Below are 57,671 nucleotides of genomic sequence, written 5' to 3' on the forward strand. Positions count from 1 at the left end.
TTCTCTATAAAAGCTCTTGCGTTTTTAGAAATTTCAATAATTTTTTCAGGATTTAAAATTAACCATTCAATTTTTTCTGCAATTTTTTCTGCATTTGGTAATGCATTAATAGCAACAGAATCTTCAGCTAAATTATAATAATCTAGCCACTCTTTTTCTGCTCCAGTAAAAGCAACTTTTCCTTTTGCCATGGCTTCAAGTGCATTATAACCTTGGTCGAAAGCATAAACTTGGTCTAGAATAATATGGCTATTATTATATAATTCTATATATTCTTTATAAGGAATATTTTTAGTTGTTATAACGTTTACTTTTTCTGGGTATTTTTTTTGAATACGATCTAGAGCTTCTTCAAAAAATAAATTTCCTTTTTTAAAATAGTTTAGGCTATTAATACCATGAAAAATATTAATCTTATCTGTAATTTTTATTGAGTCGGCCTTTAATTTATCTATATTGATTGGGTTTGGAATAAGCCCTAAATATTTAGGGTTATCTTTTAAAGGAATATGGTAATCCATATCCGAAGCAAAAACACCTTCAATATGTTCATATAAAAATTTATGAAGCCTATGATAAGGCTTTGATATACGTTGAAAAATAAATTTATAATGTTTTTTTAATTTAGGGTTGTTATTAAGTGGTGTTAAAATAGAATATCTAAACTTTTTATCAAATGCGTATTTTACGCTAATAAAATCAGTACCGCAGGATAAAAGAAATAATTTTTTATTTTGATTTATGATTCTTTTTAAGAACCACATTTCTATTTTTAAAAAAGTCTTTATGCTATCTTCATTAATAAGTTGAACAACATCAAAACCTTTAAGCCTTGGTAATATTTTGTAAAAACGTAAAGCAACTTCTATTTTTGGAATATCTATTCTAAATAGTTTGTGAATTAATTTTATAATAAAAAAAAGTAACGGTATTTCCTTAGTTCTGGCACCAATATAAATGTCAACAGGATAATTTTTAAACCCATCATTAGAAGCAATTAAAAGGACTTCATGACCATTTTTAATCAAACCTTCTTTCAGCGAATTGTGAAGTCTGCTATATTCTCCTATCAATAAAATTTTCATTTATCTTTTTTAGATTAATCAAATATAGAAGTTTGTTAATTTCTTTTTAAATCTTTTAAAGAATTAATTCATTTTATAATTGAATTAATTGGTCACATTAACTCACTTTAAGCATTATTAATTATTTTAGTTGTTTATTAGTTTTAAACTGCAACACGTTTTAAAATAAATTTCAAAGAAAAAGAGTCTATGTGTAAAGCAATAAATGATTGTGTAATTGTTGAAATACCTAAAATAGAAGATCATAGAGGCAATCTTGCTATTATTGAAAAAGAGGTTATTCCATTTCAGGTACAACGCGTTTATTATTTATATGATATCCCAAGTGGATCGAGTAGAGGGGGCCATGCCCATAAAGAACTCCGCCAGTTTCTTATAGCTTTAAGTGGTAGTTTTGATGTTATTCTTAAAGATGGGGAAGTAGAAAGAAGGATCACACTTAATAATCCATCTAAAGGATTATTAATTACACCTGGAAATTGGCGTGAATTAGAAAATTTTTCATCAGGGGCTGTTTGCCTTGTATTAGCTTCTAATGTTTATTGTGAAGAAGATTATATAAGAGATTTTGAGGTGTTTAAATCATTTAAAAAATTGAAAAACATATAAAAATCTAACTATTAACATAACTTTTTATTAAAATAGATATTTAATTCCACAATGAAAAAGATTTGCATTATCACTACATCTTTGGGAAAGGGAGGGGCAGAACGATTTAGTGCATTACTTTCGCAAATGCTATCAGAATTAGAATATGAAGTTCATATCATGATGACCAAAAATGATATAGACTATGCGTTTTTTGGTGAAATGTTTAATTTACAACAAGAATTTGGAGATAATATATCTGATTTTAAAAAAATAAAGGTCTTGCGATCCTATTTTAAAAAACATGCTTTTGATGTTATTATTGATAATCGTACCAGAAATAAATTTTTAAAAGAGTTTATATTATATCATTATGTCTTTAAGGCAAAAAAAATGATCTCTATTGTACATAGTTATTATTTGTTGAATTATTTACCAAGATCTAAATTTCTTGCAAAGTTATTATATAAGAACAAAACTAAAATTATAACAGTGAGTAAAGAAATTCAAGAAACTGTTATAAGCTCTTATGGTTTCAAAGATTGCGGGCATATATATAACCCTGTTGATGTTGAAAAAATTGATAAAGGGGCAAGCCAAGAAGTTGCTATTTCAGGAGATTTTATTCTAAGCTATGGACGCATCGACGAACCAGTTAAAAACTTTACTTTATTGCTGAAGGCATATAAAAAGTCTTTTTTACATCAGAAAGGTATTAAACTATATGTTATTGGAGGGGGAAAAGATGTTATTTTTTTAAAAGAAAAAATAAGGGAATTGGCTCTTGAAGACCATGTAGATTATATCCCATTCGTCAACAACCCTTTTCCGTATGTTAAAAAAGCACTTTTTACAGTATTGACTAGTCGGCATGAAGGGTTTCCTATGGTTTTGCTAGAAGCATTAGCATGTCAGACTCCAGTAATTTCTGTTAATTGTAAATCGGGCCCTAAAGAAATCATACAACATGGGGCTAATGGTTTAATAGTCGAGAATTATAATGCAGAAGCTTTAGCAAATGCATTGAATACACTAGTTGATGATAAATCTTTATACACGAAATGTAAAGCAAATGCAAAAAATAGTATAGACAAATTTTCAATCGAAAAGATTACTAAAGAATGGGAAAATTTGCTTCGTTAATTTTATTTAAAAGCAGTTAGATATATATTGTTTTTAATTAAAATACGATGAAAGCTTTTACAAAGCTGAATAAAAAATTTAGGGCATTGTAAAAGTACTTTTTGCTTCAAGTTTAAGTTTTTGTAGTTTATTTCTCTTTTTAATTTTTGATAAAGTTTTTTCTCATTATTTATCAAACACCTTATCGCTACCGCATATCTGTTTACATCTAAATACGTTTTTAAAGAAGGGTTCTGCGCTTCTTCTTCTGGATAATTATTTATAAAATCATATCTAATAGAATTGTATTCTTTTTTTGACAAACTATCATCTACAAAAAAGTTGTAAGACATCGTAATGGTTGGATTAAAACTTACTTTATATTTTAATGCAAAACGAATCCATAAATCTAAATCTTGAGCCGTTTTAAATTTAGTATCAAAACCTCCAATCTCATTAAACTTTTCTTTAGAAAAACAAACTGCAGATGTCCATGCAACCAGATTTGTTATACTTGCTTTGAAAAAGTCCTCTACGATCAAACATTCATTTTGATAATTAAAGTTTAGAGCAGCTTTACGGCTCATATTTTTTTTATGAAATATTTCATAATTATTACAGTATAAGCCAGCTTCTGGGAATAAAGCTATCTGCTTTTTTAATTCGATCAAATGATTATCATACCAAGTGTCATCTGCATCTAGTAGCGCAATATGTTTTGAATTAGCATGCTCAATACCAACATTTCTGGCTACAGATACTCCTTTATTCTTTTGTTGAATGATATTAATTCGTAAATCTTGAAATTGAGATACCAATTCCAAACTTTTATCAGTACTTCCGTCATCTACTATAATAATCTCAAAATCTTTAAATTTTTGATTCAGCACACTCTTTATTGTTTTTACAATAAAAGTTTCTTTATTATATAATGGTATAATAACTGAAAAGAAAGGCATTAGTCTTTGTTTTTTAAGGAACAATAATATCCCAATTTATAAAAATCTAATAAAAATATTGATGGAAAATTAGAATTGAAATTTTTTAATAATAAAGGGGTAACTAGTTTGAAAATATACTTTGTAACTATATGTAGCTTTAACCTTAAAAGCATATTGTATGTTTTTGATATGCCAAAGCGTTCGCTCTTTATTCTTTTAGTTTTTATTAAATAGACTAAGTTTTCTATAGCATATTCAGTTTTTTTGATAAATTTATTAGCGTCATCATCTGCAGCATGTATAACAGGATTGTCAAAAAAAAGGACATTTATTTTCTTTTCTAATAATCTATCGAAGAATAAAATATCTTCAAGACCATATTGGGTTAATGATTCATCAAATAAATTTGCCATAAAGACCTCTTTTTTAATTAAGAAATTAGATGAGCACATAACTTTAAATTCTCTTTTCTTTGTATATAACCATCTTAATCTATATGGTTTTTTTGGAGACTTTTCCAGAGGGGTCATACCCCCAGTTATTACTTTTTTATTCTCAATTGCTAAGTAGTTTTTTAAGAAATCATTTTTTTTAGGAAGAGTACCTGCATCGATAAATAATAAAGATTCATATTTGGCATCTGTTCCTAATAAATTTCTAATGGCGCTTCTTCCTATATTTTGAGGTAATTTTTTAAAAAGACAATTCTCTAATTCATTTATTTTGTCGTTTTTGTTAAATTCTTTTTTAGAAGCGTCATCATATACTATTATTTCAAATTCTACATGGCATTCTAAAGCCTGTTTATGTAAACATTCAACTAATTGAGTAATATCATAATTATATGTAGGAATTAAAATTGAAAGCATATTATTTACTCAAAATTAAAACAGTTTCAGGAGATGTATACCCATAATAAAGATCTTTTTCACTATTATTAAAAAGTTTAATTTGTACCTTAAAACCTGTATTTTCTAATCTTTCTTTTAAACCTTCGACAGAATAAATCCTTACATGGTCTTCTTGTCCAAAATGTAGAACTCTCTCTTTTGGAGAAACAATAGTATTGTCTTCATAAATGGCTCCATTTTTAAATGGTGTTTGAATATAAATTTTTCCGTTTGGTTTTAAAACTCTATAAAGTTCAGACATTGCCTTTTTGTCATCGTTGATATGTTCCAAGATATGATAACATATAATAATATCAAATTTTTCATTATTTTGATCAATATTGGTAATATCATATTTATAATCAGCTAAAAACTCATTTTCATAATCTGTACTGAAATAATTTATAGCTTTAATTTTTTTTAACACTCTATATAGGTTTCTTGAAGGCGAAAAATGTAATATATATCCCTTTGGTTTAAGTAAGTCCCAAAGCCTTCTAGTTCTTGATAAACTACCACAAAAAGGACATAATAAATCTTCGTTTTCTAATGAAATAAATGATCTTAATTTTTTAGAACAAATATTACATTGATGCGTATTTCCAATATAAAATATCCCGTAAAAACTTCTAAAAAACAATTCATTTTTAAACAGAAATTCTTTCGGAATTAAAGTCTTTACTTTTCTCTTAATGAACCTGTACATATTAGTTTTTCCGCTGCACCACTTCATAAACCGCGTTCTCATCACATTTAAGTGTTTTGCTAGGATATTTAAGCAGTAAAGCATAATCGTGAGTAGCCATTAAAATGGTGTTTCCATTCTTATTAATATCTTGTAGCACCTCCATAACCTCTACACTAGTTTGAGGATCTAAATTTCCAGTAGGCTCATCGGCAAGAATAAGCTCAGGGTTATTAAGTAAGGCTCTAGCAATAGCAACACGTTGTTGCTCACCTCCAGAAAGCTCATGTGGATATTTAAAACCTTTCGTTTTCATATCCACCTTTGCTAAAACTTTTTCAACACGTGTATCCATTTTTGTTTTATCTTTCCAACCAGTAGCTTTTAAAACAAATAATAAATTATCATTAACAGTTCTATCAGTAAGTAATTTAAAGTCTTGAAAAACAACACCTAATTTTCGTCTCAAAAAAGGGATTTCTTTTTCAGTAAGGTGTTTTAAATCATAATCTACAATATGACCTTCGCCTTCAGTTAATGGTAAATCGCCATAAAGCGTTTTCATAAAGCTACTTTTCCCCGTTCCTGTTTTTCCAATTAAATATACAAAGTCCCCCTTATTAATTTCAACATTAACGTTTGAAAGCACAAGGTTATCACCTTGAAAAATAGACGCGTCTTTTAATTGTAAAATGGGTTTCGACATAAAAAAGGAGTTTAAAGTTACAAGTTTAAAGTTAATAGTTTAACATAGCAAACCATAAACCATAATTTTTATTGTTATAGCCTTTTTTCGTGTTTACAATCACGAATCTTTTTATTAATTTTCTATCTACAGTCTTATCCTTATTTTTACATTTAATAAGCTGATTTATAATTATGATACGATTATTACGTTATAAAATTTATATTAAACCCAAATTATGCATTAGAACTTCGAAATGACAGTTGAAAATGCATAATTTGGGTTAAAAAAAGAACGCTTTAGATCATTTTCCTAAAGAGTTGCATTAAGTTTGCCGTTTCCGTAGATTCGGGAATCTAATAAATAATTTTTTTTGTTTCTTTATCTTTAAAATATAAACAGAATTCTTTATTTATCTTTGGTTTAAAATTAAAAAATGAATCGTTAATGACTAAAAAAAACATTGTTTCTCTCTTGGTGGCTATTAGTTTTAGTTTACACATTATAGGACAACAATCTGCCACTTATACTAGTAATTTAGTTGATTATCAAAAAGCCTTATCTCTGTATAATAACCATCAGTACCTTGCAGCTCAGTCTTTATTTGGTAATGTGAAGAAAACAGCTAAAGAAGAAATTCTACAGTCAGATTGTACATATTATATAGCAAATTGCGCAGTACGTTTAAATCAACAAAATGCTGACCAATTGGTAGAAGGTTTTGTGGAAGATTACCCAACGAGTACAAAACGAAATACAGCTTTTGTTGATGTAGCAGACTATTACTTTGAGAATTCTAAATATGCTTATGCCAGAAAGTGGTATGATAAAGTTGATGAGAATGCATTAGGTAGAAAAGACAAAGACAAATACAATTTCAATAATGGCTATTCAGCATTTTCTGCGAAACAATATAAAGAAGCTAAAAAATATTTAACACGTGTAGAAAACTCTCAAGAGTTTGGCTCACAAGCCAAATATTATATAGGTTTTATGGCTTATGAAGGAGATGATTATAATAAAGCTAATGAATATTTTGATCAAGTAAGCGACCAAGAACGTTACAAAGAGAAGCTATCATACTATCAAGCAGATTTAAATTTTAAATTAGGAAATTTTGAAAAAGCGATTAAGCTTGCAAAAGAAAGGTTAGATGAAAGTGATGAGAATGAAGTATCAGAACTATCAAAAATAATAGGAGAGAGTTATTTTAATTTAGAAAAATATGCAGAAGCCATTCCGTATTTAAAAGCGTATAAAGGAAAAAAAGGTAAAAGAGACGCGAATGCAAAATGGAATAACACCGATTATTATCAATTAGGGTACGCTTATTACAAACAAAGAGATTATGAAAATGCCATTTCGGAGTTTAATAAAATAATAGGTGGTAATAACTCAATTGCTCAGAATGCTTATTATCACTTAGGAGAAAGTTATGTTAATCTTAACAAAAAGCAAGAAGCTTTAAACGCCTTTAGAAATGCATCACAAATGGATTATGATTTAAAAATTCAGGAAGATGCATGGCTAAATTATGCAAAGATTAGTTATGAAATCGGAAACCCATACCAGTCGGCACCTCAGGTTTTAGCAGACTATTTAGCGAAATACCCCAATACTAGTTATAAGGAAGAAATTGAAACATTATTAATTGATTCCTATATCACATCAAAAAATTATAAAGAAGCCCTTAAATTATTAGAAGGGAAAAACAGTTTTGAAAATAAAGTAGCCTATCAGAAAGTAGCATTTTATAGAGGCTTAGAGCTTTATAATGATACTTATTATTTAGAAGCAGAATCACTTTTTGATCAATCTTTAAAGGAACCGAGAGATCCTAAATATACTGCTCGTGCAACATTTTGGAAAGCAGAAGCAGATTATAATTTAACTAATTATGATGATGCATTAATTGGTTTAAAACAGTTTCAACAAGAAACAGCATCTTCATCAACACCAGAAATCGAAAATATAAATTACAACTTAGCGTATATATATTTTAAGCTAAAAAATTACGATCAGGCGATTAAGTATTTCAATCAATTTACTTCAAATAAAAAAGAAGACAAAGTAAGATTGAACGACGCGTACTTACGACTGGGAGATGGCTATTTTGTTACAAGCCAATATAAAAGCGCCATTAGTGCTTATAATAATGCTATTAAGTTAAATGAAATAGATTCTGATTATCCATTTTTTCAAAAAGCGATTAGTACAGGCTATAGTGGACAAACATCAAAAAAAATAAAAGAATTAGAACAGTTTATTTTAGACTACCCTACATCAAAATTACGAGACGATGCGATGTACGAACTTGGTAATTCGTATGTTAAAGCCAATGATATAGATAAAGCTATGACGGTTTACAATCGTTTAAATTCTGAATATAAAATGAGTTCGTTTGTACCAAAGTCATTGTTGCGACAAGGTTTGGTTTATTACAATGGGAATGAAAACGAGCAAGCATTAACTAAATTTAAACAGATAACAAGCGATTATCCTAATACGCCAGAAGCCATTCAATCGGTCTCTACAGCCAAATTAATTTATATAGATTTAGGACGCGTAGACGATTATGCGAATTGGGTTCGAACTTTGGATTATGTTGAGGTTACAGATACAGACTTAGATAACGCGACATACGAAGCGGCAGAAAAACAATATTTAGATAGTAATACAGATAAAGCTATTAAACAATTTAATGGTTATTTAAATGAATTTCCTAACGGATTACATGCTTTACAAGCCCATTTTTATATAGCACAATTATATTACAAAAAGGATTTAAAAGAGAATGCAACGCCTCATTATAAATACATTGTGGAAACATCGCGAAACGAATATACAGAGGAAGCACTATCACGTTTATCTCAGCATTATTTAGAAGCTAAAAATTGGAAAGAGGCTCTTCCGTTATTGTTGAGGTTAGAAGAAGAGGCTAATTTTCCACAAAACGTGATATTTGCACGGTCTAACTTAATGAAAGCGAATTATCAATTAGAACGTTATGACAAAGCCGTTTCTTATGCAGAAAAAGTATTGGCAAGTTCAAAAATCGATAATAAAATAAAAAGTGACGCTCATATTATTATAGCACGTTCTGCCATAAAAACAGGTGATGAAGATAAAGCAAAAACAGCGTATACTAATGTAGAAAAAGTAGCTACAGGAGAAACAGCAGCCGAAGCTTTATACTATAATGCTTATTTTAAAAATAAAGAAGGGAAGCATGAAGCGTCTAACAAATCGGTTCAAAAATTAGCTAAAGATTTTTCAGGTTATAAATATTACAGTGCAAAAGGTTTGGTGCTAATGGCAAAGAATTTTTATGCTTTAGATGATGCGTTTCAAGCGACTTATATTTTAGAAAGTGTTATCAAAAATTTTGTCGAATTTGATGATGTGGTTTCAGAAGCAAAAGGTGAGCTAAAGAGAATTAAAGCAGAAGAAGCTAAAACCAATTCATCTGTTCAACAGGAAGATTAGTTTGTTAAAAATTAAAATGTCATCAAGGCGTAGCCGAATCATCTCATCAATCATAAATAATATTAGTATGCGAAAGCACATAAAAAAAATATTAGTTGTAGTAATTACATTAAGTGCAACAATTTCTTTTTCACAAGATAAAATAAAAGACACGATTAATACTGGGGTTATTGATGTAGTAAAACCATATACCCCAACAATATCTGATGCATTTAAAGTAAAAGAAACTCCGTCTTTAGAGGATGAAACTACAGAAACTAAAAAGGAAATTAAATACAATATTTTTTCATTTCCAGTAGCATCAACATTCACACCAGCAAAAGGAAAAGCTGCGATTGTAGAAAAAAGAAAACCAATAAAATTATTTGATAATTACGCAACATTAGGTGTTGGTACTTATACAACTATTCTTGGCGAAGTATACTTAAATCATGCTATTAGTAGAACCGAAAGTGTAGGAGGTTATATAAGTCATCATTCATCCCAGGGCGGTATTGAAGATCTGTCCTTTGATGATAATTTTTCTAACTCTAAGATCAATGTGAATTACTCAAGTCGATTAAGAGATTTGGCATGGAATGTTGAAGGCGGGTTTAAGCACCAAACCTATAATTGGTATGGAGTACCAGAATCTCAAATAGTTGCAGCAAGTACCAATGGTATTGATGTAGAGCATTCTTTTTTTAGTGGTCATTTTGGAGCCGATATTACATTTGAAGACACCTATATTAATTCAGGAAGTTTCTTTTTCAGACGTTTTGGAGATAATCAGGCTTCTGGAGAAAACAGGTTTATAGCTAAAGCTAAAATAGATATCCCCATTAATGATGTAGAAATATCTACAGATATTAAGTTTGATTATTTAGGCGGGACATTTGATAGAAGTTATACAACAAATACAGAATTTAACTATGGAAATTTTCAAGCAGGGATCTCATCAACTTACGAAATGAAGCAAGATGATTTAACAGTTAACTTAGGTATTTCTGCTTATTATTTAAGAGATTCTGAAGCAAAGGAAAGCAAGGTTTACATTTACCCTAATATCACTGCAACGTATAGATTGGTAAACGATGTATTGATTGTTTATGGAGGTATAGAAGGAGACTTAATTCAAAATTCGTATTACGATTTTGCTACAGAAAATCCCTTTGTGTCTCCTACCTTATTTATAATACCAACAGATCAATTATACAACGCATATATTGGCTTAAAAGGAAAACTGTCTAGTAATATGAGTTATAATATTAGCGGACATTATTTAGCCGATAGAAATAAAGCACTTTATAAAACGAATGTTATAAGAAACTTGACACCTCAGAATAATTATAATTACGGGAATTCGTTTGGAATTGTGTATGATGATGTGGATACTTTTGGGGTCGCAGGAGAAATAAATGTAGATGTAAATAGGAACTTTAAATTAGGCTTAAAAGCAGAATATTTTAGTTATTCAACAGAAGATGAAGTAGAAGCATGGAATTTACCAGATATTAAAGGATCATTATTTTTAGACTATCAAATAGACGAGCATTGGTTTGCAGGTGCTAATTTATTCTATATTGGCGAACGTAAAGATCAATTGGTACTGGAAGGTTCTTTACTTCCAGATCCTCTATCCACGACTGTTGTTTTAGATAGTTATTTTGATGCCAATGCACATGTAGGGTATCATGTTAACGAACAATTATCGGTATTTGCAAAAGCTAATAATATAGCCAATGATGGTTATCAACGTTGGCAAAGTTTTCCAGTACAAAGTATTCAGTTTTTAGCAGGAGCTACTTATAAGTTTGACTTCTAATTCCCACGGGGAATCCATTTTAAACTAATTCGTATTCAATCTATAAGATTCCTGCCTCTGCAGGAATTAGCCGTGCTAAGTAGTCAAAATGTTTACCTTCTAAAACCAGTTCACATTTTAAACCAACGGTTTCGCAAGCCATCTTTAAAGTTTCAAAATCTAAATAGAGCCATTTCATAGGAACTTCTTCTTCACCTTTATAGCTTAAAAAGTAATCCAGTTCACCATAATAGCTGGAGTTAGTATCGATCCAGAAACCACCATCTTCATCTTCATACATATATTTAATATCAGAAGAATCGATTAAAATTTGTCCCTTAAGGTTTAATAAACTTTTTAAATGAGATAAGTACTTCGATACGTGGATCAATTCTTGAAAAATCCCAGTACCATTCATCAAAAGTAAAATAGTATCAAAGGATCCAGTTTCATCTAAAACATTCTTTTCTTCAGCATAAATAACCTTACGTTTTTTAGCTACTTCAATAGCACCTTTAGAAATGTCGATCGCTTTTACTTTTAAGCCTTTTTCTTGTAAAAACAAACTATGACTTCCAGTGCCGCAACCTACATCTAAAACAGAACCTTTAGCTAGTTTTAAAGCTTTTTGCTCTAAACTCGGCATATCTTTAAAATCACGAAATAAATAAGGAAGAGGTAATATATCTTCATCAGAAATACTCGTAGAAGTCATAATGTCTTCGGTATAGTTTCCGTTTTGGTAATCTAATAAAGCATTTCCGAAAAGGTCTTTCATTTATAAATTTTTTGTTATTCCCACAAGGGCAGGGATCTATTCGCCATGCTGAGCTTGTTTCAGCATCTCATCTAAAAATATTACTTTTACACCATGCAAGATATCATTAAAAACCTTCCAAAGCTCGCCAAAGATAAGCATAACGAAAACAAAAAAATCTTTGCGAAACTAAAAAAGAAACCGCCTAAAAATCTGGATTATATCATGCAAGAATTACATGATAAAGAGTTTGAGCGTACCGATTGTTTAGAATGTGCGAATTGCTGTAAAACAACAGGTCCGCTATTTACGGATAAAGATATTGAGCGAATTTCGAAACACTTTAAACAAAAACCACAACAGTTTATAAATCAATATTTACGTATTGATGAAGATAATGATTATGTATTGCAAAGTGTACCCTGTACTTTTTTAGGTGCAGATAATTATTGTTCCATTTATGGAGTGCGACCAAAAGCTTGCAGAGAATTTCCACATACAGACAGAAAAAAATTTCAACAAATATCAAATCTCACATTAAAGAATGTTGCTATGTGCCCTGCAGCTTTTAATATTGTTGAGGACATGAAAAAAAGAATAAAATAGTATATTTAGTAAAAATATACTATTGGAAACCATTTTAAATTATTTTGAAACAATTCCTTCACTACATAGAGGGATAATTATTGTGGGAGGGTTAACCTTCTTTTGGATTATTGAAGGGGTCGTACCTTTATTTGGATTTAGTTACAAAAAATGGAAACATGCTATACCAAACATATTCTTTACACTAACAACAGTACTTATAAACCTTCCCTTAGCGTTTTTGTTTTTAAAATCATCAGATTGGGTGGTTGCTAATAATTTCGGAATTCTTAATTGGCTTCCAGAAATGCCAATATGGTTGTATGGTATTTTAGGAATTTTTCTAATAGACTTTATAGGTGCCTATGTGCCACATTTAATTGAGCATAAAGTAAAACCATTGTGGATGGTACATTTGGTACATCATTCAGATCATCATGTAGATACAACTACAGCGAATAGACATCATCCGTTAGAGAGTCTAATTCGTTATGTATTCACTTTAATGGGGATATTTATTATAGGCACACCAATAGCTTTAGTTCTGTTGTATCAGTCATTATCGGTTGTCGCAACACAATTTAATCATGCCAATATAAAATTACCTAAAAAAGTAGATGATTTGTTAAGTTATGTTATCGTATCACCAGATATGCATAAAGTACACCATCATTATAAGCTACCATATACAGATTCTAATTACGGAAATATTTTTTCTGTTTGGGATAGACTTTTTGGAACCTATATGAAACTTGATACCAACAAAATTATTTATGGTGTTGATGTTTTTCCAGATGAAAAAGAAAATAGTAATATCAAAGATTTGCTAAAACAACCGTTTCAGACATATAGAAAACCGACGACTTCTATAGATGACTAATATTTTTTCTATCATTCGGTTTTATTGGTCTCAAATGGAGTTAAAACTATGTACTTTAGTGCATGTCGCTTTCAGCTTCTAAAAACTTTTGACACGAATTTCACGAATTCACGCGAATTCAGTTTTTACCATATTTCACGAAGCAGACTTTCAGTCTGCCAAAACGAACCTATGGACTGGAAGTCCATAGGAGTGGTTTATTTTTTAGAAGTGTAATTAACCCTTTCTTATCTTACTAAAAAATTATGCAAATAGCTAAATGAAAAAGTTTAAATCACTTTACAAATAACCTTTATTAATAAAGTTAAAGGAATCCCAGAATTAACGAATAAAATTAGATTAATCGTAAATTAGATACTTGCTTCGTGTTTTTTTAAAAGCTTCCAAATCATCTTGCCAAGTAGCTTTAATCTCTGTTTCACTTAGACCTGCTTCAATCTGTTGTTGTAACTTATCCGTTCCAGCATGCTTTGTGAAATTGTTTGTATTGAAGAATAATGATTTATCCGTTGCGTTTTTATATGCGTCAATAACCCATTTTAGAGTCATAACACCATTTAGTGCTTCATCTTTTAGATCCTTACCGTAGCAAAGAACGTTTTTATGTTTTGGATATTTAGCGCCAAAATTTGCAATAGGCGTATAGTTAAACTTAAGAAGTTCTTTGTTTAAAAAAGGCGCTCCATATCGCTGAAACTGAAATTCGGTACCACGACCAGCATTTATATTAGTGCCTTCAAAAAGACCAAGACTAGGATATAATTTTATGGCTTGATCGTTTGGTAAATTTGGTGAAGGTCTAATAGGTAAACTATAAAAAGTGTTGTGTGTGTAATTTTTTATTGGAATAATGATTATTTCACAAGAGGCATTATTTTCTAACCATTTTTCGCCGTTAATCATTTGTGCGTATTCGCCAATAGTCATGCCATGTACCAATGGTATAGCATGCATTCCTAAGAAACTTTTATTTTCAATTTCTAAAGTAGGACCGTCAATATAATGCCCATTTGGGTTGGGTCTATCTAATATTAAAACAGGAATACCTTGTTTCGCACAAGCTTCCATAATATAATGTAGTGTAGAAATATAAGTGTAAAATCGAACACCCACATCCTGAATATCGAAAACAACAATATCTAAATCTTCAAGTTGTTCTTTAGTAGGTTTTTTGTTTTTTCCATACAGGGATACAAGCGGTAAGTTCGTTTTAGTATCAATACCATCTTTAATTAATTCGCCAGCATCTACACGACCTCGAAAACCATGTTCTGGAGAAAATACTTTTTTAACAGCAACTTTTAAAGCCATTAAAGAGTCAACTAAATGAATCATGGTATCTTTTTCAACAATGCGACCAGGAGATTGCTCATTCGTTTCTGGATCTACAAGCATCATTTGCTGTTTCTTTTTCTTAAATATTACTGAAGTTTGATTAGCAACAATACCAATACGTTTTCCTTTTAATAAAGGTAAATAAATTTCAGTTTGATTAGCGCCAACAATAATGATACTATCACTCTTTATAGCACGCTCTGTTTTATTTTTAGTCACTATTTTATTCTTAGCTTTAGAAGCACAAGAAATCATTACAAAAACAAATAATAAAACTGTATTTTTGAAAACACTAAACCTCATATGATAATTTGAATTACGAATTTTTTATAGCTAAACGCATTATTGGTAGTAAAGCGTATAAAAGTAGTATATCGGCACCAATAATAAAAATTGGAATAGCAGCAATTGCTATTGGTATTGTTGTTATGATGATTGCTATAGCAACAGGTATAGGCTTACAACAAAAAATACGTGATAAAGTAGTCGCATTTAATGGACACGTTACTATTACCAATTTTGATAGTAATAACTCTCAAGAAAGTATTGTTCCTATCTCAAAAGACCAAGAATTTTATCCAGAATTTAATACTGTTGAAGGCATTGCTCATATCCAGGCAGTAGCATCAAAATTTGGGATTATTAGAACCGAAACCGATTTTGAAGGTGTTTATTTAAAAGGCGTAGGGGCAGATTATAATTGGAACTATTTTGAAGCCTTTTTATTAGAAGGAAAGCTTCCGGATTATTCAGGTAAACGAAATGAAGACATCTTAATATCTCAATATTTAGCTAATAGGTTGAAACTAAAACTTAATGAAACATTACAAATGGTGTTTCGAAAAGACGATCCTGTAAAACCACCAAATATTATTACCTATCGTATTGTAGGAATTTATAATTCAGGATTTCAAGATTTTGATGCAAACTATCTTGTGGGAGATATGCGTCATTTGCAAAGAATAAATGGATGGGAGGATGATCAAGTTGGAAATTTTGAGGTGTTTATTGATGATTACGATGAAATAGATAGAAAAGGTATCGAAATATATCAAAACATTCCTTCAGTACTTAATGCAGAGACTATTACCAATAAATTTAGTTCGATTTTTGATTGGATACAAATTTTCGATACAAATATTTACGGCATAATAGGTATCATGATACTTGTAGCAGGAATTAACATGATAACCGCATTGCTTGTTTTAATATTAGAACGCACGCAAATGATAGGCATATTAAAAGCATTAGGAAGTAACAATTGGAGCATCCGTAAGCTGTTTTTGTATAATGCATCATACTTGATTTTTCTTGGGTTATTATGGGGTAATATTATTGGGTTAGGACTTCTATTTGCTCAAAAATATTTTAAATTATTTCCATTAGATCCAAGCGTGTATTATGTTACAGAAGCTCCTGTTTATCTAAGCTTTGGTTACGTTTTAGGATTAAACGTAGGCACGCTTATACTTTGCTTACTTATGCTATTAGTACCATCGTATATCATTACAAAAATATCCCCGGTAAAAGCTATTAGATTCGAATGATTACTAATATTTTGAACGTTTCTTCCTCTTAATAAAGTCTTGCTAAATTCATTTCGAAAAGCGCCAAAAGCGTGACGTGAGAATCTGTTTGTCGTTTACTTCAATTTATGTTTTGAGTTTGTAATAGACAGATTGTTATACTTCGACACTATTTGGTGAGGGCTAGTTGTTCCTCCCTTACAATGCTGGGAGTACCCACAAATATTAATACATAGATATGCTTAAAAAATAATATTATGTAAAAAGGCAGGCACTAATTTCACGAATTTTCCTGCCTACCAGTAGATTTCAAACCTGTATAGGTATTATCACAGACTGAAAGTCTGATTCGTGTTTATTGTAGGCATAGGGATCTCAAATACAATGAGATTCTATTCGTGTAAATTTGTGCAACCAGCCATTCGGCAGGCTGGTTCGTGTCTTAATTATCGTTTGATGCTCAGGCTTTAGTTTGCTGCCATAGTTTATATAGATTAAAGTTATATAGGAAAAATAACTTAAAAAAATGTGGGTACACCGTGGCTTACAATGACGTAAAATAGAGAGTCAGCCTTCCGCTAAGTAGAAGAGTTCCAAAGACTAATACTACAATTACCAACTTTTTAACTTAAATTTACAAAGTGAATTTAGACTTATGGAATACGCTGAAAATATATTAGGCACTATTGGTAATACGCCATTAGTGAAATTAAATAAACTAGTTGAAGAATTGCCGTGTCTGGTATTAGCAAAATACGAAACATTTAATCCTGGTAATTCTGTAAAAGATAGAATGGCCGTAAAAATGATTGAAGATGCCGAGGCAGACGGGCGATTAAAGCCAGGAGGAACCATTATTGAAGGAACATCTGGAAATACAGGAATGGGATTGGCCTTAGCAGCTATAGTAAAAGGTTATAAAATGATTTGTGTTATAAGTGATAAGCAGAGTAAGGAAAAAATGGACATCTTAAGAGCTGTAGGCAGTAAAGTTGTAGTGTGTCCAACAAATGTGAATCCAGAAGATCCAAAATCATATTATTCAACCTCAAAACGACTTGCAGAAGAAACACCAAACTCTTGGTATGTAAATCAGTATGATAACTTAAGTAATACTGCAGCACATTACGAAAGCACGGGGCCAGAAATATGGAAACAAACCGATGGTAAGATAACTCATTTCTTGGTAGGGGTAGGAACAGGAGGCACCATATCTGGAGTTGGTAATTATTTAAAAGAGCAAAACCCAAATGTGAAGATTTGGGGTGTAGATACCTATGGCTCTGTTTTTAAAAAATATCATGAAACAGGAATATTCGATGAAAACGAAATTTACCCATACATTACAGAAGGTATAGGAGAAGACATTCTACCAAAAAATGTTGATTTTAATGTTATAGATGGATTTACTAAAGTTACAGATAAAGATGCCGCAATTTATACACAAAAATTAGCAAAAGAAGAAGGGATGTTTCTTGGTAATTCTGCTGGAGCTGCTATAAAAGGACTTCTTCAATTAAAAGATCATTTTAATAAAGAAGATGTTGTTGTGGTTTTATTTCACGATCATGGGAGTCGCTATGTAGGTAAAATGTTTAATGATGAATGGATGCGAGATCGTGGCTTTATTGAAGATGAACTAACCTGTGCACAAGACATTATTAAAAACCATGTAGATAAACCTTTGATAACTGCTAAAACAGAAGAATTAGTATCTCATGCTATTGAGCGTATGAAGACATATAAAATTTCCCAAATACCAGTCGAAGATTCAACAGGATTTGTAGGTGCTATTGATGAAGCAGATTTGTTACGGAAATATATTGAAAACAAAGATATTTCAGATTTACCTATTAAAGAAGTTATGCATAAACCGTTTCCAATAGTTACTAAAAACACACCTATTGAAGCTATTTCTAAATTAATAGATAGAGATAATAATGCTGTATTGGTAAAATTAAATGATGGCACATATCAAATCATTACTAAGTATGATATTATTAGCGTATTATAATTAGTAGTAAATAAATATATTAGAAAAGGAATCCTGAATAAACTTTTCAGGATTTTTTTATTTAATTCAAAATAAGTAGGTATTTATTTACAAAAAGTACTATTTTTGTGTTTTTACTTCAATTTGTGTAAGTGAAAACTTCAAAAAAAGTTTTGTTTACATTGAATTTTGTTATATTTTCGATGAAATGTATTTTTTTTACGATTAAGTGAATTTAATCTAACGATTAACCCAAAAATGCCAGATATGAAAGTTCAACAAATATCCCTACAGGAGGATGATTGGCTAGAAAGTATTTCTATTTTAAATATAGAAGTCAATATATTTTTACTCTTTGTTTCCCCAGATTTTAATTCTAAAAGGGAGGTACTAGGCTTTATAAATAATAGGTATCCAGAAGCAACTATAATAGGATGTTCTACAGCAGGAGAAATATCGGATGTTACTGTAAAAGACAAAACAATATCATTAACAGCATTACAATTAGATAAAGTTACCAGTAAAAAAGCATCAATCGAAATTCTAGATATGAATTGTAGCTACAAATCTGGAGAATACTTGGCAAAAAATCTTTATAATAAGGATTTGAGGCATGTATTGGTTTTAAGTGATGGACTTAATGTTAATGGTGCCGATTTAGTTTCAGGATTACAATCGGTAATTCCTAATGTGAGTATTACAGGAGGATTAGCTGCCGATGGTTCTAACTTTAATAAAACATTTGTAATTAATAATAATGAAATAGTTGATAAAACTATTATCGCCTTAGGTTTTTATGGAGACAATCTAAAAGTTGGTTTTAGCTCAAAAGGAGGATGGGATAGTTTTGGTATAGAACGATTGGTGACAAAATCTGATAAAAATGTTCTTTATGAATTAGATGGTTTACCAGCCTTAGAATTATATAAATCCTTTTTAGGAAAACAAGCCGATAATTTACCAAGTTCAGGGTTGTTATTTCCTTTAAATATGCGTGAAGACGAAGACTCGATACCAGTAGTTAGAACTATTTTAGCTGTAAACGAAGCAGATCAAAGTTTAATATTTGCAGGGAATATTCCTGAAGGTTCTTATGTGCGTTTAATGAAAGCAAATATTGATAGGTTAATAGATGGCGCTGCAGATTCTGCGATTGAAGCTAATAAAGAACAAGAAGAGAGCTCCGAATTAGCTATTCTTATTAGTTGTGTAGGACGTCGTTTAGTTTTAAAACAACTGGTAGAAGAAGAAGTTGAAGCAGTAAGAGAAATTATAGGAGAGAAACCTAGTATTACAGGTTTTTATTCATACGGAGAAATTGCTCCTTTTGGAGAATTTTCGCCTTGTGAATTGCATAATCAGACGATGACTATTACAACACTTTCAGAATGTTAAACAAAGACCACCATAGACTATTAAAACGTCAGCTTAAAAAGGCAGGATTAGATGGTTGTGAGAACCCAGAATTTGTTCAATTCTTTAATATGGTTAACGAGGCTTATAAAAGTTTTGATAAAGATGTAAATCACATTGAAAATATTCTTGAAGAAAGTTCTAGAGAATTATTTGTGGCCAATCAAAGGTTAATAAAAGAAAGGGATCATACCAACACAAAATTAGAAAATATTGTTGATAATATTGGAGGTGTTCTTTTTGAGACAGATCTGGATGGAAACTTTACCTTTTTAAATAATGCGTGGACAGAATATTCAGGAATTCCTATTGATAATGCCGTAGGAAAAAGTTTTAGACACTTTTTAGATGGAGTGAATATAGATGGCTTTAAACGATTTGATGATTTGTTTTCTAGGAAAAAAGAATATATCAAATTCATATTTAAGCATGAGAAAAATGGTGAATTAATGTGGTTTGAGGCAAAATCAAAACTCTTTAAAGATTCTAAAGGGAACTCCATTGGTTTTATAGGTACAATTATAGATATAACTAATCTAAAAGAGGCAGAAATAGAATTACAGAAAGCAAGTAAATCTAAAGACGAATTTTTATCTACAATGTCTCATGAAATTAGAACACCACTAAATGCAGTTACAGGATTAGCTAATATCCTATTAATGGAAAAGTACTTGCCACACCAATTAGAAAATCTAAAAGCATTAAAATATTCGGGAGAACATTTATTAGGATTAATAAATGATTTGTTAGATTTTGATAAAATAAAATCGGGGAAACTAAAACTTATAGAGAAAGATTTTAGCTTAAATTATTTTTTAGAAAGTATAAAATCTCATTTTGGTTTAAGAATAGAAAAGAAAGGATTAATTTTCAATGTCATTAAAGAAAATGATGTACCTGATAATATTATTGGAGATAAATTAAAATTGACTCAAATAATTAAAAACCTATTGAGTAATTCTTTGAAGTTTACAGAGAATGGGTGTATTAACTTTATTATTAGCAATTTAGGTGTAAAGGAGAATAAAATAAAGCTTGTTTTTAAAGTAAAAGACACAGGAATAGGGATCTCAAAAAATAGGCAGAAATCTATTTTTGAAAGTTTTATTCAAGCAAATTCAGAAACTTCTGTAAAATATGGAGGTACAGGTCTTGGCTTATCGATAAGTAAAAAACTGTTAAACCTTCAAGGTAGTGATTTGAAAGTTGAAAGTGACCTTGGTAAAGGTGCAACATTTTCGTTTGAGATCACCTATAAAGTAAGTAACAGACTTAGTGTTTATGAGCCAGATATGATTAAAATGCAACCAGATTATGAACCTATAGACATAAATGTACTAGTTGCAGAGGATAATAAAATGAATGTACTAATACTTAAACGTTTTTTTAATAATTGGGGCATTACATATACTATTGCCGAAAATGGTGAAGAAGTATTAGATTTCTTTGAAGAATTCGATTATGATTTAATACTAATGGATTTGCAAATGCCAAAGATAAATGGATATCAAGCAGCGAAAATTATTAGAAATTCAAAAAATGAAAATAAAGCAAGTGTCCCAATAATTGCTTTAACAGCATTTGCTCAAACAGATGTTAAAAAGAAAACAGAACAATATAAAATGAATGGATTTATGGGGAAGCCTTTCAATCCAGAAAAATTATACAAATTGCTAAAATCTTATGGTAAGGCTTATAATATAAAAGCCATATGATTCTACTTCAATATAGTACCATCAATTAGCCAATAACAAAACTTGTTTTTACTCAGTTGGTATTTAGCTTTTTTTGCTACAAATTTTTTGTATGTATTTTCTTAATATAATTAGGAATTTATGTTCAGCAGTTTTACTTTAGTTGCATGCAAGAAGATTTTTTACATTACATCTGGAAACATAAAAAATTTCAAATAAATCATCTTAAATCAATAACAGAAGAAATAGTTATAATTAATACAGTTGGGCAGCATAATTTAAATGCTGGACCAGATTTTTTTAATGCACAAGTCACCATTAATGAACAACTTTGGGCAGGAAATGTAGAGATTCATGTGAAATCATCCGATTGGTTTTTGCATAATCACGAACAAGATAAAGCATATGATAATGTTATTTTACATGTGGTTTGGGAACACGACACAGATATTTTTAGAAAAGATAATACAGTAATACCTACTCTAGAGTTAAAAAAGTTTGTTAAAAAAGATGTTTTAAATAATTATAAAAAACTATTTACTAAACAAAGTAAATGGATTAACTGCGAACATAGTTTTACAGGTATTGATGATTTTGTTTTAAACAATTGGTTAGAACGGTTGTACTTAGAGCGTTTGGTACGAAAAACTAAGACAATACAAAGGCTTCTAAAAGAATCAAAAAATGATTGGGAAGCAGTACTATTTAAAATGTTAGCTAAAAATTTCGGACTAAAAGTAAACGGGGATTCATTTTTTAGTATGGCACAATCCATTAATTTTTCAATAATTAGAAAATCACAGTCAAACCAACAAACTTTAGAAGCACTATTGTTTGGGCAATCTGGGTTGTTAGAACAAGATATTGAAAATGCCTACTATTTAAGTATGATTAAAGAATACCAATTTTTAAAACAAAAATTTAAATTAGAAAATAACCAAACATTACCATGTCACTTTTTTAGATTGCGTCCATCAAATTTTCCAACAATTAGATTATCTCAATTGGCTAGTTTATATCATCTGCATCAAAACCTATTTTCAAAGATTATAGAAACAAACAGATTAGACGATTTTTATAAACTATTTAAAATATCAACATCAACGTTTTGGGAAACGTATTATACCTTTCAAAAAGAATCAAAATCATCTAAAAAAACACTTACCAAATCGTTTATAGATCTATTACTAATCAATACAATCCTTCCTCTTAAATTCTGTTATGCAAAACAAAAGGGAGAAGCGTGTGAGGTCGATATTATAAAAATTGCGACTTCAATTACCTCAGAAAAAAATAGTATTATTGATGCATTTAATAACTTAAAAAAAGTTTCAAAATCGGCATTAGATTCTCAAGCACTCATTCAGCTAAAAACAGAATATTGCGATAAAAATAAATGTTTACAATGTGCAGTAGGTAATACTTTAATCACTAAATAATAATAATTTACTTCCTTATAATTTTTTAAGGTTTAAACTAATTAGTCATTACGATGAAAGAAGTCTCTAAAATGTATAATTTTATTAAGAAACTGTTTAAGTTTAGTTTTTGGAATTAGTATGGGAGGATTACATTCTCAGTCAAGGCAAAATAAAAGTGAATAGCATCGTTATTAAAAGACATTTTGCTGAAGAAAGAGGACTTAAGACGACAAAATAAACTAAAGGATAAAATTTAAACAGTTTCTAAATTTTATATTTAAATTGCGGCATGAACAATATCTACAAATCATTATTATTTTTTCAAAAACATGGCTATTATGTTTGTCAACGTATAGCAGATCGATTTGGTATTAGAGCAAAGGTGGTAAGAATATCATTTATGTACTTAACGTTTGTAACTGTTGGTTTTGGTTTTGCACTATATTTGTTCTTAGCATTTTGGATAAAAATTAAAGATTTAGTTTATACCAAACGCTCATCTGTTTTCGATTTATAATACCAATTTAAGTATGGCATTATATGCCGAAAACAAAGTTGCTTTTTAATTATATTACGCTGTTATTGATTTGTCATAACTATAGTTAAAGGAAATAGAATGAAAATGAACGAGTTTGAATATGTCATTTTGTACTTAAATTTGGTATAGTATATGAATCCACTTATAAAGTTTTTTAGAAATAAAATATATACAGCTGTACTTTTGTTGGTACTTATTTTGTTAATAGGTATTACAGGATATAAAATGGTATCGGACTATTCTTGGGTTGATGCGTTTTATATGACTGTTATTACCATGACAACTGTTGGTTTTGGAGAGGTGGTTCCTCTTGACGATCAATCAAAAATTTTTACTATATTTTTAATATTGGCAAGTGTCGTTATTGTAGGTTATGCGCTTTCAGTAATTACAGAGTATATTCTAAGCAAAAACGATTTCGATGAATTAAAACATAAGAAAATGCAAAAAAAGATAGATGGTTTTAAAAACCATATTGTTATTTGTGGTTACGGGAGAAATGGTAAACAAGCAGCTAGGAAACTTTTAGCATATAACAAGCAATTTGTAGTTATTGAAAAAGATAAAGAAGCAGAAGAACGTTTGGAAATGGATAATATTTCTTATGTTATTGGTAATGCCAATGAAGATGAAATACTTCTTCAAGCAGGAATTGATAAAGCTTCCTGTTTAATATCTGCATTACCTAATGATGCTGATAACTTATTTGTGGTGCTTTCAACCAGACAATTAAATAAGTCTATAAATATTATTAGTCGGGCGTCTTTAGAAACATCATATAAAAAATTAAAATTAGCGGGAGCCAATAACGTTATTTTACCAGACAAAATAGGAGGGGATCATATGGCTTCTTTAGTTGTAGTTCCAGGTTTAATGGAATTTGTAGATAACCTTTCTATAGTAGGGAAATCAAATATTAATATAGAAGAAGTTGCTGTTGAAAAGTTATATGATACTAAAGAAACTAAAACAATAAAAGATTTGGATCTACGTAAAAAAACAGGTTGTAGCATTATTGGTTATAAAAATGAAAATGGTGAATATCTAGTAAACCCAGAGGCAGAACTAGAATTAGCATCAAATTCTAAAATTATCGTTTTAGGCAGACCAGAACAAATAGATGCGCTCAATTCTACTTACAATATAAATTAAAGAATTCTCGATTTTAACAAGCTTTGTTTTAACAAATCATTTTTTTTTAGCATCTTGCTGGTTTTTAGTCCGAATTTTTCAATAAAACTAATTAATGTAATTTTCTTATGAAGAAATATTTTCTTACAATATTCACTTTGATATCCCCATTTTTAACATTTGCACAAGAAACAGTCGAAAAAGGATTGGATCAACGTATTGATGAAGGTTTTAAACCTTTCTCCGATGCTGTTTTTAATACGATTTTCTTTCCTGTTTTTGGAATTCCTTTTGTATTGATTTTATTAGTATTCAGTGCTTTGTTTTTTACTATATATTTTGGTTTTCCAAATATTAAATATTTTGGAAAAGCCATTAATACCGTAAGAGGTAAATATGATGAAATTGAAGGGGGGCATAAAGCGGAAGATACCTCAATGACCATTGATGGTGATATACGTGATACAATAAGAGATGAAAGCCAGGAAGGGGAAGTAAGTCATTTTCAGGCTTTAGCAACAGCTGTTTCTGGTACTGTAGGAAACGGGAATATTGCAGGAGTAGCATTAGCAATTGCTTTAGGAGGTCCTGGAGCAACGTTTTGGATGATTATTTGTGGACTATTAGGAATGTCTTCTAAATTTGTAGAATGTACACTTGGTGTTCAATATAGAGATGTTGGAGAAGATGGAACGGTTTACGGCGGCCCTATGTATTATATTAGTAAAGGCTTAAAAGAAAAAGGGTTTGCTACGTTAGGAAAGGTTGCAGCTGCATTTTTTGCGATTTTTTGTATTGGAGGATCTTTTGGTGGTGGTAATGCTGCACAATCTAATCAAGCAACCATTGTATTAAAAGATTTACTAGGATTGGATAATGCAGGAGCAGGCTTTTGGATAGGTGTTATATTAGCTGTTTTGGTAGGGATCATTATTATTGGAGGTATTAAAAGGATAGCTTCGGTTACAGAAAAGGTAGTGCCTTTTATGGCAGTTTTTTATCTACTAGCTTGTTTATATATAATTTTTAGCAATTTTTCATTAGTAGACGATGCTATCGGTTTAATCTTTACAGAAGCTTTCAACCCTACAGCAATTGGTGTTGGTAGTCTTATAGGTGTATTGCTGGTAGGATTTAAACGAGCCGCTTTTTCAAATGAGGCAGGAGCAGGTTCTGCATCCATTGCGCATTCTGCAGTAAAAACAAATTATTCAGCATCCGAAGGATTAGTAGCATTATTAGAGCCTTTCATTGATACCGTAGTTATTTGTACAATGACAGCTTTAGTTATTATTATATTCAATTTTGGCGGTGCATTTCAATATGGAGGAGATGGTTTAGGAGCTGTAATGATTGATGGTATTTCTTATGAAGGTGCTGGAATTACATCAAAAGCATTTGCACAATATATACCTTACTCTAATGTGTTTTTAACAATTGCAGTGGTTCTATTTGCAGTTTCAACAATGATCTCTTGGTCTTATTATGGATTACAATCCTGGAAATTTTTATTCGGTAGAGGTAAAGCAGCAGATTTAGCTTATAAACTTTTATTTTTATTATTTGTTATCATTGGAGCAGCAGCAAGTATGGGATCTATCTGGCAATTCTCTGATGCTATGATTTTTGCAATGATATTCCCTAATATGATTGGGTTATTCTTTTTATTCCCTGTGGTTAAAAAGCAATTAAAAAGATATTTAGGTGCTATAAAAGCAGCAAAAGCATAAATAACTTACATGCAAAATTTTAAATCCCATTTCATGTTTTCTAGAGAACAACGAAATGGGATTTTTTTATTAATAATACTCATTGTAGGATTACAATGTGTTTATTTTTTTGTAGACGTTTCATCAGAAAACATTTCAATTAATAAAGAAGAACTTGCAAGGTTTAATAAAGAAATTGATTCATTAAGGTTAGTGCAATTAGAAAAAAATGAAGTTAAAATATATCCTTTCAACCCTAATTATATCACAGATTTTAAAGGCGCATCATTAGGGATGTCTAATAAAGAAATAGACAGATTGCTAGCTTTTAGAAAACAGAATCATTGGATTAATTCAATAAAGCAATTTCAAGAAATTACTAAAATATCAGATTCACTTTTAAATCAAATATCACCATATTTTAAATTTCCAGAATGGGTAACACATCCAAAAACAAAGCAAAAGCCTGTTTTTAGTTATAATAATAAGTCAAAAACCTTTGCTGAAAAACGAGACCTAAATAAAGCGACGGCTCAAGATCTACAAAAAGTAAATGGTATTGGAGTCGTTTATGCAGAACGTATTATAAGGTTTAGAAATAAATTTGTTGGAGGTTTTATTGATGTTATACAACTTCAAGACGTATATGGTTTAAGCCTAGAAGTAATAGAAAGGATAACGAACAATTTTACAGTAAAAACACCAAGGCAAATTAAAAAGATAAACATTAATAAGGCAACCGTAGATAACTTAGTAAATGTGCAGCATATAGATTATGATTTGGCATATAATATAATTGAACAACGTGAATTAAGAGAGGGGTATAAATCTTTAGATGAATTAAAAAAAGTAAAGGACTTTCCACTAAATAAAATCGATATAATTAAATTATATTTGTCCGTCGATTAAAAAAAATGCAGCATTTACAAAATGAGTATTAACTTGAAACTAACATTAGTAAAGAAAAAAGTTAATTAGAAACGACAACTAAAAAACTAACCAATAAAAATAATAAATTTAATAAATGAATAGTATGTACTTCACCGAAGAGCATAATCTTTTTAGAAAAAGTCTTCAAGACTTTTTAAAGAAGGAAGTAGTTCCTAATATTGAAAAATGGGAAAAAACAGGAACCATAGATAGATTTATTTGGAAAAAATTTGGAGATATGGGTTTTTTTGGTATCAACTATCCAGAAGCCTATGGAGGAATGAATTTAGATTTATTCTATACCGTTATACTTCTTGAAGAACTTCAGAAAATAAATTCTGGTGGTTTTGCTGCGGCAATTTGGGCACATGTTTATTTAGCTATGACACATTTAAATGCAGAAGGTGATGAAGTCATTAAACAAAAATATTTAGCACCAAGTATTGCTGGTGATAAAATAGGATGTCTATGTATTACAGAACCTTTTGGGGGGAGTGATGTAGCAGGCATGCGAACAACGGCTGTAAAAGATGGTGACCATTATATTATTAATGGATCTAAAACATTTATTACAAATGGTGTATATAGCGATTATTTAGTAATAGCCGCAAAAACAAATCCAGAATTAGGAAATAAAGGTGTTAGTATATTTGTAATAGATAGAGATGCCAAAGGGGTCTCTGCAACCAAGTTAGATAAGTTAGGATGGAGAGCATCAGACACTGGAGAAATAGCATTCGATAATGTTAAAATACCTGCAACTAATTTAATGGGAGAAGAGAATAAAGGATTCGCTTATATCTTACAGCATTTTTCTTTAGAGCGTTTAGTTATGGGGATCAATGCCCATGCACGTGCAGAATATGCATTAGAGTACGCATTACAATATATGTCGGAGCGTCAGGCTTTTGGTAAATCAATTGATACATTTCAAGCATTAAGACATAACATTGCAGACTTATATACTGAAATGGAAATCTGCAAAGAATTTAATTATTCGGTTACTTATAGGTTAAATAAGGGTGAGTATGTAGTTAAACAAGCATCGATGTCAAAATTAAAGTCAACCAAAATGGCAGATGATGTTATATATCAATGTCTTCAATTTTTAGGCGGCTATGGCTATATGGAAGAATATCCAATGGCAAGACTTTTAAGAGATAGTAGACTAGGTCCAATAGGTGGAGGTACGTCAGAGATCCTCAGAGAAATATTAGCTAAAATTATTATCGATAAAAAAGAATATAAACCAGCAACCTAATATAATTCATTCTATTGATTGGCGGTAAATACTATTAAAGATATATAGAGCATATGCATTATGCATACAGTTTCCCAATAAAATATTGGAAACACTTTATCAAATAGCTTAATCACTTTTGAGGCATAAAAAATAATTGACGAAATTTTAAATAGACTCTTATTTTGTAATTCCAAAATAGTATTTATATTTGCAGCCTGAAAATCTAAAAGAGAGGAGGTTAAGACACTATGTTAATAATACCAATTAAAGAAGGAGAAAATATAGATAGACCGTTAAAGCGTTTTAAACGAAAGTTTGATAAAACTGGAGCTAAACGTCAGTTACAGACACGTAAGCAGTTTAACAAACCTTCAGTAGTACGTAGAGCACAGGTTCAAAAAGCTCAGTACATACAAAGACTAAGAGATGCAGAAGATATATAAGCTGTACTAAATAATATTAGAATCCCGCTATTAGCGGGATTTTTTTTGCTCCCTATTTATATAGGGCTTTAAAGGAACATTGCAATAATAGTTTATAAACAAAAATCACCTGAAAATAGATGTTTTCAGGTGGTTTGCTTAAAAGCTCATATATCAATCTTATTCTTTAATAATTATTTTTGAAATGACCTCTCCGTTTTTAAGTGTCGTTTTAAGAATATATATGCCCGTTGGATAATCACTTAAGTTTAAAGAGAATGATCTTACATCTTGATATTTTGCGTTTTCTTTAATATAAATGGTGCCAAAATTATTGCCTAATACCCAAGACGCTATGTTCTCTGTACTTAAAATATTTACGATGCTTGATGTAGGGTTTGGGTAGAGTTTTATGATATTTTCTATTACATCATTAGTTCTTTGAAAAGTTTCCTCTGTTTTATTACTCAAGGAAGAACATTCTTGAATTTTACCTATAAATTCACCTCCATTTGTACTAAAACCGTTTCCAAGGATAATTGAATTACCAGCATAACATTCTACAATAGCATTATTATATAGATCTCCATAAAAATTAATAGTATTGATTGCGTTGATTACATAAGTTCTACCACCTGGATGTTGTTGAATACTCGGTACTGTGTAATTTTCAGGACAATTAGGATATGTTGTATACGCAAAAATATTATACCAATCATTCCAAGGTCCTTTACTTCCGTTAACACATTTTGCTGCAATTCTGAATCTATAAGTCGTTTCAGATTGTAAATTTGAAGCAAAATAATTTGTTGTATTTACAGGTAAAATAACACTACTCCAAGAAGAATCTGAAAGGGGTCTGTATTCAAAAACATAGCCATTATTTCCTTGTAAATTATCCCAATCAAAACCTATCTTCGTTGAAGATTTATAAATAGGACCAAAACTTTTTACATCACTTAAAGCACAAATGTTTTCAGGACAACCATTATTAGATGCTGGTCCTACTTCATTGTGACAATTATCTTGTGAGTCAGGAATACCATCACCATCTGTATCAGGATCACTATTTGTATAGGTAACATTGATATTTAAAAAACCAGTATGATAATTATTAGATTCGTCATACCATTCTTGCTTAAAAATATAATTTGTAGTTGTAGTGGCAGATACCGTTCTTTTAAATCGAAAAGTTACAGTTTTCACATCACCAACATATATAGCACCTGTTCCAGGACTATGGTTAAGATACCCATTATCTGGAATTTGATATGTATTGATAAACCAACTACTAGCACCGGGCGCGTTTCCATAGCCATTTAATTGAATTGTTACTTCAGTTTCTACACCTGAATTAACAGATACAGATTGAGTTGTTGGGGTAAAAGTGATACTATTCGCATCAATATTATTACTGTATAATAATAAGATAGCAGTAATTATTAAATATTTTAAGTATTTCATAATAATATGTTTTTATAGTTAACAAAAAGCATTATTCTATTTGTAATAGCTAACATTGTTCTTTTACATTAAAGCAATAAAACCCCACCTCATGCATGTTTGCACAAGTAAGTATTATTTGTATGATACTAGTGTAAAGAACAAAAGGCTGACTTATTTAATAGTAATCAGCCTTATATTAAGATAAGTTACATGTTAGATTAATAAGAATGCTATGTATTTATTGTGCTATTTTAGCTTCTAAAGACTTAATACGCTTTTCTTGCTCTATGGTATACAGCGTCAATTCTTCTATTTTTTGCAATAAAAGATTGGTCATTTCTTTAAGTTGCAAGCCATTTTCTTGCATCTCTTGCGCACTTGGTACTTCTGGTAAATGGTAATTTGCTTTGGTATAAGCTTCTACTTCTTCAAGTGTAGGCATAGTGTAATCTGCCTTTAGGGTAGATGCTCCCTCGTAGTATTTTTCAAAAACGTAATCTGCGGGTACTAGTAAATCTACTAAAACTTCTTCACAGTGTATATTGCCTTTAACGGTTAGTTCTGCATCTGGGTTTGCAGTGCCAATACCAACATTACCAGTATAATCAACTACAAAACTGTTATCATTAAAATTGGTTCTTGCAATTTTAAATAAACTTTTATCTGAATCTATTCCAACTTTAAATGTTTGGTTTGTATCTTCTTTAAACTCTACAAAATTATCGTTCCCTAAAAGACTCTCCATAGTTAATCCAGAATATGATGTTCCTTTAACATGTAAATTGTATGTTGGGTTTGTTGTGCCGATGCCGATGCTGCCACTTACGTAAATATTAGAATCTAGTGCACCAAACCCAATTAGAACATGTTTACCAGTATTATAATTAATAAATAAATCATCATAAGCTGTACTAGATGCTTCTTTTCCAGTTATATGACGCGTTTTTAAACTATGATTACTTGTACCACCAACATTAACATTACCTTGAATAGTTAATTTTGAGTCTGGAGTTGTAGTTCCTATCCCCACATTACCACTAGTAGGAAATGTATTGGTTTGAGCATTTGTAATTAACGTAATAAGAATAAAAGCCATTAATAAAGTTAGATTTTTCATAAGTTGTATTGTTTTAGATTGATTAATAATTATTGTTTTACTATTGTTTTTGTTAATATTTCTCCGTTTTCTAATTGGATTTTTATAATGTAGATATCATTTTCTAGATCAATTAAGGCTATTTTATTATCTATAGGTTTAACAGCATTGTAATCCATAATTAAAGTGCTATAGATATCATAAATTTCATAAAAAATAATGGAGGAGTTTAAATCTTGAAACACCAGATTTTCGTTAGTGTCTATGTAGTAAGATATTGTTTTGTGATTAGTTGGTTTTATAGTTTTACCTCCATTACCTCCAATTAAAGACCTACGCTCAATTGATGTTGAATTACTATTTTTGCTTTGTATTGTTTTACTAAAAATATCGCTTACTTCAGCAACTATTTTTACAGAAGATGCGCCGGGTAGTATATGTATACTTCCGCTAGAACTAATCTCACCAGAGATTATACTGCCTATAGAGCCATCTACAGGAAGTGCTGTTATTGTAATATCTTCATTGCAGGTTTCAAAAATGTCTCCAACACCATGGAAATCTGTACCGCATGCTATAGTAAACAATTGCGTGTAATAACCGAAACTTAATGAGAGGAATATACTCATTAATAATACGGGGATAAGTATTCGTTTTTTTGAGGACTTGTGTTTCATAATGCAGCAAATTTATATTAATCGATTAAATGGTGAAATACCATAAATATGGTATTTTTAAGCATAATTTATAAACACTATTTTTTTTTGGTTAAAGTTCTAAATATACTAAGTTGCTTTGTTTTTCTTACGCATGCTGTTAAGGCTCAGGATTATAAAAACATAAAAGCGCTAAATCATTCATTTGAAAAAGTGATTAATACGAATTTTAACGAAGCAAAACGTATTGCTTTACAAGCCGTTTTAGAAAGCGAAAAAGTTTTGAATGACACTTTATTGTTAGAATCTTACACAAACTTAAGTCACATTTATTTATATCTTGAATTAATAGATTCATCATCAGTTTATTGTGATAAAGGGGTGTTGTATGCCAAAAAAATAGATGATCTGGAAAAATTATCCACGCTATATAACAGAAAAGGCATATTAGCAAGAAAACAAAGTGATTTTAAAACGTCTTTTCAGTTTCATGAAAAAGCATTAGGTATCGCAGAGTCAAAAGGTTTAAGCCATTTAGAAGCAAGTATTGATAACAGCGTTGCATTATTATATAGAGATCGAGAGGAAATCGATAAATCGTTTAAAGCCCTAGAAAAGGCTATAGGCATATCTTCATTACATAATTATAAAAATGAATTGGCTAGAAGTTATAATACAAAAGGGGTGTTGTTTTTTAATACGCAAAAAGATAGTGTATTACCTTATTATGATAAAGCGCTTAAAATAGTAAGAAACAATAATAATATGTTTTTAGAAGGTGCATTACTTTGTAATATAGGCGATTTTTATCTAAACATAGGTGATAATAATAAAGCAATTAGTTATTTAGAAGCGGCAAAGACTATTTCAACCCGTGTAGGTGATATGGATACATTTTATTATGTAAATGTATCAGAATGTATTTATTATGAGAATATAGGCAGGTATGATGAGGCTATAAAAGGCTACAAAAAAATATTAAATGATTATAAAGGGATATTAAATAATTCTCAAAGAAGAAGGGTTTATTGGTTGCTGTCTGGTACTTTATGGTATAATAAACAGTTTAAAGAAGCTTTTAATTATCAAGAACAATATATCTTTTTAAACGATAGTATTTTTAATATAAAAAAAGAAAAAGAGTTTGAAAGTTTAAGAACCCAATATGAAGTCGAAAAAAAGGATAATCAAATTCTATTACTGGAAAAAGAAAATGAGCTTGCAAATACGCGTAGAAAATGGGTGTTTATAAGTGCTATATTATTAACTATACCTTTAATAGTGCTATTCCTATTTTATAGACACCGAGCCAAAACTTTAAAAACAATTGGTTTACAGGAAATAAAATTACATCAAAAAGAAAAAGAACGTTTAAAAGAAGAGCAAAAATTAAAAGCAACCGAAGCTTTAATTGAAGGGCAGGATAAAGAGCGTGAACGTATTGCAAAAGAACTTCATGATGGTATAGGCGGGCAGTTAGCAAGTATTAATTTAAGCTTATCTCATATAAATCATGATATAAATAATAAGGCTATAGCAAAAATTAATGGTTCTTTAAAAAACACATTTAATGAGTTAAGGGTATTGTCTCATTCTTTAAGCCATAACTTTCATAAGGATAAATCATTAGAACAATTATTATCCGAATTTAAAAGAAAATATGAGGAAAGTAAATTGTTTGGTTTAGACATATTAATTTATCCAGAAAAGAGCTTAGAACAATTAGATACGTATACAAAGCATCACTTGTATAGAATAATACAAGAGCTTTTAACCAATATTGTTAAGCATGCTAAAGCAGAACAAGTAGAATTGTCTTTTAACAAGTATGAAGCTATTTTAATTATAATTTTACAAGATAATGGTAAAGGGTTTAATATTGAAGAACAGAAAAATGGTATTGGTATAAGCAATATAAAAGAACGTGTAGAAAGCATTAATGGAGCATTCAGTATAGATTCTACAATAAATAAAGGGACTAGTGTGGTTATAGAAATTCCCATTAATAAAAACACATCCCATGAAGATTAATTTGATAATAGTAGATGATCACTGTATGTTTTTAGAGGGCATGTCGGCAGCCCTTTCTAAGCAAGAAAATCTTAATGTTTGGGGTGTTTTTGATAGTGCTAAAGAAGCTTTAAAAGTTTTAGATAATAACGTGCCCGATTTATTAATAACCGATATTTCAATGCCAGAAATAAATGGTTTAGAGTTTGTGAAAATGGTTAATAAGAAATTTCCAGATTTAAAAATTCTAGTAATGAGTATGTTTAGGCAAATCCAATCATTGGATGGAATAAATGGATACTTGCTAAAAGAAACTAATTTTGATGAACTTTTATGTGCTATTGATAGTATTGTTATTCGTAACGAAAATTATTTTTACAAAGGTTATCAAAAGAATAATGATGTTTTAGATTTTAATAAAAAGATTCTTTCTAGTAGAGAAAAAGATATTGTTAATTTAATAGCGAAAGAATTAACAACGGATGAAATTGCTGAAACCTTATTTTTAAGTAAGCATACCATAGAAACGCATAAAAAGAATATATTCTTAAAGTTACAAGTCAATAATGCCGCAGGATTGGTTAAAAAAGCGATGTATTTAGGTTATTTATAGTTTGAAAATATTTAAGGTGATAGTTAACATTAAAAATAAAACATTATATTTAATTTTCAATTTCAACTTATTACATGCCATTCAAACCATTTAGAGATTATTTGCTGCATGAAAAAAATTATTCGGCATTAACCATAAAAGCGTATCAAGCCGATTTGGAAAGTTTTAAAGCGTTTGTTAAAAATGAATATGACACAACCCTAATCGATACTGTCAATTACCCACAAATAAGAAATTGGATTGTGTCTTTAGTAGAACAAGGATTAGCAAATAGAAGTATCAATAGAAAAGTATCTGCATTAAACACCTATTATAAATTTCTTTTAAGAATTGGGGATATAGATCAAAACCCTTTATCAAAGCACAAAGCTTTAAAAACGAGTAAAAAAATTCAAGTACCATTTTCAGAATTAGAAATAACAACCGTTTTAGACGATTTAAATTTTGATGATGATTTCGAAAGTATTCGTAATAAATTAATTATAGAGCTTTTCTATTCAACAGGTATTAGAAGAATAGAATTAATAGAACTAAATCTGGCAAGTGTCGATTTACATAATAAAATGTTAAAGGTTCTGGGGAAGAGAAATAAAGAGCGTATCGTGCCGTTATTAGATTCTGTAGCTAAAACGATAAGTAAGTATTTAATTTCAAGAAAAAAATTAGAATGTATTACAGATACTAATAGTTTGTTTTTAACGAAAAAAGGATTTAAAATTTATGAAACACTTGTTTACAGAATAATAAATGAGTATTTTAGTAAGGCATCTTCAAAGGTGAAAAAGAGTCCGCATATCTTGCGACATTCTTTTGCAACACACTTGTTAAACCAAGGTGCCGATTTAAATGCTGTTAAAGAACTTTTAGGACATTCAAGTTTAGCTGCCACTCAAGTTTATACGCATAATAGTATAGCTGAATTAAAAAAAGTGCATGTAGGAGCGCACCCTAGGAGTAAAAAGTAGTATAGTAGATTATTAACCAAAAAACAAAAGGATGAAAGTAAACACGCAATCAGTTAATTTTAACGCTGACCAAAAGTTAATAGATTTTATTCAGAAACGTATGGATAAATTAGAGATCTTTTATGATAAAGTTATTAAATCAGATGTTTATTTAAAAGTAGAAAACACAAGTGAAAAAGAAAATAAAATATTTGAAGCACGAGTGAGTGTTCCTGGAGATAGTTTTGTAGTAAAGAAACAATGTAAAAGTTTTGAAGAAGGGGCAGATGTAGCTGTATCATCATTAGAAAGACAGCTTAAAAAGAGAAAAGAAAAATTAAGATCACATTTATAATAAAATTTCTTAAAAAATGTTTTAATTAAAAAAATAAATCTATACATTTGCAGTCCGTTAGAAATAGCGGACTTTTTTATGCATAAAAAGTATAGAAAAAAGCCGATGTAGCTCAGCTGGCTAGAGCAGCTGATTTGTAATCAGCAGGTCGTGGGTTCGAGTCCCTCCATCGGCTCAAAATATAAAAGCGAAACAGGATTCAATTTCTTTGTGAAAAGCAATTAAATTGAAAAGGAACAAAAAGTTATCCTGAACGCAGTCGAAGGAAGTTCCTTTACCGACTAAAGTTCTTTAAAAAAGTGAAATAAGTTTAATTGGGGAGATACTCAAGCGGCCAACGAGGGCAGACTGTAAATCTGCTGACTACGTCTTCGCAGGTTCGAATCCTGCTCTCCCCACATTTTTTAGATTGCCTAATAATAATATAAGGTTGTTCTTGGAAATGGAAATTTTACTTAGAATTGTAAATAATTGCGAGAGTAGCTCAGTTGGTAGAGCGTCAGCCTTCCAAGCTGAATGTCGCCGGTTCGAACCCGGTCTCTCGCTCTAATATTTAAGCCGGTGTAGCTCAGGGGTAGAGCGTTTCCTTGGTAAGGAAGAGGTCACGGGTTCAATTCCCGTCATTGGCTCTATTTTAAAGACTAAAAAAAATTAGAATACACTAATATTATTATTATTATATAACTAAGATTAAATTATTTAAAAAACATGGCAAAGGCAACTTTCGATCGTTCAAAACCACACTTAAATATAGGTACAATTGGACATGTAGATCACGGTAAAACAACTTTAACTGCTGCTATTACTAAAGTATTAGCTGATGCAGGTTATTCTGAAGCAAGATCATTTGATCAAATTGATAATGCTCCTGAAGAAAAAGAAAGAGGTATAACAATTAATACATCTCACGTAGAATACGCAACATTAAACCGTCACTACGCTCACGTTGACTGTCCAGGTCACGCCGATTACGTAAAGAACATGGTAACTGGTGCTGCACAAATGGATGGTGCTATTTTAGTAGTTGCTGCAACAGATGGTCCAATGCCACAAACTCGTGAGCACATCTTATTAGGGCGTCAAGTAGGTATTCCTCGTATAGTTGTATTCATGAATAAAGTGGATATGGTTGATGATGAAGAATTAATCGAATTAGTAGACATGGAAGTAAGAGACTTATTGTCTTTCTATGAATATGATGGTGATAACGGGCCTGTAATTGCTGGTTCTGCTTTAGGTGCACTTAACGGTGAACAAAAATGGGTGGATACAGTATTAGAGTTAATGGAAGCTGTTGATAATTGGATTGAAGAGCCAACAAGAGAAGTTGATAAAGATTTCTTAATGCCTATTGAAGATGTATTCTCAATTACTGGTCGTGGAACTGTTGCTACAGGTCGTATCGAAACTGGTATAGCTAATACAGGTGATCCAGTTGAGATCATTGGTATGGGTGCTGAAAAATTAACATCTACTATTACTGGTATCGAAATGTTCCGTCAAATATTAGATAGAGGTGAAGCTGGAGATAATGCTGGTATCTTATTAAGAGGTATTGAGAAGTCTCAAATTTCAAGAGGTATGGTAATCTGTAAGCCAGCTTCTGTAACACCACATGCTAAATTTAAAGCAGAGGTTTACATCCTTAAAAAAGACGAAGGTGGTCGTCATACACCATTCCATAATAACTACCGTCCACAGTTCTACGTACGTACAACTGATGTAACTGGAAACATTGCACTTCCTGATGGAGTTGAAATGGTTATGCCTGGAGATAACTTAACTATTACTGTTGATTTAATTCAACCTATTGCAATGAACGTTGGTTTACGTTTTGCGATTCGTGAAGGTGGTAGAACAGTAGGTGCTGGTCAAGTAACTGAAATTCTAGACTAATACAGTTAAATAAATAATAAGCTAAAGGTATTTCGCTTTTGCGGAATACCTTGACTTATATTTACGGGTTTAGCTCAGTTGGTAGAGCACTGGTCTCCAAAACCAGGTGTCGGGAGTTCGAGTCTCTCAACCCGTGCAAAGCAAAGGATTATGAGCGATAAGTTATGCTGAGCATAGTCGTAGTAGTCGCTCTTAGAACCGTGCAATTATTACCTAAGAAACAAAAGTTTCTAAGAAAGTTTACACCGAACCGAGAGCAATCAAAGTGAAGTGTTCAAAAAAATAATAAATGGCTGGAATTGTAAATTACGTAAAAGAATCATTTGAAGAACTTAAAAATAACGTGAGTTGGCCTTCATGGGCTGAAGCACAAAGCCTAACAATTTTAGTTGCTGTATTTTCAATTTTATTTTCCTTAGCAATTTGGGGGATAGATACAGTGTTTAGCAAAGTTGTAAGCTATTACTTTGAGTTAATTAATTAAAAGATTAATGTTGATTTTATGTCAGAAGTAAGCGAAAAAAAATGGTATGTTGTTAGAGCTGTAAGTGGTCAAGAAAATAAGATTAAAACTTATATTGAGAATGAAATTGCTCGATTAGGTCTTCAAGATTATGTTGATCAAGTATTAGTTCCTACTGAACGAGTGATTCAAATTAGAAATGGAAAAAAAATCCATAAGGAAAAAGTATTTTTCCCTGGATATATTATGGTTCAAGCTAATTTAACAGGAGAAGTACCTCATATAATACGTTCGGTTACTAATGTAATTGGATTTCTAGGTGAAACTAAAGGAGGCGATCCTGTTCCACTTAGACAATCTGAAGTAAATAGGATGTTAGGTAAAGTTGATGAGTTATCTGTTGAAGAAACAGCTAATGTTGCCATTCCGTTTACAAAAGGAGAAACAGTAAAAGTTATAGATGGACCATTTAATGGATTTGATGGTACTATAGAAAAGATAAATGAAGAAAAGCGTAAACTAGAAGTAATGGTTAAGATTTTTGGAAGAAAAACACCATTAGAATTAAGTTATATGCAAGTAGAAAAAGTATAATAATTGTTACACTATATAAAAGATACGTTCTTTTGCTTCCAAATTAAAAGAAGCGTATCTAACTAAATTATTAAAAATGGCAAAAGAATTAGGTAAAGTAGTTAAGTTACAAGTTCGGGGAGGTGCAGCGAATCCGTCGCCACCGGTTGGACCCGCTTTAGGTGCTGCTGGAGTTAACATTATGGAGTTCTGTAAGCAATTTAATGCTAGAACTCAAGATAAAGCTGGTAAAGTATTACCAGTTGTTATCTCTGTTTACAAAGACAAATCATTTGATTTTGTAATCAAGACTCCTCCAGCTGCAGTACAATTATTAGAAGCGGCCAAGGTGAAAAAAGGTTCAGGTGAACCAAACCGAAAAAAAGTAGCTAAAGTATCTTGGGATCAGGTTAAAACTATTGCAGAAGACAAAATGGTAGATTTAAATGCATTTACTACAGAGTCTGCTATGAAAATGGTTGCTGGTACAGCAAGATCTATGGGAATAACTGTAACAGGAAAGTTCCCTAATTAATCTATTAAAGACATTATAAAATGGCAAGATTAACAAAAAAGCAAAAAGAGGCTTTAGCAAAAGTAGAAAAAGGTAGAATTTATTCTGTTGATGAAGCATCAGCATTAATAAAAGAAATGACCAATACCAAGTTTGACTCATCAATTGATTTAGCAATACGTTTAGGAGTAGATCCTCGTAAAGCTAATCAAATGGTAAGAGGAGTGGTTTCACTTCCACATGGTACTGGTAAAGATATGAAAGTATTAGCATTAGTGACACCAGATAAAGAAGCCGAAGCTAAAGAAGCTGGAGCAGATTACGTTGGTTTAGACGAGTACCTTGATAAAATCAAGAGTGGATGGACAGACGTTGATGTTATTATTACTATGCCTAGCGTTATGGGTAAATTAGGTCCTTTAGGACGTGTGTTAGGTCCTCGTGGTTTAATGCCTAACCCAAAAACAGGTACAGTAACTATGGATGTTGCTAAAGCTGTAACAGAAGTAAAAGCTGGTAAAATTGACTTCAAAGTTGATAAAACTGGTATTGTACACGCTGCTATAGGTAAAGCATCATTTAGTGCTGATAAAATTGCAGGTAATGCAAATGAATTATTAACAACTATAATGAAACTAAAACCAACAACAGCAAAAGGAGTTTATGTAAAAAGCATATTTATGTCTTCTACAATGAGTCCTAGTATAGCTATTGATCCTAAAATTGGTTAATTAAGTTAAAACTTTTATTATGACAAGAGAAGAAAAATCACAAGTAATTGAGGAATTAACTGCAGAATTAGCTGATAATGCAAATATCTATTTAACAGATATTTCTGGATTAAATGCAGGTATAACCTCAGATTTACGTCGTGCTTGTTTTAAAGCAAACGTAAAGTTAGCAGTTGTTAAAAATACATTACTAGAAAAAGCAATGGAAGCATCAGATAGAGAATTTGGTGAACTTCCTTCTGTTTTAAAAGGAAATACATCAGTGATGTATTCAGAAACAGGTAATGTACCAGCTAAGTTAATAAAAACCTTCCGTAAAAAATCAGAGAAACCTTTATTAAAAGGAGCCTTTATTGAGGAAACGGTTTATATAGGCGACAACCAATTAGACATGTTAGTAGATATCAAGTCTAAAGAAGAGTTGTTAGGAGAAATCATTGGATTATTACAATCTCCTGCTAAAAATGTTATTTCTGCACTTAAATCAAGTGGAGGAACCATTGCTGGAATTATTAAAACACTATCTGAAAAAGAAGGATAGTATTAAACAGTACGCACTTATTACAATTATATTATTATTAAAATTTATTAAAACGATAGAAAAATGGCAGATTTAAAAGATTTCGCAGAACAATTAGTTAACTTAACAGTAAAAGAAGTAAACGAGTTAGCTACTATATTAAAAGATGAGTATGGTATTGAGCCTGCTGCTGCTGCTGTTGCAGTTGCTGCTGGTCCTGCTGCTGGTGGAGAAGAAGCTGAAGCTCAAACTGAATTTGATGTTATCTTAAAAGCAGCTGGTGGTTCTAAATTAGCTGTTGTAAAATTAGTTAAAGAATTAACTGGTTTAGGATTAAAAGAAGCTAAAGGTTTAGTTGACGAAGCACCAAGTGCTATCAAAGAAGCAGTAACTAAAGATGAAGCAGAAGCTTTAAAAGCTTCTTTAGAAGAGGCTGGGGCTGAGGTTGAGCTTAAGTAAGCTTACCAATTCAAACACATAAGGGTTTAGGTCTGAAGAATCATCTTCAAGACCTAAACCATTTTGCGTATATAATTATTACATACGTTATCACTATTATTTTTTAATCATAATTCCGTCCATTGATGTTATCAACACAAGCTGAAAGATTAAATTTCTCGTCTATTGTAAATAGAACAGAATATCCAGATTTCTTGGATATCCAGATTAAATCCTTCCAGGATTTTTTCCAATTAGAAACAAAATCTGAAGAAAGAGGTGATGAAGGTCTTTATAACACCTTCATGGAAAACTTCCCTATTACAGACTCTCGTAATCAATTTGTTTTAGAATTTTTAGATTACTTCGTAGATCCACCAAGATATGCTATTGATGAGTGTATTGAAAGAGGGCTTACTTACAGCGTTCCACTAAAGGCAAGGTTAAAGTTATATTGTACAGATCCTGAACATGAGGATTTCGAAACCATTGTTCAAGATGTGTATTTAGGAACAATACCTTACATGACGCCAAGTGGTACTTTTTGTATCAATGGAGCAGAACGTGTCGTAGTCTCTCAATTGCATCGTTCTCCAGGCGTATTCTTTGGTCAATCTTTCCATGCAAATGGTACAAAATTATATTCAGCTAGGGTGATTCCTTTTAAAGGATCTTGGATTGAATTTGCTACAGATATAAATCAGGTAATGTATGCTTACATTGATAGAAAGAAAAAATTACCTGTTACAACATTGTTTAGAGCTATTGGTTTTGAACGTGATAAAGATATTTTAGAGATTTTTGATCTTGCTGAAGAAGTTAAAGTATCTAAATCTGGATTAAAGAAGTATTTAGGAAGAAAGTTAGCAGCACGTGTATTAAACACATGGCATGAGGATTTTGTTGATGAAGATACAGGAGAAGTAGTATCTATTGAGCGTAACGAAATTGTGCTTGATCGTGATACTATTTTAGATAAAGAAAATGTAGAAGAAATTATTGAAGCAGATGTAAAGACTATTCTTTTACACAAAGAAAGTGCTGAACAAGGTGATTATGCCATTATTCACAACACGCTTCAAAAAGATCCAACAAACTCAGAAAAAGAGGCTGTTGAACATATCTACAGACAATTACGTAATGCTGAGCCGCCAGATGAGGAAACAGCACGTGGTATCATTGATAAATTATTCTTTAGTGACCAACGTTACTCTTTAGGAGAAGTTGGACGTTACAGAATGAATAAGAAATTACAGTTAGATATCGGAATGGACAAGCAAGTGCTTACCAAAGAAGATATCATTACTATCATAAAATATTTAATCGAGCTTATCAACTCTAAAGCAGAGATTGATGATATTGATCACTTATCTAACCGTCGTGTACGTACAGTTGGTGAGCAATTATCTCAACAATTTGGTGTTGGTTTAGCACGTATGGCACGTACGATTCGTGAGCGTATGAATGTTCGTGATAATGAGGTTTTTACACCAATAGATTTAATTAATGCTAAGACTTTATCGTCTGTAATTAATTCATTCTTTGGTACAAACCAATTATCTCAGTTTATGGATCAAACAAATCCATTAGCTGAAATCACACACAAACGTCGTTTATCTGCATTAGGACCAGGAGGTTTATCTCGTGAAAGAGCAGGTTTCGAGGTGCGTGATGTACACTATACACATTACGGACGTTTATGTCCTATTGAAACACCAGAGGGACCAAACATTGGTTTAATTTCTTCACTTTCAGTATATGCTAAAGTGAACTCTATGGGATTCATTGAAACACCTTATAGAAAAGTAACCGAAGGTGTTGTAGACATTGAAAACGTACCAACATATTTAAGTGCAGAAGAAGAAGAAGAAAAATTAATTGCACAAGCAACTGTTAAAGTTGATGAATCTGGTAAGATCTTACATGAAAAGGTAATTGCTAGAATGGAAGGTGACTTCCCAGTAATTGATCCTAATGACCTACATTATACAGATGTAGCTCCAAACCAAATATCATCAATTTCGGCATCTTTAATTCCGTTCTTAGAACATGATGATGCGAATAGAGCCTTGATGGGATCTAACATGATGCGTCAGGCAGTACCATTATTATTACCACAATCACCAATTGTTGGTACAGGATTAGAACGTCAAGTAGCTTCAGATTCTCGTGTATTAATTAATGCAGAAGGAAACGGAGAAGTACTTTATGTAGATGCAAACGAAATAAAAATAAAATACGATCGTACTGAAGATCAAGCTGCAGTAAGCTTTGATAGCGATATTAAAGTATACCAATTAGTAAAATTCAGAAAAACGAATCAAGGCACCTCTATCAACCTAAAACCAATTGTAGTTAAAGGAGATAAAGTCGCTAAAGGACAAGTTTTATGTGAAGGCTATGCAACTCAAAAAGGTGAGTTAGCATTAGGTAGAAACATGAAAGTAGCCTTTATGCCTTGGAAAGGATATAACTTTGAGGATGCGATTGTAATTTCTGAAAAAGTAGTACGTGAAGATATCTTTACATCTATCCATATTGATGAGTATTCTTTAGAAGTTAGAGATACGAAGTTAGGTAATGAAGAGTTAACAAATGATATTCCTAACGTTTCTGAAGAAGCTACTAAAGATTTAGATGAAAACGGAATGATTCGCGTTGGTGCAGAAGTAAAACCAGGCGATATTCTTATTGGTAAGATTACACCTAAAGGGGAATCTGATCCAACTCCAGAAGAAAAATTATTACGTGCGATCTTTGGTGATAAAGCTGGAGATGTAAAAGATGCATCTTTAAAAGCATCACCATCTTTAAATGGTGTTGTCATTGAAAAGAAATTATTTGCCAGAGCCGTAAAAGATAAACGTAAGAGAGCTCAAGATAAAGATGATATCTTACAATTAGAAGGCATTTACGATGCTAAGTTTGATGATTTAAAGAATGTTTTAATCGAAAAACTTTTCACTATAGTAAATGGTAAAACAGCTCAAGGTATTTTTAATGATTTAGGTGAAGAAGTATTACCAAAAGGTAAAAAATTCACACTTAAAATGTTAAATGCCGTTGATGATTATGCGCATTTAGTATCAGGTAAATGGACAACAGATGAACATACGAATCAACTTGTTGCAGATTTAATTCACAACTATAAAATTAAAGAAAACGATTTACAAGGTTCTTTAAGGCGTGAGAAGTTTACAATTTCTGTAGGGGATGAATTACCAGCAGGAATTATCAAATTAGCAAAAGTATATATTGCTAAGAAACGTAAACTTAAAGTAGGAGATAAAATGGCAGGGCGTCACGGTAACAAAGGTATTGTTGCAAGAATCGTTCGTCAAGAAGATATGCCATTCTTAGAAGATGGAACGCCTGTTGATATTGTATTAAATCCTCTTGGAGTACCGTCTCGTATGAATATTGGTCAGATATATGAAACGGTATTAGGTTGGGCTGGACAAAAATTAGACCGCAAATATGCGACGCCAATTTTTGATGGAGCAACAATAGACCAAATCAACGGATTTACAGATGAAGCTGGAATTCCAAGATACGGACATACTTATTTATATGATGGTGGAACTGGACAACGTTTCGATCAACCAGCAACAGTTGGTGTGATTTATATGTTGAAACTAGGACATATGGTAGACGATAAGATGCACGCACGTTCAATAGGACCTTACTCATTAATTACACAACAGCCATTGGGTGGTAAAGCACAATTTGGTGGTCAGCGTTTTGGAGAGATGGAAGTTTGGGCACTTGAAGCTTATGGAGCATCAAGTACATTACGTGAAATCTTAACAGTAAAATCTGATGATGTAATTGGTAGAGCAAAAACATACGAAAGTATAGTTAAAGGAGAACCAATGCCAGATCCAGGACTACCTGAATCTTTCAACGTACTTATGCATGAATTGAAAGGATTAGGATTAGATATTAGATTAGAGGAGTAATAAAATAGTTTACAGTAATCGGTCAGCAGTAGGCACTGCGCACTGAACACTGAACACTGAATACTATAAAGAAATGGCAAGAAAACAAGATAAGAATACAGTAAAGAGATTTAACAAAATCTCAATTGGTTTAGCATCACCAGAGTCTATTCTAGCAGAGTCTAGAGGTGAAGTTTTAAAACCAGAAACTATCAATTATCGAACTCACAAACCTGAACGTGATGGTTTGTTCTGTGAGCGTATTTTTGGTCCTGTAAAGGATTACGAATGTGCTTGTGGTAAATATAAAAGAATTCGCTACAAAGGAATCGTTTGTGACCGTTGTGGTGTAGAAGTAACAGAAAAGAAAGTACGTCGTGATAGAGTAGGGCATATTAATTTAGTAGTTCCTGTGGCTCATATCTGGTATTTCCGGTCGTTACCAAACAAAATAGGTTATTTATTAGGTTTACCATCTAAGAAATTAGATATGATTATTTACTACGAACGCTATGTAGTAATTCAACCTGGTAATGCCAAAAATGAAGAAGGTGAACCATTGCAAAAAATGGAATTCTTAACAGAAGAAGAATATTTAAATATTCTTGAAGAACTTCCTCAAGACAATCAATACTTAGACGATACAGATCCTAATAAGTTTCTTGCGAAAATGGGAGCTGAATGTCTAATTGAATTGTTAGCTAGAATTGATTTAGAAACATTGTCATACGAATTACGTCATAAAGCAAATACTGAAACGTCTAAACAACGTAAAACAGAAGCCTTAAAACGTTTACAAGTTGTAGAATCATTACGTGAATCAAATCAAAACAGAGAAAATCGTCCAGAATGGATGATTATGAAAGTAATTCCAATTATTCCACCAGAATTACGTCCGTTAGTGCCGTTAGATGGTGGTCGTTTTGCAACATCAGATTTAAATGATTTATACAGAAGAGTTATTATCCGTAACAACCGTCTAAAAAGGCTGGTTGAGATAAAAGCACCAGAAGTAATTTTACGTAATGAAAAACGTATGTTGCAAGAATCTGTAGATTCATTATTTGATAACACACGTAAATCTTCAGCTGTAAAAACAGATTCTAACAGACCGTTAAAATCATTATCAGATTCATTAAAAGGTAAGCAAGGGCGTTTCCGTCAAAACTTACTTGGAAAACGTGTTGATTATTCTGCACGTTCAGTTATTGTTGTTGGACCAGAATTGAAATTATTTGAATGTGGTTTACCAAAAAATATGGCTGCAGAGCTTTACAAGCCTTTTGTAATTAGAAAATTAATAGAAAGAGGAATTGTTAAAACTGTAAAATCAGCTAAGAAAATTATAGATAAAAGAGAGCCAGTAGTTTGGGATATCTTGGAAAATGTTCTTAAAGGACATCCAGTATTACTAAACCGTGCGCCTACTTTGCACAGATTAGGGATACAAGCTTTTCAACCAAAATTAATTGAAGGTAAAGCTATCCAATTACACCCGTTGGTATGTACAGCATTTAATGCGGATTTTGACGGTGATCAAATGGCAGTACATTTACCATTAGGGCCAGAAGCTATTTTAGAATGTCAATTATTAATGTTGGCATCTCATAATATTTTGAATCCTGCTAATGGATCTCCAGTAACAGTACCTTCTCAAGATATGGTACTTGGTCTTTACTATATGACCAAGCTACGTAAATCTACACCAGAAGTGCCTATTCAAGGAGAAGGATTAACATTCTATTCGCCAGAAGAGGTTGTTATTGCTTTTAATGAGAAGAAAATAGATTTAAATGCTGGTATTAAAGTAAGAACCATTGATATTAATGAAGACGGTAAGCTTGCCCCTGCAATTGTAGATACTACTGTGGGGCGTGTATTATTTAACCAACACGTACCGCAAGCAGCTGGTTACATTAATGAGGTACTTACAAAAAAATCATTAAGAGATATTATTGGTAGTATTTTGAAATTTACGTCAGTTCCTGAAACTGCAGATTTCTTGGATGCTATTAGAACACTAGGATTCAAATTTGCATTTCAAGGTGGATTATCATTTAGTTTAGGTGATATTATTATCCCACCAGAAAAGCAAGGAATGATCGATAAAGCCAATACTTTAGTTGATGGTATTATGGGTAACTATAACATGGGACTTATAACAAACAACGAACGTTATAATCAGGTTATTGATATATGGACTTCTACAAATGCTGAATTGACTGAGTTGTCAATGAAACGTATTCGCGAAGATCAACAAGGGTTTAACTCTGTGTTTATGATGCTTGATTCTGGAGCTCGTGGATCTAAAGAACAGATTCGTCAGCTTACAGGTATGCGTGGATTAATGGCAAAGCCTAAAAAATCTAATGCAGGAGGGGGAGAAATTATTGAAAACCCAATTCTTTCTAACTTTAAAGAAGGACTTTCTATTTTAGAATACTTTATTTCTACTCACGGTGCACGTAAAGGTCTTGCAGATACGGCTCTTAAAACAGCAGATGCAGGTTACTTAACACGTCGTTTGGTTGATGTATCTCAAGATGTTATTATTAATACAGAAGATTGTGGCACATTAAGAGGTGTAGAAGTTGAGTCATTAAAGAAAAACGATGAAGTTGTAGAAACACTTGAAGAGAGAATCGTTGGTCGTGTATCATTAAATGATGTTTATAATCCTTTAACAGAGGAGTTGCTATTAGCATCTGGTCAGTTAATAGAAGATGATATAGCGAAGGCTATAGAAGCATCTCCAATTGAAAGTGTAGAAGTACGTTCTGCTTTAACATGTGAAGCTTTAAAAGGAATTTGTGCTAAATGTTATGGTCGTAATTTAGCGACAGGCAAAATGGTACAAAGAGGTGAAGCTGTAGGTGTTGTTGCAGCACAATCTATTGGAGAACCAGGTACGCAGTTAACACTTCGTACATTCCACGTGGGTGGTATTGCTGGTAACATTTCTGAAGATAATAAGCTAGCTGTTAAATTTGATGGTCTTGCTGAAATTGAAGATTTAAAAACAGTTAAAGGAGAAGATAGTGAAGGAAATATTGCTGATATTGTAATTTCTAGAACATCAGAACTTAAACTTACAGATAAGAAAACGGGTATTGTTTTAAGTACAAATAATATTCCTTATGGTTCAACAATATATGCTAAAAATGGAGATAGCTTAAGTAAAGGCGATGTCGTTTGTTCTTGGGATCCATATAATGGTGTTATTATTTCAGAATTTGCTGGTAAAGTGAAATATGAAAATATAGAACAAGGTGTTACATACCAAGTTGAAATTGATGAACAAACAGGTTTCCAAGAAAAAGTAATTTCGGAGTCTAGAAATAAGAAACTTATTCCAACACTTCATATTGAGGATGCTAAAGGTGAAACGATTCGTTCTTATAACTTACCATTAGGAGCTCACTTAATGATTAACGATGGAGAGAAAATTAAAGTTGGTAAAATTTTAGTTAAAATACCTCGTAAATCTGCTAAGGCGGGTGATATTACAGGAGGTTTACCTCGTGTAACGGAGTTATTTGAAGCACGTAACCCTTCAAACCCTGCAGTAGTTAGTGCTATTGATGGTGTGGTTTCTTTCGGAAAAATCAAAAGAGGTAACCGTGAGATTATCGTAGAATCTAAATTAGGTGATGTTAAGAAATACTTAGTGAAGTTATCTAACCAAATTCTTGTACAAGAAAATGATTATGTAAAAGCTGGTATGCCACTTTCTGATGGTTCTATTACTCCTAACGATATTTTGAATATCAAAGGCCCTTCAGCTGTTCAACAATACTTGGTTAATGAAGTACAAGAAGTATATCGTTTACAAGGTGTGAAGATCAACGATAAGCACTTTGAGGTTGTTGTAAGACAAATGATGCGTAAAGTACGTATTATTGATTCTGGTGATACTATTTTCTTAGAAGATCAATTAGCTCATAAAGCTGATTTTATTAAAGAAAATGATGATATTTTCGGAATGAAAGTGATTGAAGAAGCTGGAGATTCAACAAACCTTAAAGCGGGACAAATTATTACGCCTCGTGAATTAAGAGATGAAAATTCAATTTTACGTAGAGAAGATAAACAACTTGTGGAAGCAAGAGATGCTAAACCAGCAACTGCTACCCCAATACTGCAAGGTATAACAAGGGCATCGCTTCAAACAAAATCATTTATCTCTGCAGCATCATTCCAGGAAACGACTAAAGTTCTTAATGAGGCAGCTGTAGCTGGTAAAATAGATAGTTTAGAAGGATTGAAAGAAAATGTAATTGTTGGTCATAGAATTCCAGCAGGTACAGGTATGAGAAGTTATACAGATATCATTGTAGGCTCTAAACAAGAGTTTGATGAAATGATGCAGGTAAAACAAGAATTAAATTATAACTAATAGTCATTCCTGCGAAGGCAGGAATCTAAAAAATAAAAGCCTTCATGTATTTAACTTGAAGGCTTTTTATATTTAAAAAAAATAAATTATGGCAGACGAAAAAGAAAATCAAAAACAAGGTCAAATAAACATTGAATTAGATGAAAAAGTAGCAGAAGGGACCTATTCTAATTTAGCTATTATTAATCATTCAGTTTCAGAATTTGTTGTAGATTTTGTAAATATTATGCCTGGAATTCCAAAGAGTAAAGTGAAGTCTAGAATAATATTAACCCCACAACATGCTAAACGTTTGTTAAAAGCTTTAGGTGAAAACATTTCTAGATTTGAAAATGCTCATGGTGAAATTAAAGATTATGAGCAACCGCCAATACCTTTAAATTTTGGACCTACAGGTCAAGCATAAAAAAACAAAAAGCTCTTGAAATTTTCAAGAGCTTTTGTTTTATAAAAATTAGTTATAATAAAAAAGGTTTTTTATTAATTTTAATTATACTAATAATAATTTGAGTCAAAATTAGATTAGTTTAATCACTTTTTTTTTAAATCTCATATCATATTAGTCGATGCGACTATAAAAGAGCTTAAAAAAGCTTATTTCGGTTTGATTTGTAATTTAACTAAATTTTTTATCTACAGAGGAGAATCAAAGTTAGATTTATGCAACCTTTCTATTATAATAAAACTGTAAAGCTCCAGAAGGGCACTTTTTAACTTGTTTTATGATTTCCTTATTAGATGCGCCTTCAAGATTTATCCAGGGAATAACAGAATCTCTAAAAACATTTGAAAGTTGTCTGGCACAGCGTTCTGCATGTATGCAGATGCAGGGTTTGTAGGTTACAGTAATATCCGTATTACTAAAAATATTAGCATTTGTTTCCATAAGTAGATCATTATTTGGGGTTATGATACTGTTTTAAATATATAGAAATATCAATTCGAACAATAAAAATAATCGACTAAACGTGCTTAATCATCGATTAAGTGCTAATTTGGTGATCGTATGTATAGATTATTATTCGAATTCTGAAGTAAAATGAAATTTAATACTTGGATATTTTTGCTGTGTCATTTGTAAGGAAAAAGAAGAATCTGCTAAAAATACTAGCTGATCTTGTTTGTCTTTTGCTAGAAAACGCTGTTTAACTCTCACAAACTCTTTATATTCATCACTTTTAGAACCTTTAGGATCCACCCAGCATGCTTTATGTACATTTAAATTCTCATAAGAACATTTTGCACCATATTCGTGCTCCAATCTATATTGAATCACTTCATATTGTAACGCCCCAACTGTTCCAATTACTTTTCTACCATTAAGTTCTAATGTGAATAATTGAGCAACGCCTTCATCCATTAATTGGTCTATGCCTTTAAAAAGTTGTTTAGATTTTAAGGGATCTGCATTATTAATATATCTAAAGTGCTCAGGTGAAAAACTAGGCACTCCTTTATAATTTATAATCTCACCTTCAGTTAGCGTATCACCAATTTTAAAATTACCAGTATCGTGCAAACCAACAATATCGCCAGGGTAAGAAGTATCTACAATTTCCTTTTTCTCTGCAAAAAAGGCGTTAGGGCTAGAAAATTTTAATTTCTTTTTGTTTCTAACATGTAAGTAAGGCGTATTTCTTTTAAAAGTACCAGATACAATTTTAATAAAAGCTAAACGGTCTCTATGATTAGGATCCATATTAGCATGTATTTTAAAAACGAAGCCAGAGAATTTATCTTCATTAGGTTCTACTAAACGTTCTTCACTTTGTTTTGGTCTAGGTTTTGGAGCAATTTCAACAAAACAATCTAATAACTCTCTAACACCAAAATTATTCAAAGCCGAACCAAAAAATACAGGTTGCACATCACCATTAAGATAATCTTCTTTATTAAATTCTGGGTATATACCTTCAACAAGTTCAATTTCTTCTCTTAATGTCTGTGCAGCATTGTCGCCTATAAGTGTATCTAACTTAGAAGAGGTTAAATCTTTAATCTCGATGGTTTCTTCAATATCTTTTCTACTATCTCCACTAAATAAATTAATATTCTTTTCCCAAATATTATAAATACCTTTAAAATCATAACCCATACCAATGGGGAAGCTTAATGGAACTACTTTCAACCCTAATTTTTGTTCAATTTCATCTAAAAGATCGAAAGCGTCTTTACCCTCTCTATCCATTTTGTTGATGAAAACAATCATGGGAATGTTTCTCATTCTGCAAACTTCAACTAGTTTTTCAGTTTGCTCTTCTACACCTTTTGCCACATCAATTACTACAATAACACTATCAACCGCTGTAAGTGTTCTAAAAGTGTCTTCAGCAAAATCTTTGTGCCCAGGAGTATCTAAGATATTAATTTTTATACCATTATATTCAAAAGCTAAAACCGAAGTTGCGACAGAAATACCACGTTGACGTTCTATTTCCATAAAATCACTGGTTGCTCCTTTTTTTATTTTGTTACTTTTTACAGCACCAGCTTCTTGAATAGCACCACCAAAAAGTAATAACTTTTCGGTTAAAGTTGTTTTACCAGCATCAGGGTGCGATATAATACCAAAGGTACGTCTGCGTTGTATTTCTTCTAAAAAACTCATAAACTCTTTTGTGCAAATGGGTAGCAAATATAATCTTTATAAAATTGTTTTTTATAGAAATTGATTGCAGAAAACATTTCTGAATTGAGGTTTTAGAAACTAATTACCTGTTTTATATTTTTTGATATGCTTTATAGGTTAAAGTTGTGCTAATGTGAGGTGTAATGTTAAATAATTGAGATCCTTTTTAAATCTAAAAATTCTCCGACCCTTGGGGCCTGCTTGTTAGCAAAGGCAGGGGTTCCTATTCAACCCTCCTTTGGAGCCATCAGAACTGCTTTTTTTTTTTTTGCAGTTCTGGGTGAGATAAAATACAAAATTCGGTTTTTGCCTCTAAAGGCAAAATAAAACTGGTGAAAATCTGTGCCAAGTCGAAGCATGCCCCTATGGCTTGCCAGGGATAGTCAGTTTCAAGATTTTTTTTTTAATTAAAAACAATTACAATGATAATTAACCCTACTAGTACTTTTAATGATATGACAACTTTATCCATATTTTGAATTTAGACTACAAGGTTTTAACTCTACATGCCATAATTTAATTACAGTTTGTCGATGAAGTGATATTGATGTGCTTTTTTGAGGTTTGGTTTAGTTTTTTTTAAGAGAAACGAACCATTATAATAGTGTTACTTAATTAAAATAGAAAATACAGGTGGTTTTTTATTAATTGTCTATTTATGAGTCGTTTCGTGTTCGTTTTTGCTTAAAAACAGAAGATAAATCTATTTTATTATTTGTAAGTAATTTATGCGTTTTTTTAGGAATTATAAGGTTTTTGAGAGTTTTAACAGATTGATATTGAAGTCCTTGTATTACATGATTAACAAATGTTTAAAAAAAAAATGATTTTGTTTGCATAAGTGAACAAAAAACATATAATTTGCATTTCATCGATTAAAAATGCGTTTTATCGATTTTAGGTAAAATTTAATAAATAAGAATAGAATACATATTTCGGATATCTATTAATCAACTCTCAAAACTATGAATTTTTCTATTAAACCTTTTGATAAACTGAAAGCTGACTTTTTAGACTTTTGGGTTTTTTATAAATCAATTTTGCTTTCTCATTCTCAACCAACTTATAGATAAAGTAACATCAGCTAGTACACAACCAAATTTATTAATTATAACTCTCAAAGATGAAAACTCTTGTCCACCTTTTATTAAAAAATATACATGTTTTGTTTTTTAAAAGTTTAGAATTAAAAAAAGAACAGTTTAAATATTCGTATATACTGATATTTGCGAGTATATTATTTTCATTTTCAGCTGTAGCACAACCAACGTTTGGTGGAGCTCAAGGGCCAACGCTTTTATCAGGAACTTTGAATCAGCAAGGATCTAGGTACCTTTATACAGATGTGGTAGTAAATGTAAATGGAACGACTTCAAATGCAGATGCTGTTATTACTATTATAGAGTTAAATAATATAACAGTAAATAGTGTAGATACTGTTCTTGGTGTTGATAATAGATTTGAACCAACCACTACTACTACCGCTGATGGTGGATATGCTGAATGGGAAATCGTGTTTGTTGAAGATGGAACAGCTAATGCTGGTACTAATGGAATCCCAATAGAGGTAGATTCATATACATTGCAAGCAATTGATGTTGATGGCTCTGAATTTTTTGAAGCATTAGTTGGGGATAATTTTTTTCTAGAAGCAGGTACTAGTCCTCCTTCTGGTACTTGTCCTCAGGGTTCTGGAGTAACTACCAATTTAATAGGATGCCCAACAGAATTAGTAGTTTCTGCAAATGGACCTTTTACTCGTTTTCAAAGTGGTTCTGATTTTGCATCTGGTGTTCATGTAGGAAGAACAGAATATATAGTATCTATTACTTATTCTAATGTAAGTACTGTTAGGTTTAGAAATGGTCGTGCAACAACTGGAAGTAGTAGACTTAATTCAATTAGTTTTTTAGGAGAAGTTACTTTTGTTACTGAAACTAGTGATCCAGATCCTACAAATGATCCGCCCGTTGTTATTGATAATTTAGGGCATGTAGTATTAGAAAACTCAGGAGCAAATGGTCCTTATAATGTATTAACAGGTTCTTCAGACCCAGATGGGAATTTAGATTCAACTACTATAACTTTAATAGACCCTGGTAATATTTCAAATCTAGGTTATGTGGGAACTGATTTAGTGATTTCTGGTGTAGGAACTTATTCAGTTGATAATACAGGTAATGTAACTTTTACACCTGCAGCAAATTATTCAGGTAATGCAGATATAAATTTTAGAGTTTTAGATACATCAGCAGAAAGTTCTAATACAGCCACTTTAGGAATTACTGTTTGTCCTGTTGCTAATAATACAACAGATTCAAGTGCTATTTGTGAAAGTAATACAAAGACTTTAACAACGACTTCTTCAGGAGGTACTTGGAGTGTTATTAGTGGAGGAGGAAGTATTTTAGGAACTACTTATACTCCAGATGATGTAGCAGTAAATACATCTGTTACCATAAGATATACAATACCAGCATCAGCTCCTTGCAGTGTTTCAACTAGTGATGTCACTTTTACGGTAAACGTACTGGACGATGCGAGTTTTAACTATAGCGCTGCCGCGTATTGTGTAGATGCTATAGATCCAACGCCAACCATAACAGGTTTAACAGGCGGTGCATTTAGTAGTACTGGAGGTTTATCTCTTACCCCAGGCACAGGGCTAATCGATGTATCGACCAGTACACCTGGTACATATACCGTAACTTATACCACAGCAGGTACCTGTCCAAACAGTAGTACCGCTAGTGTTACGATTAACGCATTGGACGATGCGAGTTTTAATTATAGCGCTGCCGGATATTGTGTAGATGCCAGTGATCCAACCCCAACTATAACAGGTTTAACAGGCGGAACTTTCTCAAGTACATTAGGCTTATCCCTTACGGCTGGTACTGGACTAATCGATGTATCGACAAGTACGCCTGGTACATATACAGTAACTTATACCACAGCAGGCACCTGTCCAAACAGTAGTACTGCTAGTGTCACGATTAACGCACTGGACGATGCGAGTTTTAACTATAGCGCTGCAGCATATTGTGTAGATGCGAGTGATCCAACCCCAACTATAACAGGTTTAACAGGTGGTACATTTAGTAGTACATTAGGCTTATCCCTTACTGCAGGTACTGGACTGATCGATGTATCGGCAAGTACACCTGGTACATATACCGTAACCTATACCACAGCAGGTACCTGTCCAAACAGTAGTACAGCTAGTGTCACGATTAACGCACTGGACGATGCGAGTTTTAATTATAGCGCAGCCGCATATTGTGTAGATGCGAGTGATCCAACCCCAACCATAACAGGTTTAACAGGTGGTACATTTAGTAGTACATTAGGTTTATCCCTTACCGCAGGTACTGGACTAATCGATGTATCGACAAGTACGCCAGGTACATATACAGTAACTTATACCACAGCAGGTACCTGTCCAAACAGTAGTACTGCTAGTGTCACGATTAACGCATTGGACGATGCGAGCTTTAATTATAGCGCGGCCGCATATTGTGTCGATGCTATAGATCCAACGCCAACCATAACAGGTTTAACAGGTGGTACATTTAGTAGTACATTAGGCTTATCGATTACCGCAGGTACTGGGCTAATCGATGTATCGGCAAGTACGCCTGGTACATATACCGTAACCTATACCACAGCAGGTACCTGTCCAAACAGTAGTACCGCTAGTGTTACAATTAACGCACTGGACGATGCGAGCTTTAATTATAGCGCTGTAGCATATTGTGTAGATGCTACGGACCCAACCCCAACCATAACAGGTTTAACAGGCGGAACTTTCTCAAGTACATTAGGCTTATCGATTACCGCAGGTACTGGACTGATCGATGTATCGGCCAGTACACCAGGTACATATACCGTAACCTATACCACAGCAGGCACTTGTCCAAACAGTAGTACTGCTAGTGTTACAATTAACGCACTGGACGATGCGAGCTTTAACTATAGCGCTGCCGCATATTGTGTAGACGCGAGTGATCCAACGCCGACCATAACAGGTTTAACAGGCGGAACTTTCTCAAGTACATTAGGCTTATCGATTACCGCAGGTACTGGACTGATCGATGTATCGGCAAGTACGCCAGGTACATATACCGTAACTTATACAACAGCAGGCACCTGTCCAAACAGTAGTACTGCTAGTGTAACGATTAACGCATTGGACGATGCGAGTTTTAACTATAGCGCTGCCGCATATTGTGTAGATGCTATAGATCCAACGCCAACTATAACAGGTTTAACAGGTGGTACATTTAGTAGTACATTAGGCTTATCGATTACTGCAGGTACTGGACTAATCGATGTATCGGCCAGTACGCCAGGTACATATACAGTAACTTATACCACAGCAGGCATTTGTCCAAACAGTAGTACTGCTAGTGTTACAATTAATGCATTGGACGATGCGAGTTTTAACTATAGCGCTGCCGCATATTGTGTAGACGCGAGTGATCCAACGCCGACCATAACAGGTTTAACAGGTGGTACATTTAGTAGTACATTAGGTTTATCCCTTACCGCAGGCACTGGACTAATCGATGTATCGACCAGTACACCAGGTACATATACCGTAACCTATACCACAGCAGGCACTTGTCCAAACAGTAGTACTGCTAGTGTTACAATTAACGCATTGGACGATGCGAGCTTTAACTATAGCGCCGCAGCATATTGTGTAGATGCTATAGATCCAACGCCAACCATAACAGGTTTAACAGGCGGAACTTTCTCAAGTACATTAGGCTTATCGATTACTGCTGGTACTGGACTGATCGATGTATCGACAAGTACACCAGGTACATATACCGTAACCTATACCACAGCAGGCACCTGTCCAAACAGTAGTACCGCTAGTGTTACAATTAATGCACTGGACGATGCGAGCTTTAATTATAGCGCTGCTGCATATTGTGTAGATGCCAGTGATCCAACGCCAACTATAACAGGTTTAACAGGTGGAACTTTCTCAAGTACATTAGGCTTATCGATTACCGCAGGTACTGGACTAATCGATGTATCGGCAAGTACGCCAGGTACATATACCGTAACTTATACCACAGCAGGCACTTGTCCAAACAGTAGTACCGCTAGTGTCACGATTAACGCATTGGATGATGCGAGTTTTAACTATAGTGCTGCCGCATATTGTGTAGATGCGAGTGATCCAACGCCAACCATAACAGGTTTAACAGGTGGAACTTTCTCAAGTACATTAGGCTTATCGATTACCGCAGGTACTGGACTGATCGATGTATCGGCCAGTACGCCTGGTACATATACCGTAACCTATACCACAGCAGGTACCTGTCCAAACAGTAGTACAGCTAGTGTTACGATTAATGCATTGGACGATGCGAGTTTTAACTATAGTGCTGCCGCATATTGTGTAGATGCTATAGATCCAACCCCAACTATAACAGGTTTAACAGGTGGTACATTTAGTAGTACATTAGGTTTATCGATTACCGCAGGTACTGGACTGATCGATGTATCGGCCAGTACACCAGGTACATATACCGTAACCTATACCACAGCAGGCACCTGTCCAAACAGTAGTACAGCTAGTGTTACGATTAACGCA

The 57,671-nt window shown here is 32.0% G+C and carries 44 protein-coding genes and 5 tRNA genes (2 of these 49 running past the window's edge); 37 read left to right on the forward strand and 12 right to left on the reverse strand.

The window, feature by feature from the left end:
- On the reverse strand, positions 1-1,085 hold the 5' portion of the coding sequence (locus Q4Q40_RS05135; RefSeq protein ID WP_303300655.1) for a glycosyltransferase. The gene continues 64 nt to the left of window position 1, outside the view; the window shows 1,085 of its 1,149 coding nt (coding positions 1-1,085); its start codon is at positions 1,083-1,085; the stop codon falls past the left edge of the window.
- 189 nt (positions 1,086-1,274) lie between these two features.
- On the opposite strand from Q4Q40_RS05135, the gene Q4Q40_RS05140 reads away from it, so the two are divergent.
- Positions 1,275-1,694 carry a sugar 3,4-ketoisomerase gene (locus Q4Q40_RS05140; protein ID WP_303300656.1) on the forward strand — a complete coding sequence of 140 codons (420 nt, stop codon included), beginning with the start codon at positions 1,275-1,277 and terminating at the stop codon, positions 1,692-1,694.
- A 51-nt stretch (positions 1,695-1,745) separates the two neighbouring features.
- Entirely contained in the window at positions 1,746-2,816 is a 1,071-nt protein-coding gene (locus Q4Q40_RS05145) for a glycosyltransferase (protein ID WP_303300657.1), read from the forward strand.
- Between the two features lie 2 nt (positions 2,817-2,818).
- Here the strand turns inward: Q4Q40_RS05145 and Q4Q40_RS05150 are convergent, their stop codons facing one another.
- From Q4Q40_RS05150 to Q4Q40_RS05165, 4 genes are read right to left on the reverse strand one after another with little or no spacing between them, the layout of a single operon-like run.
- Positions 2,819-3,754: a glycosyltransferase family 2 protein gene (locus tag Q4Q40_RS05150; protein ID WP_303300658.1), complete on the reverse strand. Its 936-nt coding sequence runs from the start codon at positions 3,752-3,754 to the stop codon at positions 2,819-2,821.
- Positions 3,754-4,605, reverse strand: coding sequence for a glycosyltransferase family 2 protein (locus Q4Q40_RS05155; protein ID WP_303300659.1), 852 nt, complete (start codon positions 4,603-4,605; stop codon positions 3,754-3,756). Before Q4Q40_RS05155 ends, Q4Q40_RS05150 begins: the two co-directional genes overlap by 1 nt.
- Position 4,606: 1 nt before the next feature.
- Complete coding sequence (locus tag Q4Q40_RS05160; RefSeq protein WP_303300660.1) at positions 4,607-5,332, reverse strand: methyltransferase domain-containing protein; 726 nt, start codon at positions 5,330-5,332, stop codon at positions 4,607-4,609.
- A 1-nt stretch (position 5,333) separates the two neighbouring features.
- Entirely contained in the window at positions 5,334-6,017 is a 684-nt protein-coding gene (locus Q4Q40_RS05165) for a cell division ATP-binding protein FtsE (RefSeq protein WP_303300661.1), read from the reverse strand.
- 426 nt (positions 6,018-6,443) lie between these two features.
- On the opposite strand from Q4Q40_RS05165, the gene Q4Q40_RS05170 reads away from it, so the two are divergent.
- Positions 6,444-9,482, forward strand: a complete 3,039-nt coding sequence (locus Q4Q40_RS05170) for a tetratricopeptide repeat protein (RefSeq protein WP_303300662.1) — start codon at positions 6,444-6,446, stop codon at positions 9,480-9,482.
- 67 nt (positions 9,483-9,549) lie between these two features.
- On the forward strand, positions 9,550-11,286 hold the full coding sequence (locus tag Q4Q40_RS05175) for a porin family protein (protein ID WP_303300663.1): 1,737 nt from the start codon (positions 9,550-9,552) through the stop codon (positions 11,284-11,286).
- 40 nt (positions 11,287-11,326) lie between these two features.
- On the opposite strand, the gene Q4Q40_RS05180 is transcribed toward Q4Q40_RS05175, so the two are convergent.
- A complete protein-coding gene (locus Q4Q40_RS05180) occupies positions 11,327-12,043 on the reverse strand; it encodes a class I SAM-dependent methyltransferase (protein ID WP_303300664.1) in 717 nt (238 codons plus the stop codon).
- Positions 12,044-12,136: 93 nt separating this feature from the next.
- Between Q4Q40_RS05180 and Q4Q40_RS05185 the strand changes: the two genes are divergently transcribed.
- Positions 12,137-12,628, forward strand: coding sequence for a YkgJ family cysteine cluster protein (locus tag Q4Q40_RS05185; protein WP_303300665.1), 492 nt, complete (start codon positions 12,137-12,139; stop codon positions 12,626-12,628).
- Positions 12,629-12,650: 22 nt separating this feature from the next.
- The gene (locus Q4Q40_RS05190; RefSeq protein WP_303300666.1) at positions 12,651-13,487 is read left to right on the forward strand and encodes a sterol desaturase family protein; all 837 of its coding nucleotides are present in this window, start codon (positions 12,651-12,653) and stop codon (positions 13,485-13,487) included.
- 339 nt (positions 13,488-13,826) lie between these two features.
- Here Q4Q40_RS05190 and Q4Q40_RS05195 read toward each other — a convergent pair whose 3' ends face one another.
- Entirely contained in the window at positions 13,827-15,125 is a 1,299-nt protein-coding gene (locus Q4Q40_RS05195; RefSeq protein WP_303300667.1) for an exo-beta-N-acetylmuramidase NamZ family protein, read from the reverse strand.
- Between the two features lie 8 nt (positions 15,126-15,133).
- On the opposite strand from Q4Q40_RS05195, the gene Q4Q40_RS05200 reads away from it, so the two are divergent.
- The 11 genes from Q4Q40_RS05200 (at position 15,134) to rpsU (ending at position 28,863) form a co-directional block, all read left to right on the forward strand.
- A complete protein-coding gene (locus Q4Q40_RS05200; protein WP_303300668.1) occupies positions 15,134-16,369 on the forward strand; it encodes an ABC transporter permease in 1,236 nt (411 codons plus the stop codon).
- A 634-nt stretch (positions 16,370-17,003) separates the two neighbouring features.
- Positions 17,004-18,362, forward strand: coding sequence for a pyridoxal-phosphate dependent enzyme (locus tag Q4Q40_RS05205; RefSeq protein WP_303300669.1), 1,359 nt, complete (start codon positions 17,004-17,006; stop codon positions 18,360-18,362).
- A 246-nt stretch (positions 18,363-18,608) separates the two neighbouring features.
- Positions 18,609-19,736: an FIST signal transduction protein gene (locus Q4Q40_RS05210; RefSeq protein ID WP_303300670.1), complete on the forward strand. Its 1,128-nt coding sequence runs from the start codon at positions 18,609-18,611 to the stop codon at positions 19,734-19,736.
- A complete protein-coding gene (locus Q4Q40_RS05215) occupies positions 19,730-21,469 on the forward strand; it encodes a PAS domain-containing sensor histidine kinase (RefSeq protein WP_303300671.1) in 1,740 nt (579 codons plus the stop codon). Before Q4Q40_RS05210 ends, Q4Q40_RS05215 begins: the two co-directional genes overlap by 7 nt.
- Positions 21,470-21,615: 146 nt before the next feature.
- Entirely contained in the window at positions 21,616-22,887 is a 1,272-nt protein-coding gene (locus tag Q4Q40_RS05220) for a DUF2851 family protein (protein WP_303300672.1), read from the forward strand.
- 271 nt (positions 22,888-23,158) lie between these two features.
- Positions 23,159-23,386 carry a PspC domain-containing protein gene (locus tag Q4Q40_RS05225; RefSeq protein ID WP_303300673.1) on the forward strand — a complete coding sequence of 76 codons (228 nt, stop codon included), beginning with the start codon at positions 23,159-23,161 and terminating at the stop codon, positions 23,384-23,386.
- A gap of 153 nt (positions 23,387-23,539) precedes the next feature.
- On the forward strand, positions 23,540-24,559 hold the full coding sequence (locus tag Q4Q40_RS05230; protein ID WP_303300674.1) for a potassium channel family protein: 1,020 nt from the start codon (positions 23,540-23,542) through the stop codon (positions 24,557-24,559).
- Positions 24,560-24,666: 107 nt separating this feature from the next.
- Positions 24,667-26,268 carry an alanine/glycine:cation symporter family protein gene (locus Q4Q40_RS05235; protein ID WP_303300675.1) on the forward strand — a complete coding sequence of 534 codons (1,602 nt, stop codon included), beginning with the start codon at positions 24,667-24,669 and terminating at the stop codon, positions 26,266-26,268.
- Positions 26,269-26,277: 9 nt separating this feature from the next.
- A complete protein-coding gene (locus tag Q4Q40_RS05240) occupies positions 26,278-27,156 on the forward strand; it encodes a ComEA family DNA-binding protein (RefSeq protein ID WP_303300676.1) in 879 nt (292 codons plus the stop codon).
- A 115-nt stretch (positions 27,157-27,271) separates the two neighbouring features.
- Positions 27,272-28,438, forward strand: a complete 1,167-nt coding sequence (locus Q4Q40_RS05245) for an acyl-CoA dehydrogenase family protein (RefSeq protein ID WP_303300677.1) — start codon at positions 27,272-27,274, stop codon at positions 28,436-28,438.
- Between the two features lie 230 nt (positions 28,439-28,668).
- Positions 28,669-28,863: a 30S ribosomal protein S21 gene (gene rpsU / locus Q4Q40_RS05250; RefSeq protein ID WP_303300678.1), complete on the forward strand. Its 195-nt coding sequence runs from the start codon at positions 28,669-28,671 to the stop codon at positions 28,861-28,863.
- Positions 28,864-29,022: 159 nt separating this feature from the next.
- Here rpsU and Q4Q40_RS05255 read toward each other — a convergent pair whose 3' ends face one another.
- The 3 genes from Q4Q40_RS05255 to Q4Q40_RS05265 all read right to left on the reverse strand — a co-directional run bounded on the left by Q4Q40_RS05255 (position 29,023) and on the right by Q4Q40_RS05265 (position 32,061).
- On the reverse strand, positions 29,023-30,306 hold the full coding sequence (locus tag Q4Q40_RS05255) for a T9SS type A sorting domain-containing protein (protein WP_303300679.1): 1,284 nt from the start codon (positions 30,304-30,306) through the stop codon (positions 29,023-29,025).
- A gap of 220 nt (positions 30,307-30,526) precedes the next feature.
- Positions 30,527-31,405, reverse strand: coding sequence for a hypothetical protein (locus Q4Q40_RS05260; protein ID WP_303300680.1), 879 nt, complete (start codon positions 31,403-31,405; stop codon positions 30,527-30,529).
- A 29-nt stretch (positions 31,406-31,434) separates the two neighbouring features.
- Complete coding sequence (locus Q4Q40_RS05265) at positions 31,435-32,061, reverse strand: hypothetical protein (protein ID WP_303300681.1); 627 nt, start codon at positions 32,059-32,061, stop codon at positions 31,435-31,437.
- 87 nt (positions 32,062-32,148) lie between these two features.
- Between Q4Q40_RS05265 and Q4Q40_RS05270 the strand changes: the two genes are divergently transcribed.
- The 19 genes from Q4Q40_RS05270 (at position 32,149) to Q4Q40_RS05360 (ending at position 49,837) form a co-directional block, all read left to right on the forward strand.
- Positions 32,149-34,071, forward strand: a complete 1,923-nt coding sequence (locus Q4Q40_RS05270; protein ID WP_303300682.1) for a tetratricopeptide repeat-containing sensor histidine kinase — start codon at positions 32,149-32,151, stop codon at positions 34,069-34,071.
- Positions 34,061-34,663 carry a response regulator transcription factor gene (locus Q4Q40_RS05275; protein WP_303300683.1) on the forward strand — a complete coding sequence of 201 codons (603 nt, stop codon included), beginning with the start codon at positions 34,061-34,063 and terminating at the stop codon, positions 34,661-34,663. Before Q4Q40_RS05270 ends, Q4Q40_RS05275 begins: the two co-directional genes overlap by 11 nt.
- 74 nt (positions 34,664-34,737) lie before the next feature.
- On the forward strand, positions 34,738-35,628 hold the full coding sequence (locus Q4Q40_RS05280; RefSeq protein ID WP_303300684.1) for a tyrosine-type recombinase/integrase: 891 nt from the start codon (positions 34,738-34,740) through the stop codon (positions 35,626-35,628).
- Positions 35,629-35,659: 31 nt separating this feature from the next.
- Complete coding sequence (hpf, locus tag Q4Q40_RS05285; RefSeq protein ID WP_303300685.1) at positions 35,660-35,962, forward strand: ribosome hibernation-promoting factor, HPF/YfiA family; 303 nt, start codon at positions 35,660-35,662, stop codon at positions 35,960-35,962.
- 101 nt (positions 35,963-36,063) lie between these two features.
- Positions 36,064-36,137 (forward strand) — tRNA-Thr (locus tag Q4Q40_RS05290).
- A gap of 141 nt (positions 36,138-36,278) precedes the next feature.
- Positions 36,279-36,360: transfer RNA gene (locus tag Q4Q40_RS05295), tRNA-Tyr, on the forward strand.
- Positions 36,361-36,435: 75 nt separating this feature from the next.
- Positions 36,436-36,508 (forward strand) — tRNA-Gly (locus Q4Q40_RS05300).
- Positions 36,509-36,519: 11 nt separating this feature from the next.
- A tRNA-Thr gene (locus Q4Q40_RS05305) sits at positions 36,520-36,591 on the forward strand.
- Between the two features lie 79 nt (positions 36,592-36,670).
- Entirely contained in the window at positions 36,671-37,858 is a 1,188-nt protein-coding gene (gene tuf, locus Q4Q40_RS05310; RefSeq protein WP_303300686.1) for an elongation factor Tu, read from the forward strand.
- 63 nt (positions 37,859-37,921) lie between these two features.
- Positions 37,922-37,994 (forward strand) — tRNA-Trp (locus Q4Q40_RS05315).
- 153 nt (positions 37,995-38,147) lie between these two features.
- Positions 38,148-38,342 (forward strand): preprotein translocase subunit SecE, encoded by a 195-nt coding sequence (secE, locus tag Q4Q40_RS05320; protein ID WP_303300688.1) that lies wholly within the window; start codon positions 38,148-38,150, stop codon positions 38,340-38,342.
- Positions 38,343-38,360: 18 nt separating this feature from the next.
- Entirely contained in the window at positions 38,361-38,915 is a 555-nt protein-coding gene (nusG, locus tag Q4Q40_RS05325; RefSeq protein WP_102754918.1) for a transcription termination/antitermination protein NusG, read from the forward strand.
- 76 nt (positions 38,916-38,991) lie between these two features.
- Positions 38,992-39,429, forward strand: a complete 438-nt coding sequence (gene rplK / locus Q4Q40_RS05330; RefSeq protein WP_303300689.1) for a 50S ribosomal protein L11 — start codon at positions 38,992-38,994, stop codon at positions 39,427-39,429.
- A gap of 20 nt (positions 39,430-39,449) precedes the next feature.
- Entirely contained in the window at positions 39,450-40,139 is a 690-nt protein-coding gene (gene rplA / locus Q4Q40_RS05335; protein WP_303300690.1) for a 50S ribosomal protein L1, read from the forward strand.
- 19 nt (positions 40,140-40,158) lie between these two features.
- The gene (gene rplJ / locus Q4Q40_RS05340; protein WP_303300692.1) at positions 40,159-40,680 is read left to right on the forward strand and encodes a 50S ribosomal protein L10; all 522 of its coding nucleotides are present in this window, start codon (positions 40,159-40,161) and stop codon (positions 40,678-40,680) included.
- Positions 40,681-40,743: 63 nt separating this feature from the next.
- Complete coding sequence (gene rplL / locus Q4Q40_RS05345) at positions 40,744-41,118, forward strand: 50S ribosomal protein L7/L12 (protein WP_303300693.1); 375 nt, start codon at positions 40,744-40,746, stop codon at positions 41,116-41,118.
- A gap of 125 nt (positions 41,119-41,243) precedes the next feature.
- Positions 41,244-45,056, forward strand: coding sequence for a DNA-directed RNA polymerase subunit beta (gene rpoB / locus Q4Q40_RS05350; RefSeq protein WP_303300694.1), 3,813 nt, complete (start codon positions 41,244-41,246; stop codon positions 45,054-45,056).
- Positions 45,057-45,129: 73 nt separating this feature from the next.
- Positions 45,130-49,431 (forward strand): DNA-directed RNA polymerase subunit beta', encoded by a 4,302-nt coding sequence (gene rpoC / locus Q4Q40_RS05355; protein ID WP_303300696.1) that lies wholly within the window; start codon positions 45,130-45,132, stop codon positions 49,429-49,431.
- 88 nt (positions 49,432-49,519) lie between these two features.
- The gene (locus Q4Q40_RS05360) at positions 49,520-49,837 is read left to right on the forward strand and encodes a DUF3467 domain-containing protein (RefSeq protein ID WP_303300697.1); all 318 of its coding nucleotides are present in this window, start codon (positions 49,520-49,522) and stop codon (positions 49,835-49,837) included.
- A 252-nt stretch (positions 49,838-50,089) separates the two neighbouring features.
- On the opposite strand, the gene Q4Q40_RS05365 is transcribed toward Q4Q40_RS05360, so the two are convergent.
- Together Q4Q40_RS05365 and Q4Q40_RS05370 are read right to left on the reverse strand one after the other, a co-directional pair.
- Positions 50,090-50,317, reverse strand: coding sequence for a (4Fe-4S)-binding protein (locus Q4Q40_RS05365; protein ID WP_303300698.1), 228 nt, complete (start codon positions 50,315-50,317; stop codon positions 50,090-50,092).
- 132 nt (positions 50,318-50,449) lie between these two features.
- A complete protein-coding gene (locus tag Q4Q40_RS05370) occupies positions 50,450-52,039 on the reverse strand; it encodes a peptide chain release factor 3 (protein ID WP_303300699.1) in 1,590 nt (529 codons plus the stop codon).
- A 1,144-nt stretch (positions 52,040-53,183) separates the two neighbouring features.
- On the opposite strand from Q4Q40_RS05370, the gene Q4Q40_RS05375 reads away from it, so the two are divergent.
- Positions 53,184-57,671 carry part of the coding region annotated (locus Q4Q40_RS05375) for an Ig-like domain-containing protein (RefSeq protein WP_303300700.1) on the forward strand (this coding region is incomplete at its 3' end). The annotated region continues 6,286 nt past the right edge of the window, so 4,488 of the 10,774 annotated nt are shown.

Source organism: Flavivirga jejuensis, assembly GCF_030540765.1.
GTDB lineage: Bacteria > Bacteroidota > Bacteroidia > Flavobacteriales > Flavobacteriaceae > Flavivirga > Flavivirga jejuensis.

Bases quoted from the DNA above. Each gene is read 5' to 3' on its own strand.
- Q4Q40_RS05140 (WP_303300656.1), top strand. From the start codon at position 1,275: ATGTGTAAAGCAATAAATGATTGTGTAATTGTTGAAATACCTAAAATA.
- Q4Q40_RS05145 (WP_303300657.1), top strand. From the start codon at position 1,746: ATGAAAAAGATTTGCATTATCACTACATCTTTGGGAAAGGGAGGGGCA.
- Q4Q40_RS05150 (WP_303300658.1), bottom strand. From the start codon at position 3,754: ATGCCTTTCTTTTCAGTTATTATACCATTATATAATAAAGAAACTTTT.
- Q4Q40_RS05155 (WP_303300659.1), bottom strand. From the start codon at position 4,605: ATGCTTTCAATTTTAATTCCTACATATAATTATGATATTACTCAATTA.
- Q4Q40_RS05160 (WP_303300660.1), bottom strand. From the start codon at position 5,332: ATGTACAGGTTCATTAAGAGAAAAGTAAAGACTTTAATTCCGAAAGAA.
- Q4Q40_RS05165 (WP_303300661.1), bottom strand. From the start codon at position 6,017: ATGTCGAAACCCATTTTACAATTAAAAGACGCGTCTATTTTTCAAGGT.
- Q4Q40_RS05170 (WP_303300662.1), top strand. From the start codon at position 6,444: ATGACTAAAAAAAACATTGTTTCTCTCTTGGTGGCTATTAGTTTTAGT.
- Q4Q40_RS05175 (WP_303300663.1), top strand. From the start codon at position 9,550: ATGCGAAAGCACATAAAAAAAATATTAGTTGTAGTAATTACATTAAGT.
- Q4Q40_RS05180 (WP_303300664.1), bottom strand. From the start codon at position 12,043: ATGAAAGACCTTTTCGGAAATGCTTTATTAGATTACCAAAACGGAAAC.
- Q4Q40_RS05185 (WP_303300665.1), top strand. From the start codon at position 12,137: ATGCAAGATATCATTAAAAACCTTCCAAAGCTCGCCAAAGATAAGCAT.
- Q4Q40_RS05195 (WP_303300667.1), bottom strand. From the start codon at position 15,125: ATGAGGTTTAGTGTTTTCAAAAATACAGTTTTATTATTTGTTTTTGTA.
- Q4Q40_RS05205 (WP_303300669.1), top strand. From the start codon at position 17,004: ATGGAATACGCTGAAAATATATTAGGCACTATTGGTAATACGCCATTA.
- Q4Q40_RS05210 (WP_303300670.1), top strand. From the start codon at position 18,609: ATGAAAGTTCAACAAATATCCCTACAGGAGGATGATTGGCTAGAAAGT.
- Q4Q40_RS05215 (WP_303300671.1), top strand. From the start codon at position 19,730: ATGTTAAACAAAGACCACCATAGACTATTAAAACGTCAGCTTAAAAAG.
- Q4Q40_RS05220 (WP_303300672.1), top strand. From the start codon at position 21,616: ATGCAAGAAGATTTTTTACATTACATCTGGAAACATAAAAAATTTCAA.
- Q4Q40_RS05225 (WP_303300673.1), top strand. From the start codon at position 23,159: ATGAACAATATCTACAAATCATTATTATTTTTTCAAAAACATGGCTAT.
- Q4Q40_RS05230 (WP_303300674.1), top strand. From the start codon at position 23,540: ATGAATCCACTTATAAAGTTTTTTAGAAATAAAATATATACAGCTGTA.
- Q4Q40_RS05235 (WP_303300675.1), top strand. From the start codon at position 24,667: ATGAAGAAATATTTTCTTACAATATTCACTTTGATATCCCCATTTTTA.
- Q4Q40_RS05240 (WP_303300676.1), top strand. From the start codon at position 26,278: ATGCAAAATTTTAAATCCCATTTCATGTTTTCTAGAGAACAACGAAAT.
- Q4Q40_RS05245 (WP_303300677.1), top strand. From the start codon at position 27,272: ATGAATAGTATGTACTTCACCGAAGAGCATAATCTTTTTAGAAAAAGT.
- rpsU (WP_303300678.1), top strand. From the start codon at position 28,669: ATGTTAATAATACCAATTAAAGAAGGAGAAAATATAGATAGACCGTTA.
- Q4Q40_RS05255 (WP_303300679.1), bottom strand. From the start codon at position 30,306: ATGAAATACTTAAAATATTTAATAATTACTGCTATCTTATTATTATAC.
- Q4Q40_RS05260 (WP_303300680.1), bottom strand. From the start codon at position 31,405: ATGAAAAATCTAACTTTATTAATGGCTTTTATTCTTATTACGTTAATT.
- Q4Q40_RS05265 (WP_303300681.1), bottom strand. From the start codon at position 32,061: ATGAAACACAAGTCCTCAAAAAAACGAATACTTATCCCCGTATTATTA.
- Q4Q40_RS05275 (WP_303300683.1), top strand. From the start codon at position 34,061: ATGAAGATTAATTTGATAATAGTAGATGATCACTGTATGTTTTTAGAG.
- Q4Q40_RS05280 (WP_303300684.1), top strand. From the start codon at position 34,738: ATGCCATTCAAACCATTTAGAGATTATTTGCTGCATGAAAAAAATTAT.
- hpf (WP_303300685.1), top strand. From the start codon at position 35,660: ATGAAAGTAAACACGCAATCAGTTAATTTTAACGCTGACCAAAAGTTA.
- tuf (WP_303300686.1), top strand. From the start codon at position 36,671: ATGGCAAAGGCAACTTTCGATCGTTCAAAACCACACTTAAATATAGGT.
- secE (WP_303300688.1), top strand. From the start codon at position 38,148: ATGGCTGGAATTGTAAATTACGTAAAAGAATCATTTGAAGAACTTAAA.
- nusG (WP_102754918.1), top strand. From the start codon at position 38,361: ATGTCAGAAGTAAGCGAAAAAAAATGGTATGTTGTTAGAGCTGTAAGT.
- rplK (WP_303300689.1), top strand. From the start codon at position 38,992: ATGGCAAAAGAATTAGGTAAAGTAGTTAAGTTACAAGTTCGGGGAGGT.
- rplA (WP_303300690.1), top strand. From the start codon at position 39,450: ATGGCAAGATTAACAAAAAAGCAAAAAGAGGCTTTAGCAAAAGTAGAA.
- rplJ (WP_303300692.1), top strand. From the start codon at position 40,159: ATGACAAGAGAAGAAAAATCACAAGTAATTGAGGAATTAACTGCAGAA.
- rplL (WP_303300693.1), top strand. From the start codon at position 40,744: ATGGCAGATTTAAAAGATTTCGCAGAACAATTAGTTAACTTAACAGTA.
- rpoB (WP_303300694.1), top strand. From the start codon at position 41,244: ATGTTATCAACACAAGCTGAAAGATTAAATTTCTCGTCTATTGTAAAT.
- rpoC (WP_303300696.1), top strand. From the start codon at position 45,130: ATGGCAAGAAAACAAGATAAGAATACAGTAAAGAGATTTAACAAAATC.
- Q4Q40_RS05360 (WP_303300697.1), top strand. From the start codon at position 49,520: ATGGCAGACGAAAAAGAAAATCAAAAACAAGGTCAAATAAACATTGAA.
- Q4Q40_RS05365 (WP_303300698.1), bottom strand. From the start codon at position 50,317: ATGGAAACAAATGCTAATATTTTTAGTAATACGGATATTACTGTAACC.
- Q4Q40_RS05370 (WP_303300699.1), bottom strand. From the start codon at position 52,039: ATGAGTTTTTTAGAAGAAATACAACGCAGACGTACCTTTGGTATTATA.